Source organism: Halorussus salinus (assembly GCF_004765815.2).
Taxonomy (GTDB): domain Archaea; phylum Halobacteriota; class Halobacteria; order Halobacteriales; family Haladaptataceae; genus Halorussus; species Halorussus salinus.
In genome coordinates this window covers 326615-377066 of sequence record NZ_ML974128.1, presented here as the reverse complement: position 1 = coordinate 377066, position 50452 = coordinate 326615, and the positions used below count along the sequence as shown (strand labels likewise).

50 protein-coding genes and 1 tRNA gene (1 of these 51 only partly in view) are annotated in these 50452 nt (G+C 66.7%); 27 read left to right on the top strand and 24 right to left on the bottom strand.

What is annotated here, in order from left to right:
* Positions 1–209 precede the first annotated feature (209 nt).
* The 4 genes from EPL00_RS09980 to EPL00_RS09965 are packed head-to-tail and all read right to left on the bottom strand — an operon-like array spanning position 210 to position 5220.
* A complete protein-coding gene (locus tag EPL00_RS09980) occupies positions 210–1265 on the bottom strand; it encodes an ABC transporter permease (protein WP_135852849.1) in 1056 nt (351 codons plus the stop codon).
* 58 nt (positions 1266–1323) lie between these two features.
* Positions 1324–2400: an ABC transporter permease gene (locus EPL00_RS09975; RefSeq protein ID WP_135853232.1), complete on the bottom strand. Its 1077-nt coding sequence runs from the start codon at positions 2398–2400 to the stop codon at positions 1324–1326.
* A gap of 46 nt (positions 2401–2446) precedes the next feature.
* On the bottom strand, positions 2447–4045 hold the full coding sequence (locus EPL00_RS09970) for an ABC transporter ATP-binding protein (protein WP_135852850.1): 1599 nt from the start codon (positions 4043–4045) through the stop codon (positions 2447–2449).
* A 47-nt stretch (positions 4046–4092) separates the two neighbouring features.
* A complete protein-coding gene (locus EPL00_RS09965; RefSeq protein WP_135852851.1) occupies positions 4093–5220 on the bottom strand; it encodes a BMP family lipoprotein in 1128 nt (375 codons plus the stop codon).
* Between the two features lie 153 nt (positions 5221–5373).
* Here EPL00_RS09965 and EPL00_RS09960 point away from each other — a divergent pair, with 153 nt between their 5' ends.
* Positions 5374–5853: an Rpp14/Pop5 family protein gene (locus tag EPL00_RS09960; RefSeq protein WP_135853233.1), complete on the top strand. Its 480-nt coding sequence runs from the start codon at positions 5374–5376 to the stop codon at positions 5851–5853.
* 4 nt (positions 5854–5857) lie between these two features.
* Positions 5858–6619, top strand: coding sequence for an archaeal proteasome endopeptidase complex subunit alpha (gene psmA, locus EPL00_RS09955; RefSeq protein WP_135852852.1), 762 nt, complete (start codon positions 5858–5860; stop codon positions 6617–6619).
* A 179-nt stretch (positions 6620–6798) separates the two neighbouring features.
* On the opposite strand, the gene EPL00_RS09950 is transcribed toward psmA, so the two are convergent.
* The 3 genes from EPL00_RS09950 to EPL00_RS09940 form a co-directional block, all read right to left on the bottom strand.
* Positions 6799–7596 carry a M14 family metallopeptidase gene (locus EPL00_RS09950; RefSeq protein ID WP_135852853.1) on the bottom strand — a complete coding sequence of 266 codons (798 nt, stop codon included), beginning with the start codon at positions 7594–7596 and terminating at the stop codon, positions 6799–6801.
* A gap of 79 nt (positions 7597–7675) precedes the next feature.
* Positions 7676–8359 carry a DUF7344 domain-containing protein gene (locus EPL00_RS23530; RefSeq protein ID WP_202932594.1) on the bottom strand — a complete coding sequence of 228 codons (684 nt, stop codon included), beginning with the start codon at positions 8357–8359 and terminating at the stop codon, positions 7676–7678.
* Between the two features lie 159 nt (positions 8360–8518).
* Positions 8519–9004, bottom strand: coding sequence for a DUF309 domain-containing protein (locus EPL00_RS09940; RefSeq protein WP_135852854.1), 486 nt, complete (start codon positions 9002–9004; stop codon positions 8519–8521).
* Between the two features lie 231 nt (positions 9005–9235).
* Between EPL00_RS09940 and EPL00_RS09935 the strand changes: the two genes are divergently transcribed.
* Positions 9236–10015 (top strand): PHP domain-containing protein, encoded by a 780-nt coding sequence (locus EPL00_RS09935; RefSeq protein WP_135852855.1) that lies wholly within the window; start codon positions 9236–9238, stop codon positions 10013–10015.
* A 5-nt stretch (positions 10016–10020) separates the two neighbouring features.
* Here EPL00_RS09935 and EPL00_RS09930 read toward each other — a convergent pair whose 3' ends face one another.
* A complete protein-coding gene (locus EPL00_RS09930) occupies positions 10021–10281 on the bottom strand; it encodes a hypothetical protein (RefSeq protein ID WP_135852856.1) in 261 nt (86 codons plus the stop codon).
* Between the two features lie 236 nt (positions 10282–10517).
* Positions 10518–10602: transfer RNA gene (locus EPL00_RS09925), tRNA-Leu, on the bottom strand.
* A 293-nt stretch (positions 10603–10895) separates the two neighbouring features.
* Here EPL00_RS09925 and EPL00_RS09920 point away from each other — a divergent pair.
* From EPL00_RS09920 to EPL00_RS09910, 3 genes are all read left to right on the top strand, one after another.
* Complete coding sequence (locus EPL00_RS09920) at positions 10896–11690, top strand: inositol monophosphatase family protein (RefSeq protein WP_135852857.1); 795 nt, start codon at positions 10896–10898, stop codon at positions 11688–11690.
* 93 nt (positions 11691–11783) lie between these two features.
* Positions 11784–12248 carry an Lrp/AsnC family transcriptional regulator gene (locus EPL00_RS09915; RefSeq protein WP_135852858.1) on the top strand — a complete coding sequence of 155 codons (465 nt, stop codon included), beginning with the start codon at positions 11784–11786 and terminating at the stop codon, positions 12246–12248.
* 137 nt (positions 12249–12385) lie between these two features.
* The gene (locus EPL00_RS09910) at positions 12386–13513 is read left to right on the top strand and encodes a DUF63 family protein (protein ID WP_135852859.1); all 1128 of its coding nucleotides are present in this window, start codon (positions 12386–12388) and stop codon (positions 13511–13513) included.
* 15 nt (positions 13514–13528) lie between these two features.
* Here the strand turns inward: EPL00_RS09910 and EPL00_RS09905 are convergent, their stop codons facing one another.
* The 5 genes from EPL00_RS09905 to EPL00_RS09885 all read right to left on the bottom strand — a co-directional run bounded on the left by EPL00_RS09905 (position 13529) and on the right by EPL00_RS09885 (position 20215).
* Entirely contained in the window at positions 13529–13726 is a 198-nt protein-coding gene (locus EPL00_RS09905) for a zf-TFIIB domain-containing protein (RefSeq protein WP_135852860.1), read from the bottom strand.
* Positions 13727–13851: 125 nt separating this feature from the next.
* Positions 13852–14796, bottom strand: a complete 945-nt coding sequence (locus EPL00_RS09900) for a hypothetical protein (protein WP_135852861.1) — start codon at positions 14794–14796, stop codon at positions 13852–13854.
* A 123-nt stretch (positions 14797–14919) separates the two neighbouring features.
* Positions 14920–16740 (bottom strand): YcaO-like family protein, encoded by a 1821-nt coding sequence (locus EPL00_RS09895; protein ID WP_135852862.1) that lies wholly within the window; start codon positions 16738–16740, stop codon positions 14920–14922.
* 80 nt (positions 16741–16820) lie between these two features.
* Complete coding sequence (gene tbsP / locus EPL00_RS09890; RefSeq protein ID WP_135852863.1) at positions 16821–17645, bottom strand: transcriptional regulator TbsP; 825 nt, start codon at positions 17643–17645, stop codon at positions 16821–16823.
* Between the two features lie 461 nt (positions 17646–18106).
* Positions 18107–20215, bottom strand: coding sequence for a hypothetical protein (locus EPL00_RS09885; RefSeq protein ID WP_135852864.1), 2109 nt, complete (start codon positions 20213–20215; stop codon positions 18107–18109).
* Positions 20216–20318: 103 nt separating this feature from the next.
* On the opposite strand from EPL00_RS09885, the gene glyA reads away from it, so the two are divergent.
* The 3 genes from glyA (at position 20319) to EPL00_RS09870 (ending at position 23266) form a co-directional block, all read left to right on the top strand.
* Positions 20319–21566, top strand: a complete 1248-nt coding sequence (gene glyA / locus EPL00_RS09880; RefSeq protein WP_135852865.1) for a serine hydroxymethyltransferase — start codon at positions 20319–20321, stop codon at positions 21564–21566.
* A 73-nt stretch (positions 21567–21639) separates the two neighbouring features.
* Positions 21640–22275 carry a hypothetical protein gene (locus EPL00_RS09875; protein ID WP_135852866.1) on the top strand — a complete coding sequence of 212 codons (636 nt, stop codon included), beginning with the start codon at positions 21640–21642 and terminating at the stop codon, positions 22273–22275.
* A gap of 97 nt (positions 22276–22372) precedes the next feature.
* On the top strand, positions 22373–23266 hold the full coding sequence (locus EPL00_RS09870; RefSeq protein ID WP_135852867.1) for a bifunctional methylenetetrahydrofolate dehydrogenase/methenyltetrahydrofolate cyclohydrolase: 894 nt from the start codon (positions 22373–22375) through the stop codon (positions 23264–23266).
* Positions 23267–23279: 13 nt separating this feature from the next.
* On the opposite strand, the gene EPL00_RS09865 is transcribed toward EPL00_RS09870, so the two are convergent.
* On the bottom strand, positions 23280–23714 hold the full coding sequence (locus EPL00_RS09865; protein ID WP_135852868.1) for a hypothetical protein: 435 nt from the start codon (positions 23712–23714) through the stop codon (positions 23280–23282).
* A gap of 76 nt (positions 23715–23790) precedes the next feature.
* Positions 23791–24600: a DUF7117 family protein gene (locus EPL00_RS09860; protein WP_135852869.1), complete on the bottom strand. Its 810-nt coding sequence runs from the start codon at positions 24598–24600 to the stop codon at positions 23791–23793.
* A 153-nt stretch (positions 24601–24753) separates the two neighbouring features.
* On the opposite strand from EPL00_RS09860, the gene EPL00_RS09855 reads away from it, so the two are divergent.
* The 4 genes from EPL00_RS09855 (at position 24754) to EPL00_RS23525 (ending at position 26870) form a co-directional block, all read left to right on the top strand.
* On the top strand, positions 24754–25005 hold the full coding sequence (locus EPL00_RS09855) for a hypothetical protein (RefSeq protein ID WP_135852870.1): 252 nt from the start codon (positions 24754–24756) through the stop codon (positions 25003–25005).
* Positions 25006–25236: 231 nt separating this feature from the next.
* Positions 25237–25602 carry a DUF7528 family protein gene (locus EPL00_RS09850; protein ID WP_135852871.1) on the top strand — a complete coding sequence of 122 codons (366 nt, stop codon included), beginning with the start codon at positions 25237–25239 and terminating at the stop codon, positions 25600–25602.
* A gap of 104 nt (positions 25603–25706) precedes the next feature.
* The gene (locus EPL00_RS09845) at positions 25707–26633 is read left to right on the top strand and encodes a DUF1028 domain-containing protein (protein WP_135852872.1); all 927 of its coding nucleotides are present in this window, start codon (positions 25707–25709) and stop codon (positions 26631–26633) included.
* 90 nt (positions 26634–26723) lie between these two features.
* A complete protein-coding gene (locus tag EPL00_RS23525; protein ID WP_202932593.1) occupies positions 26724–26870 on the top strand; it encodes a hypothetical protein in 147 nt (48 codons plus the stop codon).
* A 391-nt stretch (positions 26871–27261) separates the two neighbouring features.
* On the opposite strand, the gene EPL00_RS09840 is transcribed toward EPL00_RS23525, so the two are convergent.
* Positions 27262–27552 carry an amphi-Trp domain-containing protein gene (locus EPL00_RS09840; protein WP_135852873.1) on the bottom strand — a complete coding sequence of 97 codons (291 nt, stop codon included), beginning with the start codon at positions 27550–27552 and terminating at the stop codon, positions 27262–27264.
* Positions 27553–27763: 211 nt separating this feature from the next.
* Between EPL00_RS09840 and EPL00_RS09835 the strand changes: the two genes are divergently transcribed.
* Positions 27764–28051, top strand: coding sequence for a PadR family transcriptional regulator (locus tag EPL00_RS09835; protein WP_135852874.1), 288 nt, complete (start codon positions 27764–27766; stop codon positions 28049–28051).
* A gap of 9 nt (positions 28052–28060) precedes the next feature.
* On the opposite strand, the gene EPL00_RS09830 is transcribed toward EPL00_RS09835, so the two are convergent.
* Positions 28061–29356, bottom strand: a complete 1296-nt coding sequence (locus EPL00_RS09830; RefSeq protein WP_135852875.1) for an AI-2E family transporter — start codon at positions 29354–29356, stop codon at positions 28061–28063.
* A 208-nt stretch (positions 29357–29564) separates the two neighbouring features.
* Between EPL00_RS09830 and EPL00_RS09825 the strand changes: the two genes are divergently transcribed.
* The 7 genes from EPL00_RS09825 (at position 29565) to EPL00_RS09795 (ending at position 39218) form a co-directional block, all read left to right on the top strand.
* Positions 29565–30824 (top strand): MgtC/SapB family protein, encoded by a 1260-nt coding sequence (locus tag EPL00_RS09825; RefSeq protein ID WP_238398169.1) that lies wholly within the window; start codon positions 29565–29567, stop codon positions 30822–30824.
* A gap of 165 nt (positions 30825–30989) precedes the next feature.
* On the top strand, positions 30990–32321 hold the full coding sequence (locus tag EPL00_RS09820; protein WP_135852876.1) for an aminotransferase class III-fold pyridoxal phosphate-dependent enzyme: 1332 nt from the start codon (positions 30990–30992) through the stop codon (positions 32319–32321).
* A 56-nt stretch (positions 32322–32377) separates the two neighbouring features.
* The gene (locus EPL00_RS09815) at positions 32378–33778 is read left to right on the top strand and encodes an outer membrane protein assembly factor BamB family protein (protein WP_135852877.1); all 1401 of its coding nucleotides are present in this window, start codon (positions 32378–32380) and stop codon (positions 33776–33778) included.
* Positions 33779–33819: 41 nt separating this feature from the next.
* Positions 33820–34254: a hypothetical protein gene (locus EPL00_RS09810; RefSeq protein ID WP_135852878.1), complete on the top strand. Its 435-nt coding sequence runs from the start codon at positions 33820–33822 to the stop codon at positions 34252–34254.
* A gap of 98 nt (positions 34255–34352) precedes the next feature.
* Positions 34353–34826 (top strand): redoxin domain-containing protein, encoded by a 474-nt coding sequence (locus EPL00_RS09805; protein ID WP_135852879.1) that lies wholly within the window; start codon positions 34353–34355, stop codon positions 34824–34826.
* 96 nt (positions 34827–34922) lie between these two features.
* On the top strand, positions 34923–36128 hold the full coding sequence (locus tag EPL00_RS09800) for an alanyl-tRNA editing protein (RefSeq protein ID WP_135852880.1): 1206 nt from the start codon (positions 34923–34925) through the stop codon (positions 36126–36128).
* Positions 36129–36266: 138 nt separating this feature from the next.
* Positions 36267–39218 carry a PAS domain S-box protein gene (locus EPL00_RS09795; protein WP_135852881.1) on the top strand — a complete coding sequence of 984 codons (2952 nt, stop codon included), beginning with the start codon at positions 36267–36269 and terminating at the stop codon, positions 39216–39218.
* Positions 39219–39241: 23 nt separating this feature from the next.
* Here the strand turns inward: EPL00_RS09795 and EPL00_RS09790 are convergent, their stop codons facing one another.
* Positions 39242–40189, bottom strand: a complete 948-nt coding sequence (locus EPL00_RS09790; RefSeq protein ID WP_135852882.1) for a glycosyltransferase family 2 protein — start codon at positions 40187–40189, stop codon at positions 39242–39244.
* Between the two features lie 171 nt (positions 40190–40360).
* Here EPL00_RS09790 and EPL00_RS09785 point away from each other — a divergent pair, with 171 nt between their 5' ends.
* The 3 genes from EPL00_RS09785 to EPL00_RS09775 all read left to right on the top strand — a co-directional run bounded on the left by EPL00_RS09785 (position 40361) and on the right by EPL00_RS09775 (position 42604).
* Complete coding sequence (locus EPL00_RS09785; protein ID WP_135852883.1) at positions 40361–41506, top strand: acyl-CoA dehydrogenase family protein; 1146 nt, start codon at positions 40361–40363, stop codon at positions 41504–41506.
* A 50-nt stretch (positions 41507–41556) separates the two neighbouring features.
* Positions 41557–41964: a hypothetical protein gene (locus tag EPL00_RS09780; protein WP_135852884.1), complete on the top strand. Its 408-nt coding sequence runs from the start codon at positions 41557–41559 to the stop codon at positions 41962–41964.
* A gap of 106 nt (positions 41965–42070) precedes the next feature.
* Positions 42071–42604: an HAD family hydrolase gene (locus EPL00_RS09775; protein ID WP_135852885.1), complete on the top strand. Its 534-nt coding sequence runs from the start codon at positions 42071–42073 to the stop codon at positions 42602–42604.
* On the opposite strand, the gene EPL00_RS09770 is transcribed toward EPL00_RS09775, so the two are convergent.
* A complete protein-coding gene (locus EPL00_RS09770; RefSeq protein WP_135852886.1) occupies positions 42601–42879 on the bottom strand; it encodes a DUF5822 domain-containing protein in 279 nt (92 codons plus the stop codon). The two genes, EPL00_RS09775 and EPL00_RS09770, sit on opposite strands and share 4 nt — an antisense overlap.
* A gap of 97 nt (positions 42880–42976) precedes the next feature.
* On the opposite strand from EPL00_RS09770, the gene panB reads away from it, so the two are divergent.
* Positions 42977–43789: a 3-methyl-2-oxobutanoate hydroxymethyltransferase gene (panB, locus tag EPL00_RS09765; RefSeq protein WP_135852887.1), complete on the top strand. Its 813-nt coding sequence runs from the start codon at positions 42977–42979 to the stop codon at positions 43787–43789.
* Positions 43790–44158: 369 nt separating this feature from the next.
* Here panB and EPL00_RS09760 read toward each other — a convergent pair whose 3' ends face one another.
* Positions 44159–44938 (bottom strand): alpha/beta fold hydrolase, encoded by a 780-nt coding sequence (locus EPL00_RS09760; RefSeq protein WP_135852888.1) that lies wholly within the window; start codon positions 44936–44938, stop codon positions 44159–44161.
* A gap of 213 nt (positions 44939–45151) precedes the next feature.
* Between EPL00_RS09760 and EPL00_RS09755 the strand changes: the two genes are divergently transcribed.
* Both EPL00_RS09755 and EPL00_RS09750 read left to right on the top strand, forming a co-directional pair.
* Positions 45152–45397, top strand: a complete 246-nt coding sequence (locus EPL00_RS09755; RefSeq protein WP_135852889.1) for a DUF7127 family protein — start codon at positions 45152–45154, stop codon at positions 45395–45397.
* On the top strand, positions 45394–47658 hold the full coding sequence (locus EPL00_RS09750; RefSeq protein WP_135852890.1) for a CDC48 family AAA ATPase: 2265 nt from the start codon (positions 45394–45396) through the stop codon (positions 47656–47658). Before EPL00_RS09755 ends, EPL00_RS09750 begins: the two co-directional genes overlap by 4 nt.
* A 330-nt stretch (positions 47659–47988) precedes the next feature.
* Here the strand turns inward: EPL00_RS09750 and EPL00_RS09745 are convergent, their stop codons facing one another.
* The 3 genes from EPL00_RS09745 to EPL00_RS09735 all read right to left on the bottom strand — a co-directional run.
* Positions 47989–48963, bottom strand: coding sequence for a hypothetical protein (locus EPL00_RS09745; RefSeq protein WP_135852891.1), 975 nt, complete (start codon positions 48961–48963; stop codon positions 47989–47991).
* A 96-nt stretch (positions 48964–49059) separates the two neighbouring features.
* Positions 49060–50217, bottom strand: a complete 1158-nt coding sequence (gene priS / locus EPL00_RS09740) for a DNA primase small subunit PriS (RefSeq protein ID WP_135852892.1) — start codon at positions 50215–50217, stop codon at positions 49060–49062.
* A 146-nt stretch (positions 50218–50363) separates the two neighbouring features.
* Positions 50364–50452, bottom strand: the 3' end of a protein-coding gene (locus EPL00_RS09735; RefSeq protein WP_202932592.1) for a site-2 protease family protein. Its footprint extends 838 nt past the window's final position; the window shows 89 of its 927 coding nt (coding positions 839–927); its start codon lies beyond the right edge, outside the window — the gene reads right to left on this strand; its stop codon occupies positions 50364–50366.

Sequence of the window (50452 nt, the reverse complement as noted above, 5' to 3'; positions counted from 1 at the left end):
GGGTGGTGGCGGCGGGGGGGGCGGGGTTTAAACCCCGTTCGGGGGGCGCGCGCCGGGCCGGGCCGCGCCCCGACCACACTACGAATCTCGTATCTTTCAGTAAGGAAGGCAGTCCTTTAACAAATATGTATATAGTTTAGAAGGTGGTGGAGTTTGCTCTAGAGCGGAAAAACGAACGGCGACGGAGCGGCCGAAAGAGAACGGCCGACTCACTCCTCGGTGTCGTACGGTTCCCCGACCGCCGACGGAACACGCGTGTACCCGACCAGATTCAGCACGACCAGCACCGCGACGTAGGGGAACAGGCCAACGATACTCCCCGGAAGCGAGATGCCGACCGTCTGGAACTGGACCTGTAGCATGTCGGTCGCGCCGAACAGTAGCGACGCGCCGAACGCGCCCAGCGGGTTGTAGTTGCCGAAGAGGTACGCCACGATGGCTATCCAGCCCCGGCCGTCCACCATCGTCACGCCGGTCCCGGTGAACCCGCTCCCGATGCCGATGGCGAGGACCGCGCCGCCCAACCCTGCCAGCGCGCCCGAGAAGACGACCGCGGCGTAGCGCACGCGGTTCACGTCCACGCCCGCGGTGTCGAGTGCTTCCGGATTCTCGCCCGCGGCCTGCACCCAGTAGCCCCATTTGGTGCGGTAGAGGACGACCCACGCCGCGACGGCGAGGAGAACCGTGAAAAGCACCAGCGGCGAGGCGTCGAACAAAATGGGGCCGACGACCGGTATCTCCGCCAGCACCGGCACGGTCACGTTGTCGATGTTCGGAAGCGTCGGACTGGAGACGCCGCCCCAGAGGACCGTCGCGGTGAACGGACCGAACCCCAACCCGACGAACCAGACCGCGAGTCCGGCGACGATTTGGTCGGCCTCGTACCGGATGGTCAACACGGCGAAGAGCAACGTCAGGAGCGTACAGACCGCGACCGCGACGACGATACCGAGCCAGAGGTCGGCCTGTCCGACCGACTCGCTCCCGGCCGAAATCCACGCTCCGGCCGCGGCCGTGAGCGCGCCGAATATCATGAACCCCTCCAGTCCGATGTTGAAGACGCCGCTCTTCTCGGCGTAGAGACCGCCGATGGCCGCCAGCGCGATTGGCGTCGCGGCCCGGAGCGCGCGCTCGGCGGTCCCGACCGTCAGCAGGTCGGCGACCGGCAGGTCGAACAGCGCGGCGAGGAGCGCCAGCGCGACGAGCGCGACCGCACCGGCCCCGATTCTGAGCCGGTTGCGCGCGGCGTAGTCCGCGACGCTCACGCTCCCTCACCTCCCGTGACGAGCGCCCGGTCGTCGCTCGCGGTCAGTGCGACGGAACTCATCGGCTATCGCCCCCGAGTCCGGTCCGGCGCGCGGCCATCCGAAACAGCTCCGGGGTGGCCACGAACAGGACGACGAGACCGACCACGCCGTCCACCAGTTCCGGCGGCACGTCGAGCGTGAAGCCGATGTACTGGCCCCCGGCGTCGAGGCCGCCGAACAGGATGCCCGCGGGGACGACGCCGAGCGGGTTGTTCGCCGCGAGGAGGCTCACCGCGATGGCGTCGAAGCCGAACCGCGGGAACGTCGAGGGGTCGCTGTAGTAGCCCAGAATCATGACGGTGAACATCGCGCCCGCGAGTCCGGCCACCATCCCGGAGAACGTCATCGTGGCGACGACGTTGCGCTTCGGGTCCACGCCGGAGTAGGCCGCCGCGGGTTCCTGATGGCCGCTGGTCACGAGGTCGTAGCCGAACCCGGTGCGGGCCATCACGACGTAGACGACGAGGACCGTCGCCAGCGCCACGCCGAGACCGACGACCGAGAACGAGGGGCTGTCGAACACGACCGAGGGGAGCGAGACGTACTCCGGGAACGTCTCGGTGTTGGGCGCGGACGCGCCCGCTGGCCTGAGATAGCGGTCCACGAGGAAGAAGACCACGCCCGACGCGATGAAGTTGAGCATGATGGTCGTGATGACCTCGTTGGCGTCGGCGTAGGCCTTCATCAGGCCGGGGAGCGCCGCGTACGCCCCGCCGGACAGAATCGCCGCGAGCGTGCCCAGTCCGACGAGCAGGACGCCCCCGACCGCGCCCTCCGGGAGCATCGGCGCGAGGAACAGCACCGTGACCGCGGTGGCGAACCCGCCGACGACGAACTGGCCCTGCACGCCGATGTTGAACACGCCCGCCCGGAACGCGACGGCGACCGCCACGCCCGCGAGGACGAGCATCGTGGACTGGCGCAGGGTGAACGCGACGTTCGAGGAGCTTCCGAACGCGCCGTAGGCCAGCGACGAGACGAACTCCACGGCGTCGTACCCGGCGGCGGCGACGACGACCGACCCGAGAAACAGCGCCAGCAGGGTCGCGGCCACCGCGATAGCGAACCGCTCGACCACCGACGCGCGGAGCATCCGGTCGGCCGCGCGGTCGAGCGCGGCGCGCGCGCCACCGGTGTCGCTACTCACGGTTCGACACCTCCTCGGTCGGGGATTCCGGGTCCTCGTCGGCCGAGGAGCTGTTACTCTCGTCCTCGACGGAACGGCCAGCCATCAACAGGCCGAGTTGCTCCTCGGTCACGTCGTCGGGGTCCACCACGTCCACGAACTCCCCTTCGTACATGACCGCGATGCGGTCCGAGAGCTTCCGAATCTCGTCGAGTTTCGACGAGACGAACAGGACCGCGGTGCCCGCGTCGCGCATCTCCAGCAGGCGCTCGTGGACGAACTCGATGCTCCCCACGTCCACGCCGCGGGTCGGGTGGGAGGCGACCAGCAGGTCCGGGTCGTGTTCGATTTCCCGGCCGACGACGAACTTCTGCTGGTTCCCTCCCGACAGCGACGCCGCCTCCGCGTCGGCGTTCGGCGGTTGCACGTCGTACTCCCGGACGATGGTCTCGGCGTGGTCCCGGACCGACCCCCAGTCGATGAATCCCCGACGGACGTAGGGTTCGACGGTCTGGTTGCCCAGCAGGGCGTTGCGCACGAGGTCGTAGTCCTGCACCAGCCCCTCGTCTTGGCGGTCCTCCGGGACGTAGGTGATGCCCGACTCGATGCGCTGGCGGCGACTGGTCTCGGTGATATCCCCGCCCGCGAAGGTGACGGTGCCCTCCTCGACCTCGCGCAGGCCGGTCAGCGCCTCCACGAGTTCGGTCTGGCCGTTCCCCTCGACGCCCGCGATGCCGAGGATTTCACCCTCGCGGACGGTCAGGTCCACGCCGCCGACCTGTTCGAGGTCCCGGTCGTCCCGGACCCGCAACTCCTCGACGGAGAGGGTCACGTCGCCGGGCACGGTCTCGCGCTCGGGGTAGTCGAACAGCACGTCCCGGCCGACCATCATCCGGGCCAACTCCTCGCGGGAGGTCTCGGCGGCCGCGACGGTGCCGACCGCCTTCCCGTCGCGCAGGACGGTGATGTCGTCGGCCGCTTCGAGGGCCTCGTCCAGCTTGTGCGTGATGAAGATGAGCGACCGCCCGCGGTCGGTGAGTTCCGCCATCACCTCGAAGAGTCCTTCGACCTCTTGGGGCGTCAACACCGCGGTCGGTTCATCGAGGACCAGCACGTCCGCGCCTCGATAGAGGCTCTTGACGATTTCGACGCGCTGTTGCACGCCGACCCCTAACTGCTCGACCGGCGTGTCGAGGTACCGGTCCACGTCGAACCCGTAGGTCTCGCAGATGTCCTCGATGTCGGACCGGGCGCTCTCCTCGTCCACGAGTCCGTTCTCGGTCGGCTCGTGGCCCAACACGACGTTCTGGACGACGGTCATGTTGTCCACCAACTGGAAGTGCTGGTGAATCATCCCGACCCCGGCGTCGATGGCGTCCCGAGGAGAGTCGAACTCGCGGCGCTGGCCGTCCACGAAGATGTCGCCCGCGTCGGGGTCGTAGAGGCCGTAGAGGACGCTCATCAGGGTGGTCTTGCCCGCGCCGTTCTCGCCGACGAGCGCGTGGACCGACCCGGCGTCGAGCGAGAGGTCCACGGCGTCGTTGGCCACCACGTCGCCGAATCGCTTGGTGATACCGTCGAGTCGGACGGCGGGTACTCCTGTGTCGCTCATAGTCGTGGTACGTGATTTTGTATCATAAATAACGACGAGGAGGCCGGTCAGTTCTGACAGCCCGAGGCGCTACACGGCACCGTCACGTCACCGTTCACGATAGCCTGCTTGGATTCGTCGAGGTTCTGGCTCACTACGTCGGGGAGCTTCGGGCCGACGGCCTGTCCGAGGACCACCTGAACGGCGTCCTCCTGCAGTCCGAGGACGTTCTGGCCGTTGACGCTCTCCCAGTTGTCCTGCGCGACGGCGACCGCGACCTCTCTGGTCCCCTCGTTGATGAACTTGACCGCCGACCCCATGATAACGTCCTGATAGTCCGGGAGCGTCTGGGACTGGTCCGAATCGACCCCGATGGCGAACCGGTTCGCGTCGCGCGCGGCCTGAAAGACGCCCTGCCCGGCCGCGGCGGCCGCGTGATAGACGATGTCGGCACCGGCGTCGTACTGGGAACTGGCGATGTTGTTCGCGGTCTGGGTGTCGGTGTAGTTGCCGATGTAGCCGACGCGAACGTCCACCTCCTCGTTGACCCACTGCGCTCCGGCCCTGTAGGCGCGCTCGAAGGCGTTGATGAGCGCGCCATCGACGCCGCCGACGAACCCGACGACGGCGTTGTCGGGGTTCAGCGAGTTGCCCGCGTGAGAGAGTTCCCGAGTCGTCATCGTGCCCGCGAGGACGCCCGCTTGGAACGACATCTCGTGGTTGGCCCACGTGTACCCCGCGACGTTGGGTTGGTCCACGTAGTCGTTGATGAGCATCCACCGCTGGTCGGAGTACTGGGAAGCGTTCGATTCGAGCGCCTGCGTGTGGTTGTAGCCGACCAGCACGATGAGGTCGTAGTCCGGATTGGAACTCTCGGCCAACCGGGACTGGACCGTGCGATACTGCGACTGGTCGGTCTCCTCGACCTGCTGGATGTTGAGGTTGAACTCCTCGGACGCGCTCCGGAGACCCTCCAGCGCGAGGTCGTTGAACGCTCCGTCGCCGAACCCGGCCGGACTGGAGACGATGGCGACGTTCGTCGTGCCACCGTCCTGTGCGCCGACCCGTCCAGCGATGGCCGTCCCGCCGACCAGCGCGGCCCCCGATTTGAGGAAGTCGCGTCGGTCGAAGTCGCTCGCGGTCCGTCTCCAGTCTGGCCCGGCCGTCTCCCCTGTCGCGTCTGCGTTACGTGTCATCTTTTCACACCCTCCGGGCGAGTTACTTCGCGCCTCCGTAAAAAATTGTCCGTTAATATTGAATAGTGGGACGAGATGAACGAACCGGTAGCCGCGGCCAGAAAACCGACCATTCAAGCCGACTCGGGTCTAGTGGCCGACAACTACTCACGGATGAAACACCTCCCGAAGCATCTCCGACCGCGGTGGCGCTACCTCGCCGTCGAACTCGAAGCGTGGCCCGACGCCGACATCGACCGACGGGACTTCCAGCGGAGCGTCTGGTTCGCCGCCCAGAATCTCCTTGGCGACGCCGGGAGCGCCGACGCCGACCTGAAGGTCCTCCAGTTCGAGTTCGGCGAGGGCACCGGAGAGGCCATCGTCCGCGCGCGCCACGGCCACGCCCAGCAGGCCCGCGCGGCGCTGGCCTGCGTGGACGAAATCCGAAACGACCCCGTCGGCCTTCGCGTCCGCGGTATAAGCGGTACGGTCCGTGCCTGTGAAGAAAAGTATTTAGGAGCAGACGGCCAAATTCCTGACGAGAGAAAAGTCGTGTTCGGGGACGCAGACCGGTCGGCCGTCGAGCGAGACGGACTCCTCGACGTGCGGACCGACGGCGCGTTCGCGGGCGCGACGGAACTCGATTTCGAGTGATACTATGCAGGGACAAGCCCAACAGCAGGCCTACGACCGTGGGATTACCATCTTCTCCCCGGACGGACGGCTCTATCAGGTCGAATACGCCCGCGAGGCCGTCAAACGCGGCACTGCGAGTATCGGCATCCGCACCGAAGGCGGCGTCGTACTCGCGGTGGACAAGCGCATCCGCTCCGAACTCATGGAGCGGACCAGCGTCGAGAAGATTCACAAGGCCGACGACCACATCGGCATCGCCTCGGCGGGCCACGTCGCCGACGCGCGCCAGCTCATCGACTTCGCGCGCCAGCAGACGCAGGTCAACCGCCTGCGCTACGGCGAGCCAATCGGCGTCGAGACGCTGACCAAGGAAGTCACCGACCACATCCAGCAGTACACGCAGGTCGGCGGCGCGCGTCCGTTCGGCGTCGCGCTCATCATCGGCGGCATCGAGGACGGCGAGCCGCGCCTCTACGAGACCGACCCCTCGGGCACTCCCTACGAGTGGAAGGCCCTCGCGGTCGGTGCCGACCGCGGCGAGATTCAGGAGTATCTTGAGGACAACTACAGCGAGGCGATGGACTTGGACGGCGGCATCGAACTCGCGCTCCGCGCGCTCGGGTCGGTCAACGACGACGAACTCAGCCCCGAAGGCGTCGGCATCGCGACCATCGACGCCGAGTCCGAGCAGTTCATGGAACTGACCAACGACGAGACCGAGGAGTACCTCTCGGAACTCGACCTGCTCGGCGGCGGCGACGACGAGACCGAACCCGAGGAGTAGACCGCTCCTCTTTCCCGCGGTTTCGCTAGTTGGGTAGTCGTGGGTGTTTGGATTGGCGTGGTATTCTGTTCTTCGTACCCCCGCGGGGAGAGAAGTGCATCACCGAGCGTGCGCCGTGCTGGTCGCTCGTCCATCGGAAAACCGCGTTCGGAAGTCGGAACCGAGACGGAATCGCCGAGTCAGCCGTCGAGGACGCCGACGCGTTCGCCGCGGTAGCCGAAGACGTTCTCGTAACCGTAGGCGGACATCAACACCGGATAGAACGGTTCGTCGGCGACCAGTTCCCGGCGGTTCGAGGCGGCGAAGACCTCCCCCTCCGCGACGCGCTCGAAGTTGTCCGCGAACACCCGGAACTCGTCGCCGCCGTCCTTGGGCACCGGATTGCCGAGGCGGTAGACCGCCACCTCGTCGCGGTCGTAGCCCGCGACCGGTTCGTCGTCGGGGAGCGCACCGGTCGCTTGGAGGAAGCCGTAGATTAGCTCCTCGGCGTTGTCCGCGGCCTCGTCGGAACCCTGCAGGCCGCACTCGGCCTCGACGACGTGGGGGTACTCGATGAGTCGCCCGTCGCTCTCGGCCTCCGTCTCGACCAACACGGAGACCGGCAGGTACGGACAGACCGAGCGCGCCACGGCGTCCACGGTATCGACCAGCGCGAACGGTTCGGCGTACGACTGGGTGGAGTGCAACGAGAGCGTCGTGCAGTCCCGGACCTCTTGGGAGAGCGCGGCCGCGAGGCGACGCTCGTGGGTCTCGGCGTCCGGGTCGCCCGGAAACGCCCGATTCAAATCTTCTTCGACGTATCTGACTTCGCGGTCCAGCGCCTCCTCGTTCGCGACGACGAACTTGACGGGGCGCTCGACTGCTGGCGACGACGCGAGGAGACGGTCTATCGCTCGGACGCCGCACGGCTCGTCGCCGTGAATCGCGGCGACGACGGCGATTTCGGGCGTCCCCTCGCCCAACTGCTCGATTCGCATCGGCAAAAAAGCGGCACCGCGTGCTTTTGAGCGTTTCGACTCTCCGCCGTCGTGTAAATTTCAGATTATCGACCTGTCGTCAGTCGTCGCCGTCACAGAACGACCGAATCGGCGATTCGAGGTCCCGGCCCGCGTCGGTCAGCGCCACGTAGTCGTCGTCTTGGTCGTAGTCCACGAGTCCGGCGCGAGCGAGTTTCGGGACGTGGGTGTGGTACAGCGAGAGGTAGACCTGCAACACGTCGTCGGCGTCGATTCGCGTGAGGGGTTCGCCCTCCTCGGCGACGGCCACTTCGTCGGCGAGGTCCGGGAGCGACAGGTCCCCGTGAGCCAACAGGGTCACGACCGCCTCGCGCCGCCGCACGTCCGCGAGGAGGTCGAACAGCGTGTTCAACGAGACGGGGTGGTCGGCCGACTCGAACTCCGCGACGACCGGGCGTAGCTCCTCGAACTCGCTGTCCTCGCGTTGGGTGACGAGTTCGCGGTCGGCGTCGTACTCCACGAGGCCCGCGTCGGCCAGTTTCGGGAGGTAGGTGTGGTGGAGGCGAGCGCGCAGTCGAACTTCGTCGGCCAACGTGGCCTCGTCGGCCAGCAGGTCCACGAGGTCGTCCACGACGACCGCCTCGTCGCTGTCCGCGAGATGCCAGAGGAGGACCCGACAGTCCCGGTTCCCGAGTGCGTCGAAAGTCGCGTCGAGCGAGGCGTCGCGCTCGGTGCTGTACGGTCGGGCGTCCGCCGTGTCGTTGCGAGAGTCGGTCGTTGTCATGTGGGTAGCCTCCCAGTGCGCGAGCAGTCGGGGCGCTCTGTCTCCACCAACGACGCCGCGTGTATATAAGTTGTCGATTCCCGTTGATTACCAGTGCGAATATCGAGGCGGGCGACGGTGGCGTCGGACGGGGCCGCGGCCTCCTCGGTCGGCGAGTAGTCACTCCAGCGATTCGGCGTACGCGAAGTCTGATTTATCCGCGGTCGGGAGCGTGCCGTCGAGTTCGATTCGCCACTCCTCCAAGACGGTCGGCTCCTCCAGCGCGCGAGTCATCGTCTCGCGCACGTCCAGCACGTCCACGCCGTAGTAGTCCCGAGGCACGCCGTGGAGGTACTGGAGCGCGGTCTCGAACAGCGAGGCCATTCCGCCGTCGTCCTCGAAGTCGAAGTGCTTGTACGCGCCCGCCGCGACCTGCACCATTCCGTGGAGGAACTTGCTCTCGGTGGTCCCGCTCCCGTAGTTGTACCACTCGTATTCGAAGCAGTCGTGCGATTCGTGGAACTCGCCGACGTTGAACAGTCGAATCCCGTGGACCGTCGCCCGCCGGAGCGTGTCGTGTTCCCAGCGACCCTTCGCGGGGAGCCACCCGGTCGGCGTCCCGACTCGGGGCGGACCGACCGACGCGTCGCGGGTGTGGTCGTCCATAGTCGCACGTCGGTCCGGAGCGGCGTAAGGTGCGGGGTTCGAGAGACGGTACCGGAATCGGGAGACGATACCGGAGTCGGGAGACGGTACCGGAGTCGGGAGACGGTACCGGAGTTCGAGAGACGGTACCGGCGTTCGACGCGGAGGAGACGGCGGGTGTCGGACTCCGAAACGCCCCGAAACCCCGACTCGCACCGCAACAGATACGCCGGTTCGGGTCGAAAGACGAACGTGTCCGTCGTCCACGACTACCACGTCCACTCGAACTACTCGGACGGTACCCAGATGCCCCGGATGCTCGCGGCCGCCGAGGAGGCCGGTCTCCGTGCGATAGGGTTCGCCGACCACTGCAACGTCTCCGAGCGCGGGCGATTCCAGACGCAGAAACGCGAGTACGGCATCAACTTGGACCGGACCTACCCGCTCCGCCGGGAGGCCATCGAGTCGTTGCGCGACCGGTACGACCTCCGGGTCTTCGACGCGGTGGAGATGGACTACGACCCGCGGGACGAGGCCGACATCGCCGACTTCCTCGACGAGGCCGACTTCGACTACGCCGTCGGGAGCGTCCACCGCGTCGAGGGGACCAACGTCCAGCGGAGCGCCCCTTTCACGGACCTCTCGGAGCGCGAGCGCCGGGGAGTCGTGGACGACTACTACGAGCGACTCGCGGACCTCGTGGACTCGGAACTGTTCGCCATCGCGGCCCACGTGGACCTGCCCGAGCGCACGCCGGAACTCCGGGGCTACACCACGCCGGACCACCACGCGATGCTCGCCGACGCCCTCGCTACGTCGCGGACCGTCCCGGAACTCAACGCCGGGCGCGTCCGCCGGGAGTACGGGCAGTTCCACCCCGCGCCGGACCTCCGGGCGGCGCTCCGCGAGCGCGGCGTCGAGTTCGTCGCCGGGACCGACGCCCACGACCCCGACGAGATTCCCGCCCGAAAGCGCGAGTTGGACGAGTATTTCGCCGCGCGCGAGGCCGACCCGCTGGTGCTTTTCGAGTAGGTTTCTCAGGCGAGTCCGTCGCTCTCGACCGCGTGGGAACTCGATTCGAGGAGGGCCTGCGCGCGAGCGAAGGCCTCCTCGCTGGTCTCGAACTCCCCCTCGTGAGTCCACTCGTCGTCGGCCGTCGTGTACACGTCGAAGTCCCCGCCGCGGTACTCGTGGGACTCGACGTAGAGTTCTCGCTCGACGCTCCCGTCGTCGGCCACGAGCAACCAGACGCCCAATTCCTTGCCGCCTTCGAGGTCGCGCCGTCGGTGCCACTGCATCGCTCTGCTCCCACGATTTGCATGTAGTTAGCTCTTGACGTGAGAACTCACACTGCGACGAACCGAGAGCGGTTGCGACCAACCGGAAACGGTTGCGACCAAGCGAGAGCAGTCGCTACGAGACTGGCACCAGAGGAATGTTGCGAGGGCCCGCGTGGGCCGTGTAGTTTGCGAGGGCAAGACGCTCCGAAGCGGTCTTGCTTGCACTGTTGGGTGTGGCGACGCCACACCGGTAGTGCGAGGGAAGGGATTCGAACCCTTGGACCCCTACGGGAGCGGATCTTGAGTCCGCCGCCGTTGGCCAGGCTTGGCTACCCTCGCACGCTGTCTTCGTCTGGGGTTCGCGCCTGACGTTCGTCTCTAAAACGGCCGCTATATAAACCTCCTACGGTGTCGGATTCCGGGGACCGGCGGGCATCGGTGCGGTGGCTTGAGTGGTCCGCGTCACGGACCTACACGAGAATCCAGAGAAGGTGACTCTTCCCGACACCAACGGAACCGCACCGCAACAATACAGCGGAGTATCGCCGACTCCCGTCGTACCGCAACCGCACTGCACCGGCCGAAACCGCCGAACCGACAGGGCTTTTCCGGCGACGCCCCACCGCGGAAACATGACCGACGACGCCGACGACCTCCTCGCGGTGGCGAAGCGCGCCGCGAGCGCGGGAAGCGAAGTCGCCGCCGAGAGCTTTCGAGCGGGCATCGAAGTCGAGACCAAATCCGACAAGACCGACGTGGTGACCGAGGCCGACCGCCAGACTCAGCGCCGAGTCATCGAAGTCGTCCGCGAGGAGTACCCCGACGACGCAATCGTCGGCGAGGAGGAGGACGAACTCAAGGAGGTCCCCGACGAGGGCGACGCGTGGGTGATAGACCCCATCGACGGGACGAACAACTACGTCCGGTCGATTCCGGTCTGGACGACCAGCGTCGCGGCGGTCCGGGACGGCGAACCGGTCGCCGCGGTCAACGACTGCCCCGCGCTCGGCGAGACGTACGTCGCCGGACGCGACGGCGCGTACCGCGACGGCGAACCCGTCTCGGTCAGCGAGAAGACCGACCCCGAGACGTTCGCCGTCGTACCGACCATCTGGTGGGGGTTCGACCGGCGCGACGAGTACGCCGCGGTCTGCGAGGAGTTGGTCGAGCGATTCGCCGACGTGCGCCGGTTCGGGTCGGCGCAGGTCACGCTCGGGATGGTCGCGGCCGGGTCGCTGGAGGGCGCGGTGACGAACGTGGACCCGAACCCGTGGGACACCGTGGCTGGCGTTCACATGGTCCGACAGGCGGGCGGGACCGTCACCGACCGGCACGGCGACCCGTGGCGACACGACTCCGAGAGCCTCGTCGCCTCGAACGGCGAGGCCCACGACGAACTGGTGGCCGCCCTTCGAAACGTCGCCTGAACCGTATTGTGTCGTTCCACCGAGGACGTAATCCCCCGTTTCTGACGAGATGAATTCTAAGGATATTTAGCCTGAAAGAATCTGATGTAGGATATGGAACTCGATGATACCGACCGCGAAATCTTAGAAGCGTTACAGGAGAACGCGCGAACCCCCTTCAGCGAGATCGCGCGTCGTATCGACATGTCCAGTGCGACGGTCCACGACAGAGTCAACCGGATGGAGGAGGCGGGCGTCATCGAGGGGTACCACGCGAAGGTAGACCCCAAGGCACTCGACTACGGTATCTCGGCGGTCGTCGGCCTACAGGTCGAACAGGGACAGGAACAGAACACCCTCGGTCGCCTCGAAGACATCGACGGCATCCAAGAGGTCCACCTCACGACCGGTTCGTGGGACGTGTTGATGCGCGTCTACGCCGAGGACGCCGACCGACTTCGCGAGTTGATGTTCGAGAACGTCGCTCAGATGGACGGCTTCGCGCGCTCCCAGACGATGGTCATCCTCGGTACGCCCTACGAGACCGAGGAGTTGCCCATCGACGGTAGCGAAGTCTGAGACCGGCGCTCATCCCTAGCGTTCTCCGCGACCGGACACGTCTTCGACCGGACCACCGACTAGAATGGACTCTGTGACGAGCGGCGGCGACGACCGAGACCGGAACCGTAAAACGGTCGGCTTGCGCCTTGGCAAATATGAGTACCGTAACCGAGGGAATGGACTCCGAACGCCTCTGGGGTGGGACGGTCGCCGCGCTGTTGGCCGCGCTCGTCGGCGGCGCTCTCGTCTTTCCCGAGCGCGTCTACTACGGTTTCGTCTGGCACTACTTCTGGGGGCCGGTCGTCGCGGACGCCAAGAGCGCCCAGTGTGCGGCCTACGCCGACGGGTCGGTGAGTTTCCTCTACGAGTCGAGCGCCTGCGCGGCCGCGGCCGAACCGGTCGCGTACCCCGGCTACACGCTGGTCTCGGAGGTCGGCTACGCGCTGACGATGCTGTTGGCGCTACTGGGCGTCGTCTTCATGCTCCGTCGTCTCGGGGTCGGACAGGACCGCGAACTGTTCTACGCGCTGTTCCCCTACATGCTGTTCGGCGGCGCGCTCCGCGTGGTCGAGGACGCCTTCGACGGACTCGACCCCTCGCAGGCCGCCATCACGTTCCCGTGGAACACCCTCATCATCAGCCCGGTCATCTACTTCACGATGTTCGCAATCACGCTGGCGGCCCTGCTGGCGAGCATCTGGCTCCGCAACTCCGGCGCGACCGAGGGCTACCGCTACACCGTCGCGGGCATCGGCACGGCCCTGCTCTCGGTGACGGTCGGCTACCTCGGCTTCCTCGCGTTCACGACCGACTACGTGGACTTCTTCCCCCAGATTACGGTCGTCGTCCTCGTCAGCGCGACGCTCGTGACGTGGCTGACGTGGGAAGGTCTCACTCGCTACGCGCCCGAGGTCAACGAGGGGACGGGCAAGATGGGTATCGTCGTCCTCTGGGCGCACTCGGTTGACGGCGTGGCCAACGTCGTCGGCATCGACTGGGCGAAGGAACTGGGCCTGCCCGCCGACCTCGTGCCGAAACACCCCGTCAACCGCGCGCTCATCGAGGTCGGCAAGCAGTTCCCCGAACCAGTCGTGGACCTCATCGGCACCGCGTGGCCCTTCCTGCTGGTCAAAATCGCGGCCGCCATCTTCGTCGTCTGGGTGTTCGACGAGGGCATCTTCGAGGAGAGCCCGCGCTACGCCATCCTGCTCCTCGTGGCCATCGTCGCCGTCGGTCTCGGTCCCGGCACGCGGGACATGCTCCGCGCGACGTTCGGCATCTAAAAGCGAGTCGATTTTTCAGGTTTCGAGTCGTTCCAAGGTCGTCTCCGGGAAGTAGCGGCCGCCGCAGTCGGGACACTCCGCGACCTCCAGCGACTCCGAGTCGCCGAGTTCCGGCGCGTCGGACCCCCCGAATCCCAGCGACTCGCCGGGAACCTCGCGGCGAGTCAGCGACGTGCCGCAGGTCGCGCAGTCGAGTTCGTACTCGGAAGTCATCCCCGTCCCCCCGGATACTCGGTCGGTGAGAATGGCGACATACGGTACCACACACTACGGGGCGGGAGATAAAACCCTTGTCTGAGAAAGCTCTCGACGATGTCGCCCGGTCCGGCGGAGCGCACTCACGACCGCATTCGGACGACCAGTCGCTCCCCACCGGCGGTCGTGACGCAGGAGACGAACGCGATAGTCCCCAACTTCCCGCCCGCGCCCGAGAACGCCGCCGCGACCGCGACGAACACCAGTCCGCAGACCGCCCCGGCGAGCGCGACGCGCTCCTCGCCGTCGAGTCGGTCGGTCGAACTCATGCCGACGAACGAGGCGCAGAACGCCGCCGCGGCCAGCGTCTCGCCCGACGCGCCCGACATCGCCGGGAGACCGAGACCCGCCGCGAGACCGACGACCGCGGACCCGACGACCGCCCCGAGGTCGAGGCGGAGGCTCAGGACGACGGTCCCGACGGCACCCGCGACCGAAACCGGGACGACGACGAGCGCGTCGGTCCACGCGAGCGCGCTCCCGGCGGTGAAGTCCGCGCCGGTCAGCGCGGCCGTCGCCGCGCACCCGAACAGCGCGAGCGTCCCCAACTTCCCGCCGAACCCGTCGAAGGCGCGCTCGGCCGCGACGAACGCGACGCCCGAGACGAGACCCGCGAGCGCGAGGTAGCCGACCGACGGGAAGAGGGCGGGCGAGGCCATGCCGACGAACGACCCGCAGTAGGCCGGAACTGCGATTCGAGGAGTTCCGACTCCCGCGACGAGACCGACGAGCGCGGAGGCGACGACCGGGCCGAGACCGAACCGGACGCTCAGGACGTAGGTCACGACCGCCGCGGCGAGAACCGCGAACGCGTCCGCGAGGTCCCCGGCGTCGAGGTCGTGGGCGTCGGGCGCTTCGAGCGCGCGCTCCCGTTCGCTCGCGGCGGCGACCCCGCCAGCGAGGGCGACTCCTCCTTCGAGACCCAAGACCGCAGCCGAGACGCCGCCGGAGAACAGCGCGCTGGCGAGTAGCGCGACCGGCGTGAGCAACAGGACGACGTAGCCCGCGAGGCGAGTCGGCGCGTACACGCCAATCCGTAGTCCGGCGACCCCTGTAGTGGGTTGCGATTCCGGGGTCGATTGCCGCGGGACAATTTCCGCGGGACGATTGTCGCGGGACGATTTCCGCGAGGAGCGCCGTCCGCCCGACGCTCAGGGGTACGGATGCAGGTCGCGGTCGGGCCGGAACTCGAAGCCAAGTTCCGGGGGCACCTCGCGCGACCGCTCGCCGAAGAACGCTTCGCCGGTGAACAGCGGTTGGGCCGCGGGGACCAGTACCCGGACCGCCTCGAATCCGAGTCGCTCCACGTCGCGGGTCGTCAGGCGCGCGGCGTAGGCCGACAGGTCGGCGTCGGCGAGGCGTTCGAGGAGCGCGTCGAGTTCCGCCTCCCCGGTCGGCGGGTCGGCCGGACCGACGCTCGCGGCGGGAATCGCGGTCTCGCTCGCCACGAACTCGCGGGCGGTCGCGGGGAAGTCGGCGTACCGACCGATGGCACCGTCGGCGTCGGCGGCGTCGTCCTCGCCCATCGAACGCAGTTCCATCCAGTTCTGGAGCGCCTCGGCGAGCGCGGACGTGGCGGCCTCCTCGGGGTCGAGGTCGGCGTCGGAGCCGACCGCGAACCGGGGCCACTCGCCCTCGCGGTGGACCGCGACCGCAACCACCGGCACGTCCACGTCCTGCGTGACCAGCAAGGGCGTGACCTCCAAATCTTCCGCGTGAGCGCGCGCCCGCAACGCGTCGAACCGCTCGTCCTCGACCGCGAGTTCCAGCGGGTCGAACGTCGAGTACCACGAGAGCATCGTCGCGTCGCGCTCGATGGTCTCGTAACAGCCCGCGAGGAGGGCTTCGACGGTCGAACTTCCGAGACCGAGACCGGTCGTGATGGAGGGCTTGTGACGGACCTCGGGCGGCGGGAAGTGGACGAACTCCGCCGGGAGGTGGACCTGCTCGTCGCTGTGGAGGTTCCGGCCCTCGACCCACGACAGTTCGGTGTCAGCGTCCGTGCCGGTCCACTCCTCGGGCCGGACGAATTGGGTGGGCGCGACCACCGAGTCGGAGCCGTCTCCGTCGGAATCGGCCGCGTCGAGGTCGCCCGTGCGCGCCGTCCGGAAGCCCTCCTCGCGGTAGACGCCCGCGGCGTAGCGTTCCAGCGCCTCGCCGAGCGCCTTCATCAGCGCGGCGTTCCAGTCGTCGGCGACGCCAGCGGCCTGTTCTGCGGCCTGTGCGTCGCTGAACCCCGAGGTGTCGGCGAGTTGGGCGAGGTAGTAGGGCGCGGGGAACGACTCGGCCTCGCCGATTGTCGAGACGAGACCGACGCGCTCGTCCATGGCCTGCTCGGCGCGCGAGAGTGCGCCCTCCAGTTCGGTGTCTGCGTACTCGCGGTCGAGTGACGCCGAGAGACGGAGACTCACGTCGGAGTCGTCGTCGCAGACCTCACAGCCGGGCACGGGCAACAGGTTTCGCTCGGCGTGGGGCACTTCCACGACGCCGCCCAGAATCCGCGACTCGCCGCCAGACAGGAGGGTGGCGGCCTCACGCCCGGCGAGCGCGCCCGCGAAGCGCGCGACGGCCGGGTCGGGGTCGGGGTCGGGGTCGGTTCCGGAACTCGCTTCGCTCTCGTCTGCGTTCGCGGCGACGCGCGTCCGGAGACACTGCCAGCACGCGGTCCCCGGCGCGAATCCCGAGACCGCGGCGTCGATGTCGAGAGCGCGACCGCCGACGCCGCCGAGTTCGACCGCGAGCCACGGCGTCCCGCCCTCGCGGGCCGCGCGGTTCGCCGCGGCGAAGCGCGTAGGGTGACGGTCGTCGGGAGCGCGGGAGTCGTCGGCGTCACCGGCGACGACGGCGAAGTCGGTCCCTGCGACCTGTTCGGGGGCACACTCGACGGTCTCGGCGTCCACGTCGGCGAGCGCGGCCGCGACCGCGTCGATTGCCGGACCCTCGCCGACGAGTCCGACTGTCGGTCGGTTCATGACGACATCGAGGAACGGAGACCGGAAAAACGCGGTGCTATCGCTTGGGGGCTACCGCGCGAAAAAGTGCGAGTTCGTGGTCAGTGCAGCAGGCTCTGGGCCGCGCTGGCGAGCTGGTCGGTGTCCGCATTACGGAGTTCGTCGTTGGCCAACTTCAGGCGCAGGCGCGGGCGACCCACGTCGATGGGAACCTTCTCGGTCCCGATGAGGCCCATGTCTTCGAGCTTCGTCTTCGTCCGCGAGAACGTCGCCTTGCTGGCGATGCCAACGTCCTCGCCCCACTTGCTGATGTCGTACAGCAGGGCCTCGTTCTTCGCCGCGACGAGGAGACTGATGGTAACCTCGTCGAGTCCGTCGCCGTCTCCGCGCGCGGTCTCCATCGAGGAGAGAACCGCGTCGAAGTCGTTCTGGGCGTCGGGGCTGATCTCCTCGCCGAGCGTGTCGCGGACGCGCGAGAGCGGCGGCGTGCGCAGCGAGAACTCGTCGGCGGCCTCGAACTGCGCGGAGTACGAGTCGTAGGCTTCTGCGACGAACTCCTCGTCGTCGGCCGTGAGGCCGCCCACACGGTCGTCCGCGGTCACGAGCGCGATGACGACTTCGTCGGTGACGAGCAGAGAGTTGCTCGGCACGTCGTCGGTGGTGCGAAGCGAGAGCGACCCCGCGTCGATGAGGTCGGCCGCGTTACTGCCGACGATGAAGTCCTCCATCACGTCTTTCAGCGTACCCGACTCCGCGAGCATGCGGAGTTCCGGCAGGTCGCCCTCGTACTCCGTGGCGACGGTGATCAGTTCTTCGATAGCGTTCTTCGACGGGTTGACGACGAGCATCGATTCGGGCGCTTCGTCGATGACCGTCCGAAGGATTTCGGCGATTTCTTGGTCGAGTAAATTCGATTCGGTCTCCATGTACCGACAAACGTTTTACCCCTACTTAATTTTAACGTTAGTAACGGGGGGAAATCACGGATTATCTGGAGACTTCCAGCGGTCAGTTCGACAATTCTAAACGAATTTCGGAGTCGGTTTTGGGTTCTACGCCCTTGTGAATCTTAAACAATACCTCGCGTGAAAATCGACTGGCGACGCCGGGCTCGCCGGACCTCGTCTCGGATTCGCCGTGGCGACGAATAGGTTTAATGGCCCCTTTCTTGGGTTATTCCCCGTCTACTAGCGTATGAAATATACAAAACAATAAAGTAGTGGGGTTCTGTAACACGAAACAAGCCATGCAAGGGAAGATACGACAATGGGTCATGGAGAATCCGCGAGCGATGGACGCAGCGTACGCTTTCGTGTTCATGAGTTCCATTCTTGTTGAAGTACTGCCGCAGGCAGGCGCTGGAAGTACGGCGGGACCGTAGACCGGCTTATAGGCGCTCTGCCAACTCATCGGACCAGTACAGATCACCATCATAAATAAACGGCATTTCTGCGCGGTCGAGAAACGAAGATAGTTCGGATTTCGATATTTCGACAGTAGATTCGTTGCCGTGGAGCTGAAGGCAGTCCGAATTAGGAAGGTAGACCTCATAACAACCGCCGATGTGATCAACTGTAAGAGAGTTGAACTTCGCGTTGTACATCTCATCGGTCTCGGTGAGTCGTCCGAGCGTCGGGATGCGGTTATCCGTCTGGGTAAGTTGGTGGGTTCCATCCCCGACTACTGCGTAATCTTTCCCCATCATGATACGGCGGCGGGCGAGTTGTATCGCGTGTGCAATGTCGTATCCGTTGATGAGCAGTTGGGCGAACGCCACACCGACTTTCGCCGCTTGTTTGTTCAGCACCTTCGTGAACGTCACCGCACCGGCGACGCTCCCTTTCTTCACCAAGTCTTGCCCTTCGTAGTAGGAGCCACAGGCGTTCAAGAAGAACGTCTGGACGTTGCTCTCTTGGATGTCCGAAACCGACAGATTGCCGTTTCGACATCGAAGACCGTCGTTCTCACAGTGGCCGATATAGTGGACAAAGTCGTGTGGAGTCTCGAACACTTCGGCGAGTTCGTCTTTGGAGCAACGTTCGAGGACGGTAACGTCTATTGGAAGCTCCTGTGCCCGGTTTTTGTATATTTCAGCGGCCGTCTCGTGTTCGTCGGCCATCTCTTCATCATTGAGAATGACCATCACGTCGATGTTTCCGCCGTCTGTGTCAAGATATTTGAACCGGTTCCGGTACGCTTCGGGAACCGCTTTGAAAACGTCGATTGGAACACCGTCGGCAAGCCATCCGTTTACTTTCCCTTCGTGGAGCGTCGGGTCACGCCGGTTTACCGACTTAACCGGACCGGGACCTTTACGAGTCATTCTAGCAGTTGTTTTCGTAAGCCCTAGATTCGATCGAGGAGACGCTGGCTTACCCGCACGGTAGAAGTCATCGATAGACTTGTTGAGCAGTTCATCCTTCTCCAAGTCGGTTGACTCGGGTAGGTAGACGAGGCTGAGGTTGTCGAGGAAATACGGAAGCGACGTTACGTGATCCGAAAGGGGTTCGACATGCATGGCGAGGTGCCACTCCGGCAAGTCATCGTCGATACGCTCGTACGGCGCGTCGAGGTAGGTGGCGAGTTGTTCGGCGGGCGAGGAGTCGTAGGTCTCCTCGGCTTCGATACCCACCTCGTCCAACAGTGGGAGTTCCGCGAGGTCCCAACTATACTCACCCGCGTTTCTGACGAGGCAATCGAGGAAGAACACGCGCCGAAGCGTATCGGCGACTTCGTGCTGGAAGCCGGGCAACGGCGTGAACCGATGTTCGACGCCGGTCTCGGGCGCGCGAAGGACCGGCGACCGACGGTCCTCGACGATCACCTTGGCTTGTAAATAGTACGCTAACGGTGCTGCGACGAACGTGTACGCGAACTCGTCGGGAACCACTAGCTCGATACCCACGTCGAATCGCTCCTCACGGACCGGCTCCGGAATCTCCGTCTTCTCACCGAGTTCGATTCGGGGTGGGTGACCTCGAAGCGTCGGGTACGACCGGTCGGGACCTGTAACCTTGTGTGACGACGAGAGATACGTGACGGCAGTCGCCACGCCGTCGGGCGTCGGCGGGACGGTAATCGTATCGACAGGCTCCTCGTGGTGGCTCCGGAATCCGAAGGTTACGAGCGTCGGTTCCGGAAACGATATGTGGAGTTCGTTGTAGTCGTCCGTCTTCGAAATTGTCGCGGCCCCGGAAAACCGCAGGTATGTTTTGATATTGAGACTAATATTGAACAGATACTCACCGTCGGGGAGAGAGAGCGGGTCGGCGTCACCGCCGTGGGTGTACTCCTCGCCGGAGTCGAGACCGACGACCTTCACCAGCGCTGGCGGTAAGCGAAGTTCCGAGACGTATCCGGAAATGGTATCGTCGAGTGGGCGGTCCACGTCGTAGCCCGCGCTCGCCGCGTCCCAACCGGTCGTCTCGATACACACCTCCGTCTTCGTGCGGTCGAACACGCGCAACCCGGAATCCGTCTCCTCCCACTCAATCATGTCGGCGTCGTACAACGTGTCTCACCGGGACTTTATATTTTTGTCGCCCGTGGTTGCCCCCGCGAAAGGTAAGCTTATACTCCGGGATGCCGCGATTTTTGATATGGAGTACGACCGCGTCCGCGACGTTGACCCGGAGGTAGCAGACGCACTCGAAGCCGAGGTAGACCGCCAGCGCGACACCTTGGAGATGATCGCCAGCGAGAACCACGTCAGCGAGGCAGTGATGGAGGCCCAAGGGAGCGTTCTCACCAACAAGTACGCCGAGGGCTACCCCGGTTCGCGCTACTACGGCGGATGCGAACACGTCGATACCGTCGAGGAGCTAGCCATCGAACGCGCGAAGGAGCTGTGGGGTGCCGAACACGTCAACGTCCAACCCCACTCGGGGACGCAGGCGAACATGGCGGTCTACTTCGCCATGCTCGACCCCGGCGACAAGATTCTCTCGCTCGACCTGACCCACGGCGGCCACCTCAGCCACGGCCACCACGCCAACTTCACCGGCCAATTGTACGAGGTCGAGCAGTACGAGGTGGACCCCGAGACGGGGTATCTCGACTACGAGGAGCTTCGCGCTCACGCCGAGGAGTTCGACCCGGACATCGTGGTCTCGGGTTACTCGGCGTACCCCCGAGAGGTCGAGTGGGAGACGATTCAGGAGGCCGCCGACGCGGTGGACGCCTACCACCTCGCGGACATCGCCCACATCACGGGACTCGTCGCCGCGGGCGAACACCCCTCGCCGGTCGGCGTCGCCGACTTCGTGACCGGTTCGACGCACAAGACCATCCGCGCGGGTCGCGGCGGGATGGTGCTGTGCGACGACGAGTACGCCGACGACATCGACTCCGCGGTGATTCCGGGGATGCAGGGCGGTCCCCTGATGCACAACATCGCGGGCAAGGCGGTCGGCTTCCGGGAAGCTCTCCAGCCCGAGTTCGAGGAGTACGCCGCCCAGACCGTCGCCAACGCGAAGGCGCTCGGCGAGAGCCTGCAAGAACACGGGTTCGGCCTCGTCTCCGAGGGGACCGACACCCACCTCGTGCTGGTGGACCTCCGGGAGTCCCACGAGGACGTGACCGGCAAGGACGCCGAGGAGGCCCTCGAAGACGTTGGCATCGTGCTGAACGCAAACACCGTGCCGGGCGAGACGCGCTCGCCGTTCGTCACCTCGGGCATCCGCGCGGGGACGCCCGCCTTGACGACTCGGGGCTTTGACGAGGAGGACTGCCGGTACGTCGGCGACCTCATCGCGCGCGTCGTGAACAACGTCGAGGACGACGACGTGATGGCCGAAGTCGCGGAGGAGGTTCAGGAACTCTGCGAGGCGAACCCGATTTACGAGTAAGGTCTCGTTACTCCCGTTACGGCCTTCTTTCGCGGACAGAAAGCTTATTTCGACGACAGAAAATCGTTTTTCCATGAATCGGTCCCGTCGCCATCTGCTGGCCGCGAGCGCGGGCATCGTCGCGTCGCTCTCCGGTTGTCTCTCGTCGGTCGGCGGCGATGCGCCGAGCGACGCCCCGAAGTCCGACCGCGGAGAGTCGAGCGAGTCAGTCGCGTCTCGGCGGACCACGACCGCCGGAGCGTACCCCGACACCGTCCGAGCGTCCACGACGATTCGGCGCGACGACCTCGAATACGTCGCGTCGAACGACACGGTCAGGTACGTCGCGGCGTGGCGCACGAACCGCTCGGGCGAGACGCCGACGCGGAAACCGATTTACGAGACCATTCCGTTCGAGGAGTGGGCCGAGGTCGAGTGTGCCAGCGCGGCCGCGAGGCGGGTCGGCGAGGCGATAGACGAGCGTCTCGGCGGACCGCACGACGGGGTCGCGACGGGAGTGACGACCGAGGAGGGCGAGCGAACCGTCCTCGTGGAACACCAGACGCTCGTGGACCGCGACGGCGAGGTGGTTTCAGAACCGTCGGTATCGTACCGGCGAGTGAGACGAGTCGCACCCGAACGCGCGGTAGTCGAGGTGACGTTCGCCGGACACACGCGCGAATGCGAGGTCCCCGTGACGACTCGGCAAGCGACGATTCGACAACAATGAGATTTTGATGCACATATTTGTATAGAATGGCGTATTCTATCTGGAAAATACGCACGAACCCGAGGGTTGAAGGCGCTCGGCGTCCCAGTCTCGGGTGATGACAGAGGTAATCGACGGCGACGCCGTCGCCGAGCGGATTCGCGCGGACCTGCAGGACAGCATCGAGACGCTGGCCGACGAGGGGGTCGAGGTCGGACTCGCGACCGTCCTGATGAGCGACGACCCCGCCAGCGAGACGTACGTCTCGATGAAACAGCGCGACTGCGAGGAGGTCGGCATCGAGGGCATCCACGTCGAGATAGACCCCGACGCGCCCGCCGAAGAACTCCACGAGACCGTCGCGGACCTCAACGACGACCCCGAGGTCCACGGCATCTTGGTCCAGATGCCCGTCCCGGACCACTTGGACGACCGCGAGGTCCTCCGGTCCATCGACCCCGAGAAGGACGTGGACGGCTTCCACCCCGAGAACGTCGGGCGACTCGTCGCGGGCCACGCCCGCTACCGGCCCTGCACGCCCCACGGCGTCCAGAAGTTGCTCGACGCGGCGGGCGTCGAGACCGAGGGCGCGGACGTGACCGTCGTCGGCCGGTCGAACATCGTCGGCAAGCCGCTGGCCAATCTCCTCGTCCAGAAGGCCGAGGACGGCAACGCGACCGTGACGGTGTGTCACTCCCGGACCGACGACCTCGCCGCAAAGACCCGGCAAGCCGACGTGGTAATCGCGGCCTGCGGCGTCCCGGAGATGATAGACGGGTCGATGCTCTCGGAGGGCGCGACCGTCATCGACGTTGGCGTCAACCGCGTAGACGCCGACAACGAGAAGGGCTACGAACTCGTCGGCGACGTGGACTTCGAGAGCGCGAAGGAGAAAGCCGGCGCCATCACGCCGGTCCCCGGCGGCGTCGGCCCGATGACCCGCGCGATGCTCCTGTACAACACGGTCAAGGCCGCGGGGAGACAGGAAGGCGTGGACGTGGACCTGCCCTGAGTTCGGTCGCGAGTTATCTCTCTCTGGCGGCGTCGCGCTCGACGGCGGCTATCTCCTCGCCGCGGTCCCGAATGCGCTCGCCCTCTCGACGCGCCTGCTGTTGGTTATTGTACGCGTAGGACGGGTCGGTCTCGCCGCTTCCCTCGACGCGTCTGTTTTGTTCTATCTTCCGGTCGGCGGCCTCCTCGGCCGCGTCCGTCGAGTGTTGTCCGCGCGAGGAGTGCTTCTGTCGGACGAGGAGTCCGAGAACGCCGACGACGAGCGCGAGACCGACCAGTCTGACCAGTAGGTCCGACGAGACCGTCGGCAGGAGGTCACTCGGGACGAGCGCGGTGGGCAGGAGGTCCGCCCCCGCGAACCCCCACTGGACGAGCAACGGCCCGAGGAACAAGAAGACGACGCCGAGCGTGACCGCCTGTCGGAGTCGCGGAGTGGCGTCGGTGGCCATATCGAGAGATATGGTAGCAATCACCAAAAGCGTTCTCCGGTGGCGGTCGAGGAGCGCGACGAGGCTCGGAGGCGGGTCACTCGGCCAGCCTGTCGAACCGGTCGCGCGCGCTCACGAGAGCGTCGTCGTCACCCTCGCGGACGTAGCGACTCACGTCGCGGGTCGCGGCCACGAGGAGTTCCGCGGTGTCGGCGTCAACGTCGCCGTCGAGCGCCTGCACGCGCTTGACGTGGTCGCCCAGCGTTTCGAGAGCGTCGCGGGCCTGCGCGCGGTCCCACGTTGGTCGTCCGGACTCGTCGTCCTCGGCGTCCCGCTCGTCCACCCAGTCGGCCATATCGCCGCGGTACTCGGCCACCGCGTCGGCGTAGGCGAGACCTCGAATCGAGTGCATCGACTCGGGCACCTCGTCGGGCGCGGGACGCTGGTCGGCGGCGGGGCCTCGGTCGCTGTCGGTGGGGTGTCCGTCGCGGTCGGTCTCGGGGTCGGCGTCCGCGCCGCGGAGCAGGGCGAGGAAGTACCACTCCTCGTCGTCGCTCAGGTCGAGACCGCGGCCCACCACGTCGGCGGCGTGGCGGAGTTCTTGGGCGGCGAGGTAGGCGTCGTCCAGCGGTCTCAGGTCCCCGCCGCGGACGAACCCGCGCTTGCGGACGTACTCGCCAGCGAGGTCGCCCGCGCGGTCGGCTATCTCCCGGAGCGGTCTCGCGTCCACGTCCTCGCGGACCTCGGTCAGGTCGAACTCGACCGGCGTGTCGGTGTGGAGGTTGCGCTCGTCGTCGACGCCGACGCTCCGGAGGCTCCCGCAGTCCGGACATTCGACGCTCCCCGTCTCGTAGTAGGACCACCGCGCGCCGCAGTCCTTGCACTCGCGCTGGCCGCGAACTTTCATGTTCCTCGCTTGGTCGCCGCGACACAAAATACGGTCGCTCTCGGGGTTCTTCTCAGCCACTTCGGCGTCGTGTTCCAGCGTACCGCACGGTTCGACGCCCGAACGGTCGGAATTCCCTCAAAATTTATACCACAGACCGACGACAGACGAAACATGGAAGCGGGCGACCAACGCCGACCGTTCGAGTTCCGAGTACCGGTCTCGGAGCGTTTCTGGCGGGAGTACGGCGTCCACCTCGGCCTCCTCGTGCTGTCGCTGTCGTCGCTGGCGGTGGTCGTCGCGCGCGAACCCGGCGACGGCGTGGTCGTCGGACTGGTGTTCGTCGCGCTCTCGCTCGGTGCCGTGCTGGCCGGGTTGGTCGTGTACAACGTGGTCGTGGCGGCGCTCCTCGTGGCGAAGCGGTGACTCCCCCTCGGCGCGCCCGTCGTCCGGACGCGACGACGCGCTCCCCGACCCGGAGCTTTAACTCCTCTCTTCCACTATCGACGGGCACGATGTCGAGCCACGGGTTCACCGAGGAGTCCGAGGATAGAGTAAGTCGCCACGCGGCGGCTGGTCGAGAAATTCGCCGCGAAATCTGACCGCTGTTCTGACCCCGAGCGCGTCGCCGTCACCGTCGCGGGCGAGACCCACGAACTGACCAGAGCCGAGGCCGACCGGTTGCGGACGGCGCTCGGCGAGGCGCTGACCGAGCGACGGGAGTTCGTCCGCACTGCCGGAACCCACCGCGAGGACGGCAGTTACGTCGTGGAGCGGCGACAGGCCGATTCGGCGGGCCACCGGAAAGTATTCGAGAGCTTCGCCGCGCTCCGGCGACTCTACGACGAGTTGCCAGCGACGTTCACCGCCCCGGACATCGAGCAGTCGGGGCTGACCGGCGGACGCAGACACGTCTTGGTCCACCACTTCGCGGAGCATCCCGACTTCGACTGCGAGTTGACCAAGCGCCAACCGCTGACCGCGCGCAAGCGTGATTCCGAAGGGGACGAGACGGCAAGGTGAGGAAGACGAGACGGCAAGGTGAGGAAGACGAGACGACGACGTGAGTACCGGAGACTGCTACCGCCGGGCGAACGCTTTTCGGTCACACGGCCCTCTCGTCGGGCATGCAACCGCGACCATCCACGTTCTCCATCGTCGCGCGCGACCCCGAGACCGAGGCGGTCGGCGTGGCCGTCCAGTCGAAGTTCGTCAGCGTCGGCTCCGTCGTGCCGTTCGCCAGCGCCGACGCCGGAGCAATCGCCACCCAGAGTTTCGCCAACGTCGCCTACGGGCCGGACGGGTTGGACCTCCTCCGGGACGGGAAACCGGCCGAGGAGGTCGTCGAATCACTGACCGGCGACGACCCGGAGGCCCCACAGCGGCAGGTCGGCGTCGTCGGCCGTGACGGCTCGGTCGCGGCGTTCACCGGCGACGAGTGCTTCGAGTTCGCGGGTGACCGGCAGGGCGAGACCTACACCGTGCAGGGCAACATCCTCGAAAACGAGGCGACCCTCGACGCGATGGCCGAGACCTACGAGGAGACCGAGGGCGGACTCCCCGAGAAGCTCCTCGCGGCGCTCCACGCGGGCAACGAGGCGGGCGGCGACAAGCGCGGCGAGCAGAGCGCGGCGCTCTACGTCGTCAAGCCCGAGGGCGGCTACGACGGCAAGAACGACCGCTGGATAGACGTGCGCGTGGACGACCACGAGGCCCCCATCGAGGAGCTAGAGCGAGTGTTCAAACTCTACGACGTGACCCTCCTCGAACGCGAGGAGTCCGACGACCTCCGAGAGCTGTCGGGCGAGACGGCCCGAGCGGTCGCCGGGACGCTGGCCGACCTCGACCATTTCGACGGCGAACCGAGCGAGACCTTCGGCGAGGCCGAACGCGACGCACTCGAGGAGTTCCGCGGCATGAACAACTTCGAGAACCACGACCTCGCGGTAATCGAGGACGCGCTGGCCCGCGGGTGGGCCGACGCCGACGGCGAGGGCGAAGCCCGACTGGTGGACGCCATCTGGCACGGACTGTCGCGCTTGGACCGGAAGTGACGGCGGAGTAGCGCCACCGGTCGGAAACTCGAAACGGTCCGAAGGGAGTTCCCGCCGAACTCATTACGCGCGAAACCCAACCCACGCCACATGAGAGACGAGGAGGAGATACGCGAGCAGTACGAGTTCCTGAAAGAACACCTCGAAGACGAGGACATGCGCCACGAGGGCGTCCGTCAAATGTTCACCTACTACAAACGGGCGCTCGGGTGGGTTCTGGAAGAGGAACACATCTGAGGCGGCTAACATTTCCGAAAATTTCGACTCCTCGGTTCTGAAACTGACACTCCACCCCGGTACCGGTACAGGATTCCGGCGGCGTTAGGTTTAAGTTGTTAGGGCGTTTTGGTTCAGGTGACGCTTCGCTTGGAGGGCCGAAGCGTCAGCGGGGACCAATTCAGGGCGGCAAGCGGTTCGCGGGGCTTTTTCACCCCCGCGTGTTCCGCTTTCCTTTCCATATTCCTTTCGAGTATCACGAGTTCGAGAGCGGTAGTTTCGTCACATCGCACGCTCGTCGTATCGTACTTGGCTTCGAGTCACTTTTTCCCGAGTCACGTCGTCGGGTTGTGCCTCCGGGGTGATCTCCGGACCAGACGATTTCCGGCCCGGAGACCGAGCGGTCGCGGGCCTACTGAATGTCCAGCGACGCGTCGCTCCCGCTTCCCTGTCCGCCGTCCTCGTCCCACTCCAGTTCGAACTCGACGCTCAGTTCGCCGGGGCCGCCGCTACTCGGCGTCTCTCGCTCGGCCTTCACCTCGAAGGTCGGTTGCGCGGGCGGCGCGAGCGTCACCGACTGGTCGCCCGCCGACAGCGTGAGGTCTTGGCCCGACTCCAACTTCTCGGCGACGGTCCGGAAGTAAGCCGCTATCTCGTTTCGGTCCATCCGACGTTCGGTCTCGAAGAGTACTTCTTCTGGCATAGTGACGTGTACGCGACCGACGCGGATAAGTTCGCGGTCGAGTAGGGAATCGCGGCCGAGGTTCGGAGGCGCGGTCACCTGACGACGGCCGGAGAGGTCAAGGCCGAGCGCGCGAATCGGCGCGAACGTACCGGTTCGGTTATGCGAAGAGAGTCGGCCACGAAGGGCCGTTATATTCATTTTCGTCGGCGTCCTAGCTGATACGTTACCCATGCACGACTTGACAGGTTTTCAACGCGACCTGCTGTACGTCATCGCGGGACTGGACGAACCGCACGGCCTCGCTATCAAGGACGAACTGGAGAACTACTACGAGAAGGAGATTCACCACGGCCGACTCTACCCGAACCTCGACACGTTGGTAGATAAGGGGTTAGTCGAGAAGGGCCAGCGCGACCGCCGGACGAACTTCTACACGCTGACCCGCCGAGGAGACCGCGAAATCGAGGCCCGCCGGGAGTGGGAAACCCAGTACATCGAGTTGAGCGTCGAGGCCTGACCCTCGCGGTCAGCGGTCGGTCCCGTCCCGCCGCGACGCCGCGCCCTCGTCGGTCCCTCCGGCCCCGCCGTCAGTACCTCCAGTCTCGCCGCCGTCGGTCGTCGCGCCGTCGCCGACGCCGCCCGCGTCGTCGGTCCCGCCGGTCGAATCGTCGGTGCCGAAGTTCCCGTCGGAGTAGTTCTCCTCGGGGTGGGTCACGCGCGGTTCCCGGTCGAAGAGGTACGTCGGGTCCACCGCCCACGGCCGGATTGGTTCGCCCGCGACCAGTTCCGGCAGAACGATGCGGATGAAGTGGACGACCAGCACCAGAATCATCGGGCCGAGGAAGATGCCGTACCAGCCGAACAGGAGCGGTCCAAAGATGTACGCGAGCATGACGAGTCCGACGTGGAGGTTCCGACCCGAGACGTAGGGCCGCAACACGAGGTCCGGAATCGTGTCCACGAGGACCAGCGAGACGACGAAGAACAGCGCCGGGAACCAGAGGAACGCCGGGTCCGAGAGCGCGGTTTCGATGCCGAGATACGCGGAAATCGGGAAGTAGACCAGTTTCATCCCGACGATGGGGATGAGGCTGGCCGCGCCGGTCAACAGGCCGACCAGCGTCGGATACGGGACGACGAGTGCGGTCGGCGCGACCATGTTCAAGGCGTTGTACGACGCCGCGCCGATGGTCCCCGTGAGGAGGGCGTTCAGAATGTTCCCGAAGAAGATGCTGTTGAAGTCCCTATCGACCGCCCGGACGTACGCCTCCGCGACGCCTCCCTCGTCGCCGAACTGCCGCCGGAAGAACCGCGAGAGCCGGTGGTCGTCCCGCAGGAGGTAGAACGCGATGGCGATCATCACGAACAGGTGGAGGACGGCGTTCCCGATGAATCCCACGTAGTCGAGCGCCGAGCGACCGATCTCCTCGACCAGCGCGGGGTCGGGGTTCGCCAGTAGTTCCTCGGGACTCCGGGCCAGCGACGACACGTCGATGTAGGGCTGAATCGTGGTTTGGAGACCGTCGATGTCGGTTCGCTTGGCGATGTTGTTGAACTCTTGGAGTCCGATGGCCGCGGTGTAAGCCATCAAGAGCAAGACGGGGAGCGCGAGCGCGAAGATGGCGGTCGCGGCGGCCAGACTCGCCGGGCGGATGCGCCGCCGCAGGCGCTTGTACACCGGTCGGGTCGCGTAGTAGAGGAAGATGCCGAAGACGAACGTACCGACGAACGAGTAGACGACGAACAGCACCGCCGCTCCCAGCACCGCCCCGACCAGCCACCAGCCGATTCGCGTCCGGTCGATGTCTAGACCGCCGACCATACCCAAGCAACTCGGGCGCGCTGGTAAAAATGTTCGCAGTCCGTAGGGTTCCCGCGGCCGAAGCGCCCGCGATTCGCCCAGCGGACTCCGGCGACGAGACCGACCGCGGGCGAACGGCCGCGACCGACGAACGAGGTCTCCGGCCGTTCCGCCAGTACACCTATTAATCTGCAGAGTGATATTTAGCACTACGTAGAGGTATTGAATTGTGCCGGGTATCGCCGACTTTCTGACGCAAGTTCCACTGGAGAGCGAGGTCGTCCGCATCGCGCTGGCGGCCGCGCTCGGACTGTTCCTCGGACTGGAGCGGGAGTGGTCACACAAGCCCGCCGGGATTCGGACGTTCACGCTCATCAGCCTACTGGGCGCGGTGTTCACCCTCCTCGACAAGGACGTACTACTGTTGCTGGGCGGCCTGCTGGTCATCGTGCAGGGCGTCCTGCTGGCGGTGCAGGGCTTGCGTGGCAGCGAGGAGGAAGGCCTCGCGCTGACGACCTCCGTGTCGATGCTGGTCGCGTTCGGAGTCGGCGCGCTCGTGATGCAGGGGTACATCCTCGTGGGCGTGACGGTGGCGGTGCTGTCGTCGCTGTTGCTCGTCCTCAAGCGCGAACTCCACTCGTTCGCGTGGGGGATGTCCCGCCAAGAACTCCGGTCGGCCGTCGAGTTCGCCATCCTCGCGTTCGTCATCTACCCGCTGTTGCCCGACGAGGAGTTCGCCTTCGGCATCGAACCCCGCGTGGTGTGGCTGATGGTCGTCACCGTCGCGGCCATCGGCATCGTCAACTACGCGGTCGTGACGACCTACGGCGGCCGGGGCATCGCGGTCACGGGCTTCTTCGGCGGGTTGGCCTCCTCGACCGCGGTCGTCGGGACGATGCTGGACCACGTGCGCCAGCGCCCCGAGGCGGCCTCCTACGGCGTGGCGGCCATCCTGCTGGCCGACGCCGCGATGGCGGTCCGGAACCTCGCCATCGCGCTGGCGTTCACGTTCCCGAGCGGACGACCGGTGCTGTACGGCGCGATTCTCCCGCTCGGCGCGGTCATCCTCGGGAGCGTCGTCATCGCGGCCTACGCGGCCGACTGGTCCGAGCAGGTCGAGATGGACTTAGAGAGTCCCTTCTCGCTCCGGAACGCGCTCGGGTTCGGAGCCATCTTCCTGCTAGTCATCGCGGGCGGCGCGGTCGCCCAACAGCAGTTCGGCTCCGCCGGATTCTACGTCACCGCGATTCTCTCGGGACTGGTGTCCAGCGCGGGCGCGACCTCCTCGGCGGTCCTGCTGTACATGGGCGGCACCATCGACCACCAGACCTCGGTGTTCGCCATCCTACTGGCGACCGCATCGTCCATCGTGGTGAAAGCCGCGCTGACGCTCTCCGCGCCCGACCGGAGTTTCAGCTACCGGGTCGCGGCGTGGAGCGGCGTCCTGCTGGCCGGGTCCGCGATTGCCGCGCTCCTCGCGACGATATGACCGACGGTCGCCGCGACGACGGGGTCCGCGGTCGTTCCGCCGCGTAAGTATTGCCGAGGTGGGGGCGACCGTCTAACTTCGGCCGGAAAATCGAACCAGTTGCAACTCTTGCCCGAAGCGCAAGAAACCAATTCAATTAAAGGGTGCCCCTTCATACCCCGTGTCATGGACCGAGACACCGCAGAACCGACGGTTGAAGACATGCCCGGAAAGCGAGCGGAGGAGTGGGCCGACTACCACCACCAGTTCTCCGCGCCGAGTACCTACGTCTACGACTTCGTGTGGGACTTCACCGAACCCGCCGAGGGACCGTTCTGTACCGACGTGGACGGCAACGTCCTGATGGACTTCACCAGTCACGTCGCGTCCGCGCCGCTCGGGTACAACAACCCCAAAATCATGGAGAAGTTCGAGGAGTTCGACCTCGTGGACCCGCTGAAAATCGCGGGGCAAGACTTCTACGCCGCTGGCGGCTGGCCGCCCGAGGAGCCCGAACTTCCCGGTCCGACCCAACTGATGGACCGACTCACTGACCTCACGAGCCACTACGACCTCGACACCGTCTTCCTCTCGAACTCGGGCGCTGAGGCGGTCGAGAACGCCATCAAAATCAGCTACGCGCAGGGCGGCCACCGCGCGTTCACCTTCGACGGCGCGTTCCACGGCCGGACGCTCGGCGCGCTCTCGCTCAACCGCTCGAAGGTCAACCACCGCAAGGGCTACCCCGAGGTCGGCGGCGTCGTCTCGGTGCCCTACCCCTCGACGGAGAAGGACTACCGCGAGAAGTGGCTCACCGACGGCCCCGGCGGCAACGTCGTCGCGGACAAACTCGACCCCGAGAAGGGCGTCATCGACCCGCAGGAGGTCGCCTACCTCATCCTCGAACCCGTGCAGGGTGAAGGGGGCTACCGCGTTCCCCACGACGGCTTCGTCAGCGACCTCGCGGAGATACGGGAGCGGTTCGACGTGACCGTCATCAGCGACGAGATTCAGGCCGGGATGGGCCGGACCGGCGAGATGTGGGGCATCGACCACCTCGACCTCGAACCCGACGTTATCACCTCGGCGAAGGCGCTCCGCGCTGGCGCGACGGTCGCCAACTCCGACATGTTCCCCAAGGAGAAGGCCCGACTCTCCTCGACGTGGGGCGCTGGCAAAATCGTGGACTCGATGCAGGGCGTGTTCACCATCGACGCCATCCACGAGTACGACCTGCTGGACAACGCGACCGAGCGCGGCCGCCAGATGACCGAACTCATCGAGGACGCCGAACTGCCGAACGTCGTTGACGTTCGGGGCCGGGGCCTGATGCTCGCGGTCGAGTTCGACACGAAGGACCGCCGCGAAGCGGTCGTCAAGGCCGCGCTGAAGCGCGGCCTCCTCGTCCTCGGTTGTGGCTACAAGACGCTCCGACTCCTGCCGCCGCTGGACGTGACCGCCCGCGAAATCGAACTCGGTTTCGACCTCCTGCGCGCGTCGGTCGAGGAGGTCGCCTGAATCGCCGCTCCGTTCGACCCCTTCGTTTCTTAACAGCTGGCGGTCATGCGTGGCGTATGGAGGACAGAAACTACTCGCTTGCAGGTGGAGATGCGGGCCGAACCGCGAGTCGGCCCGACGGCACGCCGCCGAGCGACGCCGAGGTTCGCTGGGAGACCCCAATCGAGCCGGACGCCCAACCGCTGGTCCTCGACGGCGGAGTCTACACGACCGTAAGAGAGTTCGATGACACCGACCTCGTGGGGTATCGGCTCGACGACGGCTCCGGGACGTTCCGACTCGACCTCCCGGACGACTACCGGATTCGGGGGTTCGGAGCGGACTCGCGCCGACTCTACGCCGCGACGGGCGAGGGCGTCGCCGCGTTCGACCCGCGCACGGAGCGCACCGAATGGTCGGTCGAACTCGACGCCGCCACTCAACGGTTGGCGGTCGATGGCTCGGACGTGTACGTCGTCAATCCCGGCTCCAACGTCCGCGACGACCTCGTGGTCAGAATCGCTACGTTCCCCGACGGCAACCAGTCGTACTCGCGGGGCATCGTCTACGAAGTCGAATCGAACGCCGGTGTCCCCCGCCCGAGCGAACTCGCGGTCGCGGACGGGTCGGCGTTCGTGAGCGTTCGCGGGACCCTCATCCGGTACGACGGCCGGGAATCCGTGTGGGAGGCGACACTCGACCAATCCGGTCCCGCCGAGTCGCTGGTGGTCCACGACAGGTCGCTGTACTGTAGTGTCGGCGGTTCCGGGTCACAGCCGTCGCTTCGGGCGTACGACGCCGCGACCGGGACGACGGCGTGGGAGACGAGACTCGGCGAGTCGGCGTCGGCTATCGCGGCCGTCGGCGAGACGGTCCTCGCCGTCGTCGGTGACATTGCAGTCGGTGCGGCGGGCGTGGCGGCGTTCGACGCGACCGACGGAACGCGCCAGTGGGAGGCGTTCGACCTGACGCCGACCAGTCCGCTCTCCGTCGTGGGCGAGACCGTCTTCGTCGGCACCGAGGAGGCGACCGGAACGTCGTTGACCGCGCTCGACCTCGCGGACGGCACCGAATCGTGGCACGTCGATGTTCCGACCCGCGTGGAGTACCACCCGGTCGTCCTCGACGACGGCATCGTCGTCGGCGGCGACTCGCTGGTCTGTCTCGACCCCGTCGTGGAGACGACGGCGGACGCGCCGACCCGGACGCGGGCCACCGGAGCGTCCGGCGACGAGAGCGGGCAGTGTCCCTCCTGCGGCGCGGCGGTCTCCTCGGACGAGGCGTTTTGCGCGGACTGCGGGACGAAACTCCCGGACGAGACCTGCCCGGAGTGTGAGGAGCCGCTGGACGGAGACGAGGCGTTCTGCCCGCAGTGCGGCCACGACCTCGACGACTCCGACCCGGCGTGTCCCGACTGCGGTGCCGACATCGACGGCGACGAGGCGTTCTGCCCGCAGTGCGGTCACAGCCTCGACTGACCCCGAGAAGATTGATAACGCCGATGGTCGAAACGACGAGCATGTATCAGCTCAGCGATTCCCTCCGCGAGGAGTCCTCGCCGATAGCGAGGCTCCTCGGTGCGATTCGGAGTCGGGTCGCGGGCGCGCTCGGCGTGGTCGCCGTCCTCGCCGTGGTCGCGCTCCCCGACCCGCTCCCGGCGTTGCCGCCCGGCGCGTACGCGGTCGTCGGCGCGGTCGAAGGTCTCGGACTCGCGGTCGCGGCCGAGAACCTGATGTGGCGACCGGCCAAGCGATTCGACTGGACGCGCGCGAGTCGGCGCGTCGGCGGCGTCGCGGCGACCGCGGCGCTGTTCGTCGTGGCGATGGCCGCGCTCGGGGTGGACCTCGGGCCGCGCGACCGGGCGCTGTTGGCCGGGTTCTGCATCTCGGGTCCGGCCGCCATCGCGGCGCTCGACTATCTCAAGGCGCGGGTGCAGGCGGACCTCGTGACGTAATCCGGGACGCGAGTTTGGGCCGACCTCGTGGCGTGGAACCGAGAGAGCCGAATCCGTTCGGAACGACGCTTACGCCGTCGGCAGACGAATTGCCGGTCATGCTCACCGAAGGCGACTCCGCACCCGCGTTCTCGGCGACGCTCGGCACCAGCGACCACGAATCGTTCGACCTCGCGGACCGACTCGGCGACGGCCCGGTCGTGCTGGCGTTCTTCCCCGGCGCGTTCACGCCGCCGTGTACCAACGAGATGGTCGCGTTGCAGGACCGACTGGACGAGTTCGAGGAGGGCGGAGCGACCGTGTTGGGAGTCAGCGCCGACTCGCCGTTCTCGCTCGGTGCGTTCCGCGAGGAGTACGACCTCGACTTCGACCTCGTGAGCGACACGGCCGGGGACGCCATCGGGGCCTTCGGCCTCGAAATCGACATCGAGGAGTTGGGCCTGCACGGCATCGCCAACCGCGCGGTCTTCGTCCTCGACGACGAGGGCACCGTGACCTACCGGTGGGTCGCCGACGACCCGACGAACGAACCCGACTACGAGGCGGTGCTGGCGGCGGTCGAGTCCGCGTGACTCGACCGCGACGCAGTGTCCGACAGGACCGCGAGTCGGCGTGACCCGACCGCGGCCAGCGTGATATTTTAGTCACCGCGACGACTCTCGTTCGGTATGAGTCAACTCGCGGCACGGGAACCCGAGGTGCGGAGTTTCGAGGCGACCGTCACGGACGTAGACGGCCGGGCGGTCACGCTGGACGAGAGCTACTTCTACGCCGAAAGCGGCGGCCAACCCGCCGACCGCGGGACGCTCGGCGGCGTCCCGGTCGAGGACGTGCGGGAGCGCGACGGCGAAATCGTCCACCTCCTCGCCGAACCAGCGGCCGAGGAGGGCATCGCGGTCGGCGAGACGGTCCGGGCGGAGATAGACGACGCCTTCCGGACCTACTGCATGCGCGCCCACACCGCGAGCCACCTCCTCTACGGCGCGGGCCGCGAGCTACTGGACGAGTTGGGCTACGGCGGGTTCGACATCGGCGAGCGGAAGGTTCGCGTCGATTTCACGACTTCGACGGACATCACCGACGAGACGCTGGCCGAGTTGGAGCGACTGACCAACCGCGCAGTCTGGGACTCGCTGTCGGTCTCGTGGGACGAGATTCCGGAAACAGAGGCCCGCGAGCGAGACGAAATCGCGTTCAACACCAAGACCGAGGAGGGCGTGATGAGCGAGTCCGAGTCGGTGCGGGTCGTCACCGTCGAGGGGTTCGACTGGGCGGCCTGCGGCGGGACCCACGTCGGCGACACGAGCGAAATCGGCCCCGTCACCGTGCTGGACCGGTCGAACCCCGGCGAGGGCCTGACCCGCGTGGAGTTCGCGGTGGGGCCGACCGCGATTCGTCGCCGCGCCGACGACGTGCGGTCGGCACGCGAGGCTGCCCGGACCCTCGACGTTGGCGTGGCCGAACTCCCCGAGGCGGCCGCCCGCGTCAGCCGAGAAGTCGAGGAGTTGGAGAGCGACCTCGAAGACGCGAAAGACGAGGTCTTGCAGGCTCGACTCGCCGACCTCCGGGAGCGTCCGGTCGAGCGCGACGGCGACGAGTGGCTGGTCGGCACGGTGGACGGGTTCGGCCCGAACGAGGTCGCCGACCGGGCGAAGGAGATGGCTGGCGACGCCGCGGACGCGGTACTCCTCGCGGGCGAGGAGGGCGCGACGTTCGTGGTCGCGGCGACCGGCGGCGACCCGGACGCTGGCGACGTGGTCGAGGAGGTGACGAGCGAGTTCGGCGGTGGCGGGGGCGGCGGTCCGACGTTCGCGCAGGGCGGCGGTCTCGACGCGAGTCCCGGCGAGGTCGAAGCATATCTACGAGACCGGTGAAGCCGACCGTCGAGTTCTCGGAGCGACGAACGCCTTCGCTTCGGGCGGGCGGCCCTGCTGACGGCGAGGTCGCCGGTCGATTCGTTGAAGATTAGAAACCGGATGAAGACTTAATTCGCTCGGTTGATTATCGCGGGTATGAGCGAGCGGGCTGGGGCCTCCGACGACGAGTTCTGGGACGACGGCGACGAGGGCGAAGCCCTCCAGCGGTACCGAACGCTGGTAAATGCCATAGACGACGGTATCTACCAACTCGACGCGGAGGGTCGCTTCGTCGCCGTCAACGACGTGATTACGGAGCTATCCGGATACGACCGCGAGGAGTTGCTCGGCGAACACGTCTCGACGCTCCTCGACGCCGACGACGTGACGGCCGTCGAGCGCGAAATCGAGCGGCGACTGACCGCCGACGCCCAGTCAGACACCGTGGAGTTCACCGTCGAGACCGACGACGGTGACCGGGTTCCCTGCGAACTCCGCCTGAACCTCCTCGTGGACGAGGGCCAGTTCCGCGGTACCATCGGAGTCGTCCGGGACGTGTCCGAGCGCGTCGAGACCGAGCGGGAACTCGGCGAGCGCGAGCGGCAACTCGAACGCGAGCGGGACCTGACCGCCGAGGTCATCGACGCCAGTCCGGTCGGGGTGATGGTGCTGGACGCCGAGGGAAAGATAACGCGCGTCAACGACCGGGCGACGGAACTGTTGGGGGTCCCCGACGAGGAAGTGGCGGGCTACGACCCTAGCGACAGACCCGCCTACGACGAGGAGGGCCGCCCGGTCGCCGTCGAGGACCAGCCGTTCGCGGAGGCGCTCCGGACGGGCGAACCGGTCTACGACCGCGTGTTGCAGGTCGAACACCCCGACGGCGGGCGCCGGTGGCTGTCGGTCAACGCCGAGCCGATTCTGGACGGCGACGGCGAGGTCGTCCGAGTGGTTACGACCGGCGAAGACGTGACCGACATCAAGCGCCGCGAGCGCGAGTTAGAGAGCGAACTCGGCGAGATAATCGGCCGCGTCACGGACGCGTTCTACGCGCTGGACGACGAGTGGCGGTTCACTCACGCCAACGAGCGCGCCGAGCAACTCATCGATTACCGGGGCGAGGGACTGGTCGGCCGGAAGCTCTGGGACGTGTTCGAGTGGGCGACCGACTCGAAACTCGGCGACGAGTACCGCGAGGCGATGGCGACCCAAGAGCCGACCGCCTTCGAGTTCTACTACCCCGACCCGCTGGAAGCGTGGTACGATGTTCGGGCCTACCCTTCCGAGACCGGCCTCTCGGTCTACTTCCGTGACGTGACCGAGCGCAAGCGCCGCGAGCGAGAACTCGAGGAGTACCGGTCGCGCTACCGGACGCTGGTCGAGAACTTCCCGAACGGCGCGGTCGCGCTCGTGGACCGCGACCTCCGATACGTCACCTTCGGCGGCACGCCAGAGGTGGACGAGGTGACGCGGGGCGACCTCGAAGGGAGTTACCTGCGCGAGGAGTTGCCCTGCGAGTTGGCCGACGTGGTGGTCCCGTGCTACGAGTCCGCGCTTGACGGCGAGAGCGTGACGATAGAGGAGTCCATCGGCGACGAGGCGTACAAGTTTCACTTCCTGCCGGTCCGCGACGACGACGGCGAGGTGTTCGCCGCGCTGGGCATGTCCCAGAACGTGACCGAGCGCAGGGAGTACCAGCGCCAACTCGAAGAGAGCGAGCGGCGCTACCGGACGCTCGCGGAGAACTTCCCCGACGGCGGCGTGACGCTGTTCGACCGCGACTTGGAGTACACGCTCGCGGCGGGGCGCGGGTTCGCCGACGTTCCCGTGGACCCCGACGACTTCGAGGGGCGGAACGTCCGCGAGGTGTGGGACGACGAGGTCGCCGACGAACTCGAACCCGCATTCGAGGCCGCGCTCGACGGCGAGGAACGGTCCTTCGAACTCGCCTACGCGGGACGCGACTGGAATCTCTACGTGGTGCCCATCACCGACGAGCGCGGCGACGTATTTGCGGGGATGACGATGACCCAAGACATCACCGAGCGAAAGGAGCGCGAGCGACAGCTCCGGCGCTACCGGGAGTACACCGACGCGGTTCTCGACGCCATCGACGACGTGTTCTACATCCTCGACGAATCGGGCGACCTCCAGCGGTACAACGACAGCCTCTCGGCGGTGACGGGCTACCGCCCCGACGAAGTAGCGTCGATGCACGCGCTGGACTTCTTCGACGAGGAGTCCCACGAGAAGATAGTAGACGCGATACGCCGCGGGTTCGAGACCGGCCACACGCAGGTCGAGGCGGAGATACGGACGAACGACGGCGACCGGGTTCCGTACGAGTTCGTCGCGTCCGCGCTGGAAGACCCCGACGGCGAGCGCGTGCTGGCGGGCATCGGTCGGGACGTGAGCGAGCGCATCGAGCGCGAGCGGAAACTCGAAGAGACCGTCGAGAAGTTAGAGGAGTCCAACGAGCGACTCGAATCGTTCGCCAGCATGCTCGCCCACGAACTCCGCAACCCCGTCACCATCGGCCAGATATACGCCGGACAGCTTCCGGCCGACGACGCCGACTCGTCCGAGGCGGTCGAGTACGTCGCGGAGGCGTTCGACCGCATCGAGGACATGATAGACGTGATGCTCGTCCTGACTCGCGGCCGGGACGCGGTCGGCGCGGGAAGTTCGCTGGCGCTCTCGGCGGTGGCCCGCGACGCGTGGGACGAGATAGACGCTCCGGACGCGACGCTCGACGCTCGCGTCGGAGCGGTCGTAGAAGCCGACGAGACGTACCTCCGGCACCTGTTCCGGAACCTCTTCGAGAACGCCGTCCAGCACGGCGGGGCGACGCGCGTCGAGGTCGGCGAAATCGCGGGCGGCGAGGGGTTCTACGTCGCCGACGACGGGACCGGGATTCCGGCCGAGGAGCGCGAGCAGGTCTTCGAGGCCGGGTTCACGACCGCGGGCGACGAGGGCGGTACGGGTCTCGGTCTCGCGTTCGTCCGGGAACTCGCCGAGGTCTACGGGTGGGACCCCCGCGTGACCGAGAGCGCGTCGGGCGGCGCGCGCATCGAGTTCCGGGGCGTGGACTCCGCGACCGAGGAATAGAAAGCCCGAACAGGAGGCGGCGACTACCGGCCGGTCTCCTCGACCGGACCGAGGACCGCCACGTCGTCCACGTCGGTCATCCGGTAGCGGCGACCGCCCCACTCGAACTCCGAGACGAGGATACCCGACGCCGTGGTCGGGAGCAGGACGAACAGCGCGAGGTACGCGAGGAGGAACGTCCACCGGCGGACGCCCAGTATCGCGTAGACGCCGCCAGCGACCGCCGTCGCGGCGAGCGCGGTCGGGACCGGGAAGGCGAGCGCGAGCGCGACGAGGAGGACCGAGAGCGCGAACATGCCGACGAACCCCTCGTAGAGATGCGGGATGCGCGCGAGTCGGACGACTCGGTGTTTCACCGCGTGCCAGTCGCCCGGCACGCGGACCGCGGCGCGCATCGACCGGACCGTGGCGACGGGGCGCAGGTGGTCGGTGAGGACGCCGTCGTCGCTCAGACTCCGGCGGAGGTCCGCGACGAGCGCGTCCACATCGACCTCCTCGCGGGCGAAGGTCACGCCGCCGCCCCACGCCCAGTCGCTCCACGCGCCGACGCCGAGGTACATCGGGAGCGACAGGAAGGTGAGCAACATCGGTTCGACCGGTCGCCACCACCCCGGTCCGACGAAGCACGGGACGACGCTCGCCGCGCCGCGCTCCCGCCCGGCGGCGACGAGGCGGTCGAGCCAGTTCGGACCGTGGTCGAAGTCGTCGTCGGTCCAGACGAACCGGTCGTTGCGCGCCCGCTCCATGCCGTGGGCCATCGCGTTCGCCTTGCCGGAACAGCCCTCCGGTTCGCCAGCCGCGAGGATATCGACGCGCTCGGGCGTCTCTCGACCGAACACCGGGTCAGACGCCGAGTCGCAGACGACCAGCAGTTCGTCGCCGGGTCGCAACTGCGCCGCTAACTGCTCGGGAACCGGTCCCCACTCCAGCGTCGGCAGGATTACGCTGACCGGCTCGCGGCGTGACGCCATACTCTGTTATGCGATAACAATAGACAAGTACGTTAGGGTCGCCGAGGGAATCCTTCTCCGACGGATTCGACCGCTGGCGACCCCCAAATCGACTTCGTAACTTCCCCGGCCCTCACTCGCGGGTGACGCGGAACAGGCAACTTTTTCCACCCAGTCGCCTACGGTTTCTACATGAACCTCTCCGACGAGCAACGGGCCATCCGCGACGTTGTGCGGGAGTTCGCGGTCGAGGAGATCCGCCCGACCGCGGCCGAGTGCGACGACGAGCAGACGTTCCCCGAGGAGGTGTGGGACGGACTCGCCGACCTCGACATGACCAGCCTCACCGTCCCCGAGGAGTACGGCGGCCTCGACGTGGACCGACTGACCTACAGTATCGTCAACGAGGAGGTCGCCTACGGGATGCTCTCGGTGGCGACCGCGCTCTCGGTCCACAGCCTCGCGACCTCCTGCATCGCCGAGTTCGGCGACGAGAACCAGAAAGAGCGGTGGCTCCCCGATATGGCCGAGGGCCGTCCCGTCGGCGCGTTCGCGCTGTCGGAACCCCAAGCCGGGTCGAACCCCGCCGAGATGACCACCGAAGCGAAGCGCGAGGGCGACGAGTACGTGATAAACGGCAAGAAGCAGTGGATTACCAACGGCCAGCGCGCGGGCGTGGTCGTCCTGTTCGCCAAGACCGACCGCGAGGACCCCCGGTCGGTGACCCAGTTCGTCGTACCAAAAGACGCCGAGGGCTTGGAGGTCGGCAAGAAGGAGGACAAACTCGGACTCCGCGCGAGCGACACCACCTCGCTCGTCTTCGACGACGTGCGCATCCCCACCGAGAACCGCCTGACCGAGGAGGGCAAGGGTCTCTCGGCGGCCTTCCACATCCTGACCGGCGGGCGCATCGGCATCGCCAGCCAGTCGGTCGGACTCGCCCAGTCGGCGCTGGACGAGGCCGTCGAATACGCTCAGGACCGCGAACAGTTCGACCAACCCATCTCGGAGTTCCAGACCATCCGGCACAAGTTGGCCGACATGAAGACCCAACTGGAGGCCGCCCGACTGCTGACCCGCGACGCCGCGCGGAAGGACGACCGAGCGAGAGGGTCCGGGAGCGACGAGAACGTCGAGATGGCCGCGAGCATGGCGAAGTACTTCGCCAGCGAGGCCGCGGTGGACGTGACCAACGAGGCGGTCCAGATTCACGGCGGCTACGGCTACACCACCGACTTCGACGTGGAACGGCTCTACCGGGACTCGAAGATTACGACCATCTACGAGGGCACCTCCGAGATTCAGAAGAAGGTCATCGCGCGAAACGTGTTAGAGTAACGTCTCCTCCCGCCAGACTTATTCCGGTTCGTTAGGCTTTGGCAAACGAGATGGCCGATTCGGAAGACTCGACGCTGGTGGAGTTCGACGCCGACGCCGCGCTCGCGGCCGCCCGCGACGAGGAGGGCGCGTCGGTCCGACTCTGCGTGGAGTACACGCCCGACGAGTTCCACACGCTCTACGCCGACGAGACGACGATGGCGCTCTACGCCGGGAGCGAGAGCGAGATGCGCGACCACTTCGAGGAGGTCCACGGCTACGTCCACGTGGATTTCACCGAACAGGACCTGTTCGGCGACCTGTTCCGGGGCGCGGGCGAGGTCCGGTCGTTCGTCACCTACATGGACCACGTGACCCTCGTGCGGGTGCTGGTCGGCCAGCAGGGCTTGTTTCTCTCGCTGTCGCCCGACAGCGCCGTGACGCCGGTCGTGGAGACCGTCGAGGGCGTCGTCGGCTGACCGACGGCGCACGGCCGACCGACGACGCGCGGCCGACCGACGCCGCGAAACGGACGCCGCGGGACCGACCGACACCCCTTTTTCGGCGCTCGCCGTATCACGGCACGTGAGCGAAACAGACGCGAGCGACGCCGAGGCAGTCGTCTACGACTTGGACGGGACGCTGGTCCGCCTCGCAGTGGACTGGGAGGAGGTAGAGCGCCGACTGGTCGAACTACTGGAACGCGAGGGCGTGGACGCCGACCCCCTGAGCGCGTGGGACCTGCTGGACGCCGCCGAGGAGGTCGGCGTCGGCGACGAGGCCGACGAACTCATCGCCAGCGCGGAGCGGGAGGGAGCCACCGCCTCGGAGCGACTGGCCTTCGCCGACGAACTCGTCGCCAGCGAGGTCCCCGTCGGCGTCTGCTCGCTGAACCACGAGGAGGCGGTTCTCCTCGCGCTCGACCGCCACGACCTCTCGGCCCACGTCGAGAGCGTCGTCGGCCGGGGCACGGTCCCCGAGCGCAAACCCCATCCCCGCGCCCTGCTGGCGGCGGTCGAGGAGTTGGGCGTCGCTCCCGAGGACGTGCTGTTCGTCGGCGATTCGGAGAGCGACAGGACGACCGCCGAGCGGGCGGGGACGCGGTTCGAGTGGGTCTAATTCTCGGGCTTCGAGGCGGTCTCCTCGGTCCCGGAGTCCTCCTCCATCCGGCGGGCGTAGAGGAAGACGCCGACCGCGACGACGAACCAGACGACCGCCCCGACCCGAATCGCGAACTCGGCGCGGGCGGCCCACGTCGGGAGCGAGACGCCGACCAGCCACGCGATGAGCGCGACGACGGGCGCGCCGACGACGATGGTGACGACGAAGGTGGTCTGCATCACCCACCCGTAATCGACGCCCTCGGGGTCGTGAGTCTCGACTGGTTCGGGCACGCTCGAAAGGCGGGACGCTCGGGGCTTAAACGTTGTAGATTCTCACAGGGGCGGTGGGAACCGAACACGTTTAACACGCCGCGTACGACTCCCCGATATGACGACGGTTCAGGACCTCGCCGAGAAGGCGGGCGACGACGAGATAACGATGCTGACCGCGTACGACGCCCCGACCGCCGCAATCGTGGACTCGGCTGGCGTGGACGTAATCTTGATCGGCGACAGCATGGGCAACGCGGTACTCGGCTACGACTCGACGCTCCCCGTCACGGTCGAGGAGGTACGAAGTCGGACCGCCGCGGTCGCGCGCGCGACCGACGACGCGATGGTCGTCGCGGATATGCCGTTCCTGAGCTACGGCGTGGACGAGAACGAGGCCATCGAGAACTGCGGCCGGATGCTCAAGGAGGCCGACGCCAACGCCGTCAAGTTGGAGAGCGGCCCCCACACCGTGGACCTGACCGAGCGACTCGTAGGGTTGGGCATTCCGGTGATGGCCCACCTCGGCCTGACGCCCCAGCGCGTCAACCAGTTGGGCGGCTACTTCCGGCAGGGCACCGACGAGGAGAGCGCCGGTGAGATGCTGGAACTGGCGACGGCCCACGAGGAGGCCGGAGCCTTCGCGCTCGTGCTGGAACACGTCCCCTCGAACGTCGCGGCCCAGATAACCGAGGCCATCGACATCCCCACCATCGGCATCGGCGCTGGCCCGGACACCGACGGGCAGGTCCTCGTGCTGAACGACGTGTTCGGGATGAGCGAGCGGAGTCCCTACTTCGCCGAGCAGTTCGGCGACGTGAAAGGCGAGATGGAGCGAGCGGTCGCGGACTTCCGCGAGGCGGTCGAGTCGGGCGAGTTCCCGGCCGAGGAACACAGCTACAGCGAAGACGAGATAGACGAGATTTACTGAAAGGGGTTTCAGTCGGTGATACTGCTGACTTTCGCGGTTTGTGTAGCTGTAGTGATTCGCGAGTGAACGAGTCAGAGAAGCGAGCTATTGCCGACTCCTGTGGCTTGTACGGCCTTTACGAAACGAAAGTGACGAGACCGGAGAAGCGAGCGACTGCCGACGCAAAGGAGTCCGCACAGCACCGCCCTCGTCCTCCCCAACCGTTTGCGGTCCTCGCTTCGCTGCGGTCCTCAACCCTCGCGCGGTTGGCACGTCGCCGACGGCGACGCGCCAGCGCGCGCCGAAAATTCGGTCGAATATTCGCGCCTTTCCTCTACTCGCACCTTTCCTCTACTCGCACCTTTCCTCTACTCGCGCCTCTCGTCGCCCTCAAATCCCTTTCTCGTCCAGAAAATCCCGGAGCGCGGCGTTGAACCCCTCTGGCTTCTCCAGCATCGCGAGGTGTGCCGCGCCCTGTACCTCGCGGTAGCGGGCGTCGGGAATCTCCTCGGCCAGCGACTCGTGGTACTCCGGCGGCGTCAGGTGGTCGTGTTCGCCGACGAGCGCGAGCGTCGGAACGTCGATGTCGCCGAGGTCGTCCCGAACGTCGAAGACGTGGCAGGTCTCGAAGTCCCGGCGGGTCACGCGCTGGCCGACTGCCCGCATCCCCGCCGTCGAGTGCTGGACGTACCGCGAGTCGGCGTCGTGGAAGAGTCGGTCCTCGCCGTGGAGGAACTCGACCGCGCGTTCGAAGTCCGAGTCGAGCCACCGCCGCAAGTCGTCCAACACGGGGAGTTTCGCGCCCGTGCCCGCGAGGACGAGTCCGTCGAAGTCGTGGTCACGCTCGATTGCGAGTTGGAGCGCCACCGCACCGCCGAGCGAGTTACCGACCAACACGCCCGCGTCGGTCTCGTCGGCGACTGCCAGCACGTCGTCGGCGTAGGCCGAGAGCGTCTCCCAACCGGGGTCGGCCTCGAAGTCCGACGAGTCGCCGTGACCGCTCAGGTCGAGGGCGACGACCGGCCGGTGACTCGCCAGTCGGCCGAGTTGCCCCTTCCAGACCTCGTGCGTGCCGCCCGAACCGTGGACGAAGCAGAGGGGTGACCCTTCGCCGCCGCGGTCGGCCACCCGGTAGGCCGTGGTCCGTCCGTGATGCGTGACCTGTTGCATACGACAGGATTCGAGGTCGCGGGACAAAACACCCCCGGTCCGAGCGACGCGACGACCTGAGCGTCGCGTCTCTCCTCGTCCCAACTGCCGGGGTTTCTGAAGGTTCTCACCTGAACCGCAATTCAGCCCTCGTAAGGGTATCCCGACGCCGTACGGTGATTTCTCAGGGAAAGGTTTAAGTATCTTAACCGCTAACTTTTGGTTAGGATTGAAATGTCACTGAAGCACATCACCGAACGCGACGACGTGTTCGCCCGGCGCTACGAGTACGAGGAGAGCGAACTCCTCGCGGCCGACCTCGGCGTCGCTGGCGACGCCTCCGTGGACGTGTTGGACGACACGGCTATCGTCGTCTTCGAGGGCGAGGAGGGCCCCGAACAGGTCGAGTTCCAACTGCCCGACGGAGAGGCGGAAGCGTTTATCACCAACGGCGTCCTCACTATCGAGGTGGGACTATGAAGCTCACCGTCAAGCCGTTGAAACAGAAGGACGCCGGGCGCGGACTGGCCGCGGTAGACCGCCAGTCGATGCACGAACTCGGCGTGGAAAACGGCGACTACATCGTCATCGAGGGGAAGAATCAGGGTCGGGCGGTGGCCCGCGTCTGGCCGGGCTACCCCGAAGACGAGGGACGGGGCATCGTCCGAATCGACGGGCAGTTGCGCCAAGAGGCCGGAGTCGGCATCGACGACAAGGTAACCATCGAGAAGGCCGACGTGAAACCCGCCACCTCGGTCACCATCGCGCTCCCGCAGAACCTCCAGATTCGGGGCGACATCACGCCCCACATCCGGGACAAGCTGAGCGGACAGGCCATCACGCAGGGCCAGAACGTCCCGTTCGGCTTCGGCCTGATGGGGATGGGGTCGGGCCAGTCGATTCCGCTGAAAGTCGCCAGCACGAACCCCGAGGGGACGGTCGTCGTGACCGACTCGACGGATATCAACATCAGCGAGCGCGCCGCCGAGGAGATCGCCCAAGGCGCTGGCGGCGGCCCCGAGGGCACGCCGAACGTGACCTACGAGGACATCGGTGGACTGGAAGGCGAACTCGAACAGGTCCGGGAGATGATCGAACTCCCGATGCGCCACCCCGAGCTGTTCAGCCGGTTGGGCATCGACCCGCCCAAGGGCGTGCTGCTCCACGGCCCGCCCGGCACGGGCAAGACCCTGATGGCGAAGGCCGTCGCCAACGAAATCGACGCGCACTTCCAGACCATCTCGGGTCCCGAGATAATGTCGAAGTACTACGGAGAGTCCGAGGAGAAGCTCCGCGAGGTCTTCGAGGAGGCCGAGCAGAACTCCCCAGCCATCGTCTTCATCGACGAGTTGGACTCCATCGCGCCCAAGCGCGACGAGGCCGGTGGCGACGTGGAACGGCGCGTCGTCGCGCAACTCCTCTCGCTGATGGACGGTCTCGAATCGCGCGGCGAGGTGACGGTCATCGCGGCCACGAACCGCGTCGACGCCATCGACCCCGCGCTCCGGCGTCCCGGCCGGTTCGACCGCGAGATCGAAATCGGCGTCCCGGACCGCGAGGGCCGCCTCGAAATCATGCAGGTCCACACCCGCGGCATGCCGATGGCCGACGGCGTGGACTTAGCTGAGTACGCCGACAACACCCACGGCTTCGTCGGTGCCGACTTGGAGAACTTGGCGAAGGAGGGCGCGATGAACGCGCTCCGGCGCATCCGGCCCGAAATCGACCTCGAAGAGGAGGAGATTCCGGCCGACGTGCTGGAGTCGCTACAAGTCACCGAGCGCGACCTCAAGGAGGCGCTGAAGGGCATCGAACCCTCGGCGCTCCGCGAGGTCTTCGTCGAGGTCCCCGACGTGACGTGGGACCGCGTCGGCGGCTTGGAGGACACCAAAGAGCGCCTCCGGGAGACCATCCAGTGGCCGCTGGACTACCCCGAGGTGTTCGAGTCCCTCGACATGCAAGCCGCGAAGGGCGTGCTGATGTACGGCCCGCCCGGCACCGGCAAGACCCTGATGGCGAAGGCCGTCGCCAACGAGAGCGACAGCAACTTCATCTCGATCAAGGGTCCGGAACTCCTCAGCAAGTGGGTCGGCGAGTCCGAGAAGGGCGTCCGCGAGGTGTTCAGCAAGGCCCGCGAGAACGCCCCGACGGTGGTGTTCTTCGACGAGATAGACTCCATCGCCACCGAGCGCGGTAGCGGTCAGGGCGGCGGCTCGCAGGTCAGCGAGCGGGTCGTCTCGCAACTGCTGACCGAACTCGACGGTCTCGAGGAGTTGGAGGATGTCGTGGTCATCGCGACCTCGAACCGCCCCGACCTCATCGACTCGGCGCTCCTGCGGCCCGGTCGCTTGGACCGCCACGTCCACGTGCCGGTGCCCGACGAGGAGGCCCGCAAGGCCATCTTCCAAGTCCACACCCGCGACAAGCCCGTCGCCGACGACGTGGACCTCGACTGGCTCGCCGCGGAGACCGATGGCTACGTCGGCGCGGACATCGAGGCCGTCACGCGCGAGGCGTCGATGGCCGCCAGCCGGGAGTTCATCCACAGCGTGGACCCCGAGGAGATCGGCGAGAGCGTGGGCAACGTCCGCATCAGCAAGGAACACTTCGAGCAGGCGCTCGACGAGGTGACGCCCAGCGTCACCGAGCAGACCAAGGAGCGCTACGACGAGATCGAAGAGCAGTTCGACTCCGCGGAACCCGCGACCGAGCAGGACCAACTCGGCAGGACCTTCCAGTGAAACTTTTGCTGTGCGAGAAATCGCGGCGTCGCCGCGATTTCTCGCTGGCAAAACTTTCATGAAAAACACCGGAAGACGAACCGCGTCTTCCGAGCCGTCGTTCGCTCGCGGTGGATTGCGGTGTTCCCGGTGGAACGATTCACCGGGCGTTCGCCGTGGGTTGTCTCGGCGAGCGCGATTCACGGTCGATTTTTGTCGTGACGCTCGATTCGTCGGAGAGATATCTACAATCTGCAGACCAACATATAGCTTTCGTAGAGAAACCTACAGCTGTCCGAGAGTCGTCGTTTCGAACGCGATAGGTTCCGCGAAAATCGCCGACTCGCCGCGCTACTCCAACTCCTCGGCCGCGCCGCGTTCAACGAGCGGCGCGGCGTTGGCCTCGGGCAGGGTCACCACGTCCTCGCATTCGAGGTCGTAGGTGCGCTCGTCCACGCCGAAGATTTCGCCCACGTCGTCGGTGAGTCGGACGGTCGTGCGCTCGTCCAGACCCGCGAGCGGGTCGTCCCCGTCGGGGTCGGCGTCCGAATCGGGTGCTGGCGCTCCGCCCGCGGCGTCGGGCGTCGAGGAGGCCGAGTCGGCGGCCCCACCTGCCGATTCGCCGGTCGAATCCGAACCGGTTCGACCCGCGGGACCGCCGTCCGATTCGTCGGCGATGGCGGCCGCCTCCGCCGCGGCGGGGCGCTGACCGTCGGAGTCCGCGTCGCTGACGGCGGGCGTCGAACCGCCCGAGGAGTCCCCGCCCACGCTCCCGTCGCCCATCACGTCCGCCGCGCTCACGTCCTCGCCCGACTCACCCGCGGCGGGCGGGTCGCCGGGGTCCGGTGCGGCGGTCTCCCCGCGCGCGTGCTGGCCGCCGGAGTCGGCCGCGCCGTCGGCGGGCGTCGGGGTCGGCGACGATTCGGCGGGACTCTCCGTCTCGCCCGCCAGCACGTCCAGCACGTCCTGCTTGTTCGATTCGATGCGCTCGACCAACCCCTCGAAGAGGTCCTGCTCCTCGCTGGTCAGACCCTCCTCGTCGGCGGGCATCCCCGCCGCGGCGAGGCTGGCGCGCTTGACGATTTTGCCGACGCGGCGCTCGTAGACCGCCTCCACCACGTCTTCGGCGGTCTTTATCTCGTCGGTCAACTGGTTGACCTCGGGGTCGTCGAACGGACTGTCCGCGCGCTCGGCCGCAGTGTCGCGCTGGTCTTTCAGGTCGGCGATATAGTCGGCCACGTCCGCGTAGAAGGACTCCCGCAGGTGTTGGAGGCTATCTTTCGACCGCTCCTTGCTCTGTACCGTGCGGAGTTCGTCCAGATTCATCGTCGTCCTGTCATGGTCGCGGTGTCTCGTTCGTCGGGTCGGGGCCGTCGGTGGCTGTTCGTCGCGGCGGCGCGGGGCGCGTCGGTCGGCCGCCTCTCATTCGCGTCCCTTCTCCGCGCGGCCGCGGGCCATCAAGAAGACGGCCACGTGTTCCGGAAGCGATACGTCGCCAGCCGAGAGGGTAAAGCTTTCGCCGTCGAGTTCGACCGGGCCGGGGTCGGTCACTTCGACCGCTATCTCGTTGCCCGCGAACGTCTCGGGCACCGGGTCCACGAGCGGGTCGAAGGCGGCCACCTCGTCGCGGGGGATGCGGGTCACTTCGAGACCGGTGCCGCCGTGGAGGCTCCCCGGCAAGCGGATGAGTCGCCGGAGGTCGGTCGTGACGGGTTCGTCTATCGCGGCCGACTGGTCGGCGACGACCGACTGGGTGATGACCTTCGCCAACTGGCGGATGCCCGGCCCGCCGCGCTCGATGTTCCCGCTCTCCAACTTCTCGTAGTCCTCCGAGACCGCCCCGAGGATGGTCTTCGCGCGGCCGTCGCCGATGCGGTCGAACTCCTTGAGTCGGTCGAGGGCGTCCTCCTCGTCCAACTCCAGCAGTTCGTCGGCCAGCGCGAGGAGTTCCCGATGCACCCGGCGACCCCACCCGCCGTCTTTCTTGAGGACCCGCCGGGTCGCGGTGCCGCCCATCTCGGTGCGCTGGATGGCGTCGAGTTCGATGCCGTCGCCGCGGATGTAGTCCACGATTTCGCGGCGTTCATCCCGGTCGAGACCCCGAATCTCCTCGTCGCGGACGTGGACGTGGTAGCCCCGGCCGCCCGAGAAGACGACCGTTAGCTCCTCGAATCCGAAGTCGTCGGCCAGCAGGTCGATGAGGTTCTCGACCTCGGCCTTCCCGGCGGCCAGCATCTCGCCGTACGAGTCCTGCTGGGGGTCCACGCCGGTCAGGTGGTCTGCGTCGATGTCGAACACCAAGTCCGAGTCGCGCCACCCTTTCTCCTCCATGTCGTCCGCGCCGGGGTCGTCGTAGCGCCCGGCCGAGAAGTAGACGTGGCGCGGGCGCTCGCGCCGCAGAAAGTCCCCGAGGTCCCCCAACTCCAGTAGCGACTGGTGGCGGACCATCGTCGTCGGCCCGTGGGTCCACGGGATGTAGCCCCACTCGCGGAACTGCGGGTCCGGCGGGGGCGTGAGGTCCGCGGCCCGGTAGTGGTCGCGGAAGCGACCACGGAGGTATCTCAGGGTGCGCTCTTCCATGCTGTCGGGCAATGCTCGGTCCGAGTCTTTAAGATTGTCTATCCGCGTCACGAAGGTCAGCCGACGTGAAAATCCTCGATGCCGAAGTGACCGACCGCGTGGCGAGGGAACGACCGGTGGGGTGAGGACCGACGAACTGTGGGAGTTCACACCGGAAGCGCGGGACCGAGGAGCGCCGCGACGACCAGTGCGACCGCGAGGAGCGACGCCCCGTGGACGACCGCCGACTCCGCGA

Bases quoted from the DNA above. Each gene is read 5' to 3' on its own strand.
- EPL00_RS09975 (WP_135853232.1), bottom strand. From the start codon at position 2,400: ATGCTCCGCGCGTCGGTGGTCGAGCGGTTCGCTATCGCGGTGGCCGCG.
- EPL00_RS09970 (WP_135852850.1), bottom strand. From the start codon at position 4,045: ATGAGCGACACAGGAGTACCCGCCGTCCGACTCGACGGTATCACCAAG.
- EPL00_RS09965 (WP_135852851.1), bottom strand. From the start codon at position 5,220: ATGACACGTAACGCAGACGCGACAGGGGAGACGGCCGGGCCAGACTGG.
- EPL00_RS09960 (WP_135853233.1), top strand. From the start codon at position 5,374: ATGAAACACCTCCCGAAGCATCTCCGACCGCGGTGGCGCTACCTCGCC.
- psmA (WP_135852852.1), top strand. From the start codon at position 5,858: ATGCAGGGACAAGCCCAACAGCAGGCCTACGACCGTGGGATTACCATC.
- EPL00_RS09950 (WP_135852853.1), bottom strand. From the start codon at position 7,596: ATGCGAATCGAGCAGTTGGGCGAGGGGACGCCCGAAATCGCCGTCGTC.
- EPL00_RS23530 (WP_202932594.1), bottom strand. From the start codon at position 8,359: ATGACAACGACCGACTCTCGCAACGACACGGCGGACGCCCGACCGTAC.
- EPL00_RS09940 (WP_135852854.1), bottom strand. From the start codon at position 9,004: ATGGACGACCACACCCGCGACGCGTCGGTCGGTCCGCCCCGAGTCGGG.
- EPL00_RS09930 (WP_135852856.1), bottom strand. From the start codon at position 10,281: ATGCAGTGGCACCGACGGCGCGACCTCGAAGGCGGCAAGGAATTGGGC.
- EPL00_RS09920 (WP_135852857.1), top strand. From the start codon at position 10,896: ATGACCGACGACGCCGACGACCTCCTCGCGGTGGCGAAGCGCGCCGCG.
- EPL00_RS09915 (WP_135852858.1), top strand. From the start codon at position 11,784: ATGGAACTCGATGATACCGACCGCGAAATCTTAGAAGCGTTACAGGAG.
- EPL00_RS09910 (WP_135852859.1), top strand. From the start codon at position 12,386: ATGAGTACCGTAACCGAGGGAATGGACTCCGAACGCCTCTGGGGTGGG.
- EPL00_RS09905 (WP_135852860.1), bottom strand. From the start codon at position 13,726: ATGACTTCCGAGTACGAACTCGACTGCGCGACCTGCGGCACGTCGCTG.
- EPL00_RS09895 (WP_135852862.1), bottom strand. From the start codon at position 16,740: ATGAACCGACCGACAGTCGGACTCGTCGGCGAGGGTCCGGCAATCGAC.
- tbsP (WP_135852863.1), bottom strand. From the start codon at position 17,645: ATGGAGACCGAATCGAATTTACTCGACCAAGAAATCGCCGAAATCCTT.
- EPL00_RS09885 (WP_135852864.1), bottom strand. From the start codon at position 20,215: ATGATTGAGTGGGAGGAGACGGATTCCGGGTTGCGCGTGTTCGACCGC.
- glyA (WP_135852865.1), top strand. From the start codon at position 20,319: ATGGAGTACGACCGCGTCCGCGACGTTGACCCGGAGGTAGCAGACGCA.
- EPL00_RS09875 (WP_135852866.1), top strand. From the start codon at position 21,640: ATGAATCGGTCCCGTCGCCATCTGCTGGCCGCGAGCGCGGGCATCGTC.
- EPL00_RS09870 (WP_135852867.1), top strand. From the start codon at position 22,373: ATGACAGAGGTAATCGACGGCGACGCCGTCGCCGAGCGGATTCGCGCG.
- EPL00_RS09865 (WP_135852868.1), bottom strand. From the start codon at position 23,714: ATGGCCACCGACGCCACTCCGCGACTCCGACAGGCGGTCACGCTCGGC.
- EPL00_RS09860 (WP_135852869.1), bottom strand. From the start codon at position 24,600: ATGAAAGTTCGCGGCCAGCGCGAGTGCAAGGACTGCGGCGCGCGGTGG.
- EPL00_RS09855 (WP_135852870.1), top strand. From the start codon at position 24,754: ATGGAAGCGGGCGACCAACGCCGACCGTTCGAGTTCCGAGTACCGGTC.
- EPL00_RS09845 (WP_135852872.1), top strand. From the start codon at position 25,707: ATGCAACCGCGACCATCCACGTTCTCCATCGTCGCGCGCGACCCCGAG.
- EPL00_RS23525 (WP_202932593.1), top strand. From the start codon at position 26,724: ATGAGAGACGAGGAGGAGATACGCGAGCAGTACGAGTTCCTGAAAGAA.
- EPL00_RS09840 (WP_135852873.1), bottom strand. From the start codon at position 27,552: ATGCCAGAAGAAGTACTCTTCGAGACCGAACGTCGGATGGACCGAAAC.
- EPL00_RS09835 (WP_135852874.1), top strand. From the start codon at position 27,764: ATGCACGACTTGACAGGTTTTCAACGCGACCTGCTGTACGTCATCGCG.
- EPL00_RS09830 (WP_135852875.1), bottom strand. From the start codon at position 29,356: ATGGTCGGCGGTCTAGACATCGACCGGACGCGAATCGGCTGGTGGCTG.
- EPL00_RS09820 (WP_135852876.1), top strand. From the start codon at position 30,990: ATGGACCGAGACACCGCAGAACCGACGGTTGAAGACATGCCCGGAAAG.
- EPL00_RS09815 (WP_135852877.1), top strand. From the start codon at position 32,378: ATGGAGGACAGAAACTACTCGCTTGCAGGTGGAGATGCGGGCCGAACC.
- EPL00_RS09810 (WP_135852878.1), top strand. From the start codon at position 33,820: ATGTATCAGCTCAGCGATTCCCTCCGCGAGGAGTCCTCGCCGATAGCG.
- EPL00_RS09805 (WP_135852879.1), top strand. From the start codon at position 34,353: ATGCTCACCGAAGGCGACTCCGCACCCGCGTTCTCGGCGACGCTCGGC.
- EPL00_RS09800 (WP_135852880.1), top strand. From the start codon at position 34,923: ATGAGTCAACTCGCGGCACGGGAACCCGAGGTGCGGAGTTTCGAGGCG.
- EPL00_RS09795 (WP_135852881.1), top strand. From the start codon at position 36,267: ATGAGCGAGCGGGCTGGGGCCTCCGACGACGAGTTCTGGGACGACGGC.
- EPL00_RS09790 (WP_135852882.1), bottom strand. From the start codon at position 40,189: ATGGCGTCACGCCGCGAGCCGGTCAGCGTAATCCTGCCGACGCTGGAG.
- EPL00_RS09785 (WP_135852883.1), top strand. From the start codon at position 40,361: ATGAACCTCTCCGACGAGCAACGGGCCATCCGCGACGTTGTGCGGGAG.
- EPL00_RS09780 (WP_135852884.1), top strand. From the start codon at position 41,557: ATGGCCGATTCGGAAGACTCGACGCTGGTGGAGTTCGACGCCGACGCC.
- panB (WP_135852887.1), top strand. From the start codon at position 42,977: ATGACGACGGTTCAGGACCTCGCCGAGAAGGCGGGCGACGACGAGATA.
- EPL00_RS09760 (WP_135852888.1), bottom strand. From the start codon at position 44,938: ATGCAACAGGTCACGCATCACGGACGGACCACGGCCTACCGGGTGGCC.
- EPL00_RS09755 (WP_135852889.1), top strand. From the start codon at position 45,152: ATGTCACTGAAGCACATCACCGAACGCGACGACGTGTTCGCCCGGCGC.
- EPL00_RS09750 (WP_135852890.1), top strand. From the start codon at position 45,394: ATGAAGCTCACCGTCAAGCCGTTGAAACAGAAGGACGCCGGGCGCGGA.
- EPL00_RS09745 (WP_135852891.1), bottom strand. From the start codon at position 48,963: ATGAATCTGGACGAACTCCGCACGGTACAGAGCAAGGAGCGGTCGAAA.
- priS (WP_135852892.1), bottom strand. From the start codon at position 50,217: ATGGAAGAGCGCACCCTGAGATACCTCCGTGGTCGCTTCCGCGACCAC.